Genomic DNA, 55441 nt, shown 5'->3' on the forward strand with positions numbered 1-55441 from the left:
GGCCGTACACGAGCGCGATCAACTGTGTCTTGCTCGGCAAGCTGCGCACCCGGAAATCGGCGCCATGCTGCTCGACCAGCCCCTCGAAGCCGGCCCAAGGAACGTGCTTCAGAAGATCGTGGAACACGCTATTCTTGTGCTGCATGGCGTTGCCCTTTGCTGTCCCGAAACGTTGCCAGACGTTCGAGATCCAGCAGAATCAACGCCATGCACCTTGTCCACAAAACTCAACCGGACACTCGTGGGTCAAGCCCGAGGATGACAATAGAGTGGCGGCGCAGCCCCGAATGGTCCTGGGACGAGAACTGCCCTTCGTTCTCGTTTCGTGCTATACAGGCGGAATGACCGCAGACAGGGCATGACGTGGACTGGCGCGACGACGGCATCGTCCTGACCGTCCGCCCGCATGGCGAGACGGCGCTGATCACCGGGCTGCTGACCCGCGAGCACGGCCGCCATCTCGGCATCATCCACGGCCAGCGCCGCCGGGCCGGGCTGCCGCCGGGCACGCTGGTGGCGGCGCAGTGGCGCGGCCGGCTGGCCGACCATCTCGGCACCTTCACGCTGGAGGTCGACCGCACCCCGGCCGCGGCGATCATGGACGAGCCGCTGCGGCTCTTGGCCCTGGTCTCGGCCTGCGCCGTGCTCGACACCGCCCTGGCCGAGCGCCAGCCGCTGCCTGATGTCTTCGACGGCACCCTGGCCTTCCTGGAGACCCTGCCGACGCCGCATTGGGATGCCGCCTATGTCCAGTGGGAGATCGGGCTGCTCGGCGCGCTGGGCTTCGGCCTCGACGTCTCGCGCTGCGCCGTGACCGGCGACAACGACCATCTCGCCTTCATCAGCCCGCGGACGGGCAGGGCGGTCTCGCTCTCCGCCGCCGCGCCCTACCGCGACCGCCTGCTGCCGCTGCCCGGATTCCTGACCGGGCGCGAGCCGGCGACGCCGAAATCGGTGGTCGAGGGGCTGGCCCTGGCCGGGCATTTCGTCGAGCGCCACCTGTTCGCCCAGGCCGGCAAGCCCCAGCCCGAGGCGCGGACGCGATTTGTCGAGGCGTACCGCCGAACTGCGCTTCGATCGGCCGCTGCGATCGGCTAGACTGACGGGGTCATGACCAGCACGCCCTCCAAAGACCCTTCGGCCGAAACCATCCAGCCGGTGCCGCTGCACGAAGCGCTCGGCACCCGCTATCTCAACTACGCGCTGTCGACGATCACGTCGCGGTCGCTGCCGGACCTGCGCGACGGGCTGAAGCCGGTACATCGCCGGCTGCTCTACGCCATGCGCCAGCTGCGCCTGGCCTCGACCACGCCGCCGAAGAAATCGGCCCGCGTGGTCGGCGACGTCATCGGCCAATACCACCCGCATGGCGACAGTTCGATCTACGATGCGCTGGTGCGCATGGCGCAGGATTTCGCCCAGCGCTATCCGCTGGTCGACGGCCAGGGCAATTTCGGCAATATCGACGGCGATAACGCCGCGGCGATGCGGTACACCGAGGCTAGGCTGACCGCCGTGGCCGAGGCGCTGCTGGAGGGCATCGACGAGGACGCGGTCGATTTCCGCGAGACCTATGACGGCGAGGGGCGGGAGCCGGTGGTGCTGCCCGCCGCCTTCCCCAACCTGCTGGCCAATGGCAGCCAGGGCATCGCGGTCGGCATGGCGACCTCGATCCCACCGCACAATGTCGGCGAGATCTGCGACGCACTGCAGCTGCTGATCAAGCGCCCCGCTGCCACGGTCGACGACCTGCTGACCATGGTGGCCGGGCCGGACTTCCCGACGGGCGGCGAGCTGGTCGAATCCGCCGCCGCGATCCGCGAGGCCTACGCCACCGGCCGCGGCGCCTTCCGCGTCCGGGCGCGCTGGGAGATCGAGAAGCTGCCGCTCGGCCTGTTCCAGATCGTGGTCACCGAGATCCCGTACCAGGTGCAGAAGTCGCGGCTGATCGAGAAGCTGGCCGACATCGTCACCGCGAAGAAGCTGTCGACGCTGGAGGATGTGCGCGACGAATCGGCCGAGGATGTCCGCATCATCCTGGTGCCGAAGAGCCGCAACGTCGAAGCTGACATGCTGATGGAGCAGCTGTTCCGGCTGACCGAGCTGGAAACCCGCTTCAGCCTGAACATGAACGTGCTGGACGCCACCAACGTCCCGCGGGTGATGGGGCTGAAGGATGTCTGCCAGGGCTTCCTCGACCACCGCTACGAGGTGCTGGAGCGGCGGACCCGCTACCGCCTCGGCAAGATCGAGCGGCGGCTGGAGATCCTCGGCGGCTACCTGATCGTCTTCCTCGATCTCGACGAGGTGATCCGCATCATCCGCGAGGAGGATGAGCCGCGATCGGCGCTGATGGCGCATTTCAAGCTGACCGAGGTCCAGGCCGATGCCATCCTCGACATGCGGCTGCGGTCCCTGCGCAAGCTCGAGGAGATGGAGATCCGGCGCGAGTTCGACGGGCTGTCGGCCGAGCGCGACGCCGCCGAGGCGCTGCTGGCGGACGAGGGCAAGCGCTGGAAGGCGATCGGCGCCGAGATCGCGCTGATCAAGAAGCGCTTCGGCCCGGACACCGAGCTCGGCCGCCGCCGCACCAAGATCGGCGACCCGCCCTCGGCCGTGGTGGTCTCGCTGGAGCCGCAGATCGAGCGCGAGCCGCTGACCGTGTTCCTGTCGGACAAGGGCTGGATCCGGGCGCTGCGCGGCCACGGCCTGGAACTGGCCGAGATCAAGTACAAGGACGGCGACGGCGAAGGCTTCGTGCTGCAGGCCGAGACCACCGACAAGATCCTGCTGTTCGGCAGCGACGGCCGCTTCCACACCCTGGCGGCCGACAAGCTGCCGCGCGGCCGCGGCTTCGGCGAGCCGGTGCGCATGATGGTCGATCTCGGCAACGACACCGACATCATCGCGCTGCTGGCCCATGTGCCGGGCCGCAAGCTGGTGGTGGCGTCGACCGACGGCCGCGGCTTCGTGGTGCCGGAAAGCGACGTGATCGCCCAGACCCGGGCCGGCAAGCAGGTGCTGAACCTGAACGACGGCGCCAAGGCCGCGGTCTGCCGGCCGGTCACCGGCGACACCGTCGCGGTGGTCGGCACCAACCGGCGCCTGCTGTGCTTCCCGCTGTCCGAGCTGCCGGAGATGGGGCGCGGCAAGGGCGTGACGCTGCAGAAGTACCATGGCGCCGCGCTGTCGGACCTGACCCTGTTCAAGCGCGAGGATGGGCTGAGCTGGCAGATGGGCGGCGGCCGCACCCGGACCGAGCCGGAGATCCCGATCACCGCCCGCGGCCGCAGCGGCAACCTGCCGCCGCGCGGCTTCCCGCAGACCAACAAGTTTTCGTGACCACTGACCGACCCCTCCCGCCTGTCATTGCCCGGCTTGACCGGGCAATCCAGGGGCCGTCGAGAGCCGCTCTGGCCGCCCCTGGATGCCACGGTCGAGCCGTGGCATGACAATCGTTGGAGCGAGGATGCGTAGAATTCAGACAGACAAGACAGCCGGAGCCCCGACATGACCACCCGCACCCTTCCCCTGATGCTGTCCGTCTGGCGCGCCGAGAGCAGTGATGCCGGCCGGGTCCGCGCCGTCGTGCTGGTGCTGCTGGGGTCGGCCCTGATGGCGCTGTCGGCCAAGATCCAGGTGCCGTTCGTGCCGGTGCCGATGACCATGCAGACCGGCGTCGTGCTGCTGCTCGGCGGCGCCTATGGCTGGCGCCTCGGCGGGCTCACCATGCTGGCCTATCTGGCCGAAGGCCTGGCTGGGCTGCCGGTCTTCGCCGGCGTCCTCGCCGGCCCGGCCTATGTGGCGGGGCCGACCGGCGGCTATCTCGTCGGCTTCGTGCTCTCGGCCGCCCTGATGGGCTTGGCGGTGGAGCGCGGCTGGACCCGCGGGCTGCTCGGCATGGCCGCGGCGCTGACCCTGGCCACGCTGGTGCCCTTCGTCACCGGCGTGGCCTGGCTGGCGATGCTGATCGGCCCGGCGGCGGCGATCGCCAACGGCTTCATGCCCTTCATCCCTGCGGCGATCCTGAAGGGCGCGCTGGCCGGGATGCTCCTGGCAACCCTGGGCGGGATCGCCCGCCGGCGCGGGGCCTGAGCGCAAAAGGCGCGGCGGCGCAGAAGCGCCGTTGCGTCACGCGCCTGAGTTTCATTAGATGAGATCGACGCCGCGGCGCGAACCAAACGTCGCGGCGAATCACCGATCCACGGTCAATCGTTGCGAAACAGGGGGAGAATCCGAGACATGAAGCGGCGGAATTTCATCGCGACCGCGGGCGTCGGCCTGGCGGCCGTGCCGTTGGCAGCGCCGGCGATCGCGCAGGAGCGGCCCGAGATCAAGTGGCGCCTGGCCTCCAGCTTCCCCAAATCGCTCGACACCATCTATGGCGGCGCCGAAGTCATGTCGAAGACGCTGTCGGACCTGACCGACGGCAAGTTCCAGATCCAGGTGTTCCCGTCGGGTGAGCTGGTGCCGGGCCTGCAGGCCCTGGACGCGGCGCAGAACGGCACGGTCGAGGCGGCCCACACCGTCGCCTACTACTATGTCGGCAAGGACCCGACCTTCGCCATCGGCTCGTCGATCCCGTTCGGCCTGAACGCCCGCCAGCAGAACGCCTGGCTGTACCATGGCGGCGGCAACGACCTGCTGAACACCTTCTTCGCCAATTACGGCGTGGTCGGCTTCCCCGGCGGCAACACCGGCACCCAGATGGGCGGCTGGTTCCGCAACGAGGTCAAGTCGCTGGCCGACCTCAAGGGCCTGAAGATGCGCATCGCCGGCCTGGCCGGCAAGGTGGTCGAGCGCATCGGCGTGGTGCCGCAGCAGATCGCCGGCGGCGACATCTACCCGGCGCTGGAGCGGGGCACGATCGACGCGACCGAATGGGTCGGGCCCTATGACGACGAGAAGCTGGGCTTCTACCAGGTCGCCAAGTTCTACTACTACCCCGCCTTCTGGGAAGGCGGCCCGACCGTGCATTTCCTGTTCAACAAGGAGAAGCACGAGGCGTTGCCCGACGCCTACAAGAAGGCGCTGGCCGTGGCCACCGAGATCGCCAACTTCAACATGCTGGCGCTGTACGACGTGAAGAACATCACGGCGATCCGCAGCCTGGTCGGCAAGGGCGTGCAGTTGAAGCCGCTGCCCCGCGACGTGCTCGACGCCGCCTATGTCGAATCGTTCAAGCTCTACGACGAGCTTTCGGCCTCGAACGCCAACTGGAAGGCGATCTACGAGCCGTGGAAGCAGTTCCGCACCGAGGCCTATCAGTGGTTCCGGGTCGCGGAATACACCTATGACAGCTACGTCTACGCCCAGCAGGCCGCCGGCAAGTAGCGGGCTGCCCTGAACCGACCGGGCCGGTCCTCTTTCGGGGGCCGGCCCTTTTCTTTGCTCACTTGAAGCTGGGCGCGGGCAGGGGATCGCCGGGCTGCGCCGCCGGGGCGGGCGGTTGGCTGCCAGGGGCGGGGGCGCCGAAATCCGGGGGCGGCGGCGTGCCGAAATCGGGCGTCGCCGGGGCGCCGAACGGGTTGCTGTCGCCGGCCCCGGGCATCGGCACGTTGATGTTGATGCTGTTCGGATCGACATCGATCCGGCCCGATTTGTAGTGGGTCACCAACCCGGGGAAGCCGATCACGATCGCGACCATCACGATCTGGATCAGGACGAAGGGGATCGCGCCGAGATAGATCTGCCCGGTGGTCACCGGCGCGATCGTCCTTCCGGTGATCTTGTCCCGGTAAGCCCGGGTCGGTGCCACCGAGCGCAGGTAGAACAGCGAGAAGCCGAAGGGCGGGTGCATGAAGGACGTCTGCATGTTGACCGCCAGCAGCACGCCGAACCAGACCAGGTCGATTCCAAGGCTGCTCGCCACCGGCGCCAGCAGCGGCACGATGATGAAGGCCAGCTCGAAATAGTCGAGGAAGAAGGCCAGCACGAAGACGATGATGTTGGCGATGACCAGGAAGCCGATGACGCCGCCTGGCACCGAGGTCAGCAGGTGCTCGACCCAGACATGGCCGTTGACGCCGTAGAAGGTCAGCGAGAAGACGCGGGCGCCGAGCAGGATGAAGATGACGAAGGCGGTGAGCTTGGTGGTAGTGTCCAGCGCCTGCTTGACCATGGTCAGGTTGAGCCGCCGGTTGATCGCGGCCAGGATCAGCGATCCGGCCGCACCCATGGCGCCGCCCTCGGTCGGCGTGGCGATGCCGAGGAAGATGGTGCCGAGCACCAGGAAAATCAGCACCAGCGGCGGCACCAGGGAGGTCACCACCTTGGCCGCAAGGGCCAAGCCCCGCAGCGATCGCGCCTCCAGCGGCAGGGCGGGGGCGGTCTTCGGCCGGATGAACGTCATCAGCAGGACATACAGGGTGTAGAGACCGGTCAGGATCAGCCCGGGCAGCACCGCACCTTCGTACATGTCGCCGACCGAGCGGCCGAGCTGGTCGGCCATGATGATCAGGACCAGGCTGGGCGGGATGATCTGCGCCAGCGTGCCGGAGGCGGCGATGACGCCGGCGGCCAGCGACCGGTCGTAGCCGTAGCGCATCATGATCGGCAGCGAGATCAGCCCCATCGAGATCACCGAGGCGGCGACCACGCCGGTGGTGGCGGCCAGCAGGGCGCCGACGAAGATCACGGCATAGGCCAGGCCGCCGCGCACCGGACCGAACAGCTGGCCGATGGTGTCGAGCAGGTCCTCCGCCATGCCGCTGCGTTCGAGGATCAGTCCCATGAAGGTGAAGAAGGGGACGGCCAGCAGCGTCTCGTTCGACATCTGGCCGAAGAACCGGTCCGGGATCGCCCCGAACAGGCTGACCGGCAGCAGGCCCAGTTCGATGCCGAGCAGGCCGTAGCCGAAGCCGACCGCGGCGAGGGAGAAGGCCACGGGGTAACCGAGCAGCAGCACGATCACCAGCGAGGCGAACATGATCGGCGCCATGTTCTCGATCAGGAACTGCGTCATGCGGACGGACCTTCAGATTCGGGTGGCCGGCTCAAAGGGGGTCGGCTTCGTGGCCGTGCGCTTCGACGATGTCGGGGATCCGGCCCGACAGGATGGCGATCCGCTTGACGAGTTCCGATAGGCCCTGCAGCCCCAGCAGCAGGAAGCCGGCCGGGATCAGGGCCCAGACCGGCCAGAGAATCAGGCCGTTGGCGTTGCCGGAGATTTCGCCGCTGACGTATTTGTCGACCATCACCGGCCAGGACAGCAGGATGGTGATGATGCAGAAGGGCAGCAGGAAGACGACGGTGCCGAACACCTCGATCCAGAGCTGGGCGCGACGCGGCCAGCGGGCGTAGAGGATGTCGACCTTGACGTGCTCGCCCTTCAGCAGCGTGTAGCCGGCGGCCAGCAGGAACACGGCGGAGAAGAGGTACCATTGCAGCTCCAGCCAGGCGTTGGAACTGATCGAGAAGGATTTGCGCAGGATGGCGTTGCCGGTGCTCACCAGCACGGCGACGAGGACGAGCCAGGACACCGATCGTCCGATCCAGCCGTTGACAGCGTCGATGACGCGGCTGGCACCCAGCAAAGCCCCCATGGTTCCCCCTGTTTCCTTGTTCTGCTTCGGCACTGCAGATTGGATCGGTTCAATCGTCTCCGAATTCGCTATCGCGAAATATCAGCTTTCGGGGACGAGACCAACCTTCGATCGACCGCAAAGCGCGGCCGCGCCCGGGAAAGGGGGGCTTCGCCGGGGGAGGCGGATATCGGTGAACGGCTCAGCCTTCGATCTCGAGCGGCATCCAGCCGTTGTCGGTCAGGGATTCCAGCGGCTGGAAGCGGGCCTTGTAGGCCATCTTCTGGCTCTGCTCGATCCAGTAGCCGAGATAGACATGGTCGAGGCCGCGCAGCCGGGCCTCCTCCACCAGCGCCAGGATGACGTAGGTGCCCAGGCTGCGCTGCGGCACGTCGGGGTCGTAGAAGCTGTAGACCGCCGACAGCCCGTCCTCCAGCACGTCGACCAGCGCCGCGGCCCGCAGCTCGCCCTTGGCGTCGCGGAACTCGATCAGGGCGGCGCTGCCGCTGCCCTCCTCGATCATGCTGCCGTAATCGGCCCGCGACATCCGCGCCATGTCGCTGTCGCCGTGGCGGTGCCGCTGGTAGCGCAGGAACAGCGCGAACTGCTCGTCGGTGCCGACCGGCAGGGCCGAGCGGCGGCCGAGGTCGAGATTGGCGGCCCAGGCCCGGCGCATGCTGCGGCCGGGCACGAAGCGCGCCACCGGGATGCGCACCGGGACGCAGGCGCGGCAGCCGGGACAGACCGGCCGGTAGACGATGTCGTGGCTGCGCCGGAACCCGGCCTGGGACAGGGTGGTGTTGAGCGCACGCGCGTCGCCGCCGTTGAGACGGGTGAACAGCTTGCGTTCGACACGGCCGGCGATATAGGGGCAGGGCAGCGGGCCTGACCGGTAGAAATGCTGCAGACGACCGAGCGTGCCGTCGATGACGGACATCAAAGGCTCCTGGGTCGAGGCACCAACCTCATAGACCCATACTGGATCACAGTGCGGGACCGGCAGCAAGCGACTCGGAGCCGCGCGATGAATCCGGCCGGCGCTAGCCGCGGCCGATGACAAATGCGGGCTAGGCCCCGACGTCGCCCAGCAGCTTGGCCGGATAGCCCTCCGCCGTCAGCTTGGCGATGATGACCTCGACATGGGCGCGGTCGCGGGTCTCGACCACCACGTCGATGTCGGCCCGCTTCACCGGGATCTGGAAGAACAGGCGCTGGTGGTAGGTCTCGATGATGTTGCCGCCGATCGCGCCGATGATGCCGGCGATGCGGCTGAGCACGCCGGGGGAATCCTCGATCTCGATGCGCAGCCGCGCGATCTGGCCGTTGCGCACCAGGCCGCGCATCAGGATCGAGGCCAGGATGCGCGGATCGATGTTGCCGCCGCAGACCACCACGCCGACCCGCCGCCCGGCAAAGCGCTCTGGGTTGGCCAGGATGCCGGCGATGCCGGCCGCCCCGGCGCCCTCGGCCACCAGCTTCTGCTGGGTCAGCAGCATGTGCACGCCGTGCTCCAGCACCGTCTCCTCGACCGTGACGATGTCGTCGACCAGCTCGGCGATGATCTGGCGGGTCAGCACGCCCGGGCTCTTGACCGCGATGCCCTCGGCGATGGTGGCGCCGCCGTAGATGCCGGTGCGGCCGGCGACGGCGTCGCTCATCGAGGCGTAGAGCGCGGCCTCGACCCCGGTGATGCGCACCGACGGCCGGATCGACCGGGCGGCGATGGCGATGCCGGAGATCAGCCCGCCGCCGCCGATCGGCACCACGATGTCGTCGAGATCGGGCACGTCGGCCAGCATCTCCAGCCCGGCGGTGCCCTGGCCGGCGACGATGTGGGGGTCGTCATAGGGGTGGATCAGGGTCAGCCCCTCCTCGTCCACCAGCTTGCGGGCATGCCCCATGCTGTCGTCCAGGGTCTGGCCGACCAGCACCACGCGCGCGCCATAGCCCTCGGTCTTCGCCACCTTGGTGAAGGGGGTGAAGGTCGGCATGACGATGGTGGAGGGGATGCCCAGGCGGGTGGCGTGGTAGGCCACGCCCTGGGCATGGTTGCCGGCCGACATGGCGACGACGCCGCGCTTGCGCTCCGCCTTGCCGAGCGACCGCAGCTTGTTGTAGGCGCCGCGGTCCTTGAACGACCCGGTGCGCTGCAGCGTCTCCAGCTTCAGGAAGATCTCGCAGCCCAGGATGCCGGACAGCTGCGGCGCCGCGATGGTCGGGGTGCGCGCGACCTGGCCCTCGAGCGCGGCGGCGGCGGCGTGGATGTCGTCGATGGTGACCGGCAGCATGGCGGACTCCGATGGTCCTGGTCTGAAGCCTCAGGGGGGCGGCTGCAGGGTGGTGAGTGATTCCCCCGCGGCAGCGAGATCAGCCTCGTTACCGGACAACGTCAAGCTGCGTCCGTCTCGCCAATCCGCGACCAGGTCCCCCCAATGTGGCGACAGCGGGTTGCCGGACTGGCCGGTGGCGATCATGAAACGCGACCGCGCGCGGTCGGCGAGGTCGTAGACGGCGCGGTAGCCGGCGCCGTGGGTGTGGGCGTAGGGGGTGACGGGATCGTCGATGGTGGTGGCGCCGCGGTTGAGGGTATAGGGGCCGCCATCCGTCGGCGTTGCCAGCGAGATCAGGCCGCCGACCACCGGCACGCGCGACAGCACCTGGTCGGCCAGGGGCGCGACATGCTCGTCACCCCAACGCCAGGCGGCGATGTCGGCGCCGTGGCGCTTGGTCAGGGCGTCCAGCGCCTCGCCCAGGGTGCGCTGCAGCAGCGCCTGGCAATCCGCCGGGGGAGGGGACGCCGCGGCGTCGCCGCACCAGGACGGGTCGCGGGTCAGGATGGTCTTCAGCACCGTCGGGTGCAGCCCGAAATAGTCCTGGGCGAGCGGGCCGAGCGGCAGGTCGAACACGGCGTGGGCGAAGCGGCGCAGCCATTCCATGTACAAGAGCGGCTCCGGCTTGCTCCGGTCCATGTGCATGTCCCAGCCGCGCAGCCGGGCCAGCGCCGCCGCCATGCGGCCGTTCACCGGCTCGATCCCGGTCATCAGCGGCAGCAGGTCCTGGGCCTCCAGGGTCAGCGTGTCGGCCTGCATCGCCCGGGAGCGGTCGACCGTGACCGGCCCGTCCGCGCCCAGCATCTCGACGATGCGGCGGGCGCGGTAGGGTTCGTCGTAGCCCGAGCCGATGTAGTGGGGGTAGTCCGGCCCGACCACGGTGTTGTTGGCGTTGGCGACGAAGCCGGCCGGCGGGTTCAGCGCCTGGGGCAGGTCTTCGAACGGGATGGTGCCGGTCCAGTCCTGGGCGCCGGAGGCGCCGTCGCCGGGCAACTCGCCCTTGCCGGAGCGGCGGACCGGGATCGCGCCGGGGGTCAGGAAGCCGATGTTGCCGCCGTCATCGGCATAGACCACATTCTGGATCGGGGCACGCCAGAACCGCATCGTGGCCAGGAAGTCCTGCCAGTTGCCGGCCCGGTTCAGGCCGTACAGCGCCTGCGCCGAGGTGTCGCCGGGCGCCAGCGCGGTGAAGGCCAGGGCGGCGACCTTGCCGCTGCCGGCCAGCTTGTCCATGTCGGGGTCGAGGTCCGACAGCACCGGCCCGTGCCGGGTGCTGCGGATGGTCATCGTCACCGGATCGCCGCCGGAGACGGCGATGGTCTCGGTCCGGATGTCGAAGGCGGCGCTGCCGTTGGGGGTGAGGTAGCGGGCCGGGTCCTTGGGATCGACGGTCTCGAGGAACAGGTCCTGGACGTCGGCGCCGGTGGTGGTGAAGCCCCAGGCGATGTGGCGGTTCTGGCCGAGGATGGTCAGCGGCACCCCGGCGACGGTGGCGCCGGCCACCGACAGGGTCGGGGTCTCGATCCGGGCGAGGTACCACAGGATCGGGGCGCTCAGCCCCAGATGGGGGTCGTTGGCCAGGATCGGGGCGCCGGTGCCGGTGCGGCCGGGGCCGACCACCCATTCGTTGGAGGCGGTGCGGGGGCCCAGCGGCGGCGGCAGCGCCGCGGCCAGCCCGGCCAGCATCGGCACGGCCTGGTCGAGGGCGGCGAGGGTGGTGGGCGTCAGGGCGCCGAGGTCGGGGAACAGGGTGGCGGTGCGCTCCGGCCCCAGCCGCTCGATCATGCGGGTGCGCTGGATCTCGTCGACATAGTTGCCGGAGAGCTGCAGCGCCATCAGCTTGCTCCAGACCAGCGTGTCGGCCGGGCGCCAGGGCGCGGGCCGGGTGCGCAGCAGGTAGAATTGCGGCGGCAGGGCGCCGTCATGGCCGTCGATCCAGGCGTTGACCCCGGCGGCGTAGCGGCCGAAGGCGGCCTGGGTCTCGGGCGACAGGCTGGCGACATCGGCCTCGGCGAGGCGGTAGAGGCCGAGGGTGCGCATCAGCCGGTCGAGCTTCAGCGTCGCCGGGCCGACCACCTCGGACAGGCGCCCGGCGCCGATCCGGCGCTGCAGTTCCATCTGCCACAGCCGGTCCTGGGCGTGCAGGTAGCCGAGGGCGAAATAGGCGTCGCCGTCGGTCTGGGCGAAGATGGTCGGGATGCCGTGGGCATCGCGGTAGACCCGGACCGGGGCGGACAGGCCGTCGAGCGCGATGGTGCCCGATTCCGCCGGCACCCCGGTGCGCAGCCACCAGAACCCGCCGCCGACGAGCCCCGCGAGCAACAGAAGAAGACAGGCCAGCGCCACCGCGCCGCGACGGACCCATTTCATCGACAGCCTCTCCACGCAGCGCGGTATCGGCTGCGCCCAGGGCCGTTATAGGGGGCTTTCCGGCGCCGGGCGAGGCAGGCGGTGTCGCATCGGCCGGACTTAATTTTGATGAAATTCTGGGCGAAGCTCCGTCCGGGCTGGGCAATCCGCCGGGGCTGCCTAGATCATGAGTCCGATGCGGTGCTCGGCCGTCGCCCGGTGGAAAGAGGTCCATGGAAGTCTTCGCCGACGCCCTCGCGATGGTCACCGCGCTTCGCCCCGAGGAGCCGGTCTACTGCCTGCGCCCCAAGGTCCTGAAGGACGCTGCGGCGCAGTTCGTGCAGGCCTTCCCGGGCACGGTGATGTACGCGGTCAAATGCAACGACCACCCCGAGGTCCTGGCCGGGCTGCAGGCCGGCGGCCTGACCGATTTCGACGTGGCATCACTGAGCGAGATCGAGGCCGCGGCTGCGCTGCCGGGCGCGCGGTCGCACTACATGCATCCGGTCAAGAACCGGCAGGCGGTGACCCTGGCCTATCACCGCTTCGGCATCCGCACCTTCGCCCTCGACCATGAGGAGGAGCTGGCCAAGATCCTGGCCGTGACCGGGGAGGCCCGCGACCTGACCCTGGTGCTGCGGGTGGACATGCCGCGCTTCGATTCGGTCTGCGACCTCACCGGCAAGTTCGGGGCGGAGGCGGCGGCCGCGCCGGGGCTGCTGCGCCGCATCGCCGCCAGCGGCAACCGGGCCGGCCTGACCTTCCATGTCGGCTCGCAATGCCTGGATCCGGGCGCCTATGAGAGCGCGCTGGCGATCTGCGGCGGCATCCTGGCCGAGGCCGCGGTGCCGGTCCCGGTGATCGATGTCGGCGGCGGCTTTCCCACCGCCTATGTCGGCACCGAGCCGCCGCCGCTGGCCGCCTATGTCGCCGCGATCCAGGCCGGGGCCGCCCGGCTGCCGGCTGACCCCGGGCGCGCGCTGTTCTGCGAGCCCGGCCGGGCGCTGGTGGCCGAAGCCTGCTCGCTGGTGGTGAAGGTCGAGTTCCGCCGCGGCCATCGCCTCTATCTCAACGACGGCGCCTATGGCAGCTTGGCCGACATGAAGCTGTTCGGCACGGTCTACCCCGTCCGCCTGCTGCGTCCCGGCGGAGCCGGACGCAGGATGGCGACCTTTTCCCTGTTCGGTCCCACCTGCGACAGCTACGACAGCCTGCCCGGCGGGTCGTCGCTGCCGGAGGATGTGCGCGAGGGCGACTGGATCGAGTTCGGCCAGATCGGCGCCTATTCCAACGTGCTGCAGACCCGCTTCAACGGCTTCGAGGCGCGCCGCTTCGTCGCCGTGGCCGACGACGCCCTGCGCCCCGTCAGCGCCCGGGCCGCCTGATGGAGTCTCCTGAGATGAACCCGGTCGAGCAGCGTTACCTCGGGCTCGGCATCGGCGGCTTCCATCGCCTGGCCTATGTCGAATGGGGCACGGACCGGACGCGGCCGCCGGTGCTGTGCGTCCATGGCCTGACCCGCAACGGCCGGGACTTCGACGCGCTCGCCGCCGAACTGGCGGGGGTTGGGCGGCGGGTGGTGTGCCCCGACGTCGCCGGCCGCGGCCGCAGCGACCGGCTGGCCAACCCGGCGCTCTACGGCTACCCGCAATATCTCGGCGACGCCGCGGCGCTGATCGCCCGGCTCGACGCGCCCGTGGTCGACTGGGTCGGCACCTCGATGGGCGGGCTGATCGGCATGATGCTGGCGGCCCAGCCCAACACGCCGATCCGGCGGCTGGTGCTGAACGATGTCGGGCCCTTCATTCCCAAGGCGGCGCTGGAGCGGATCGGCAGCTATGTCGGGCTCGACCCGGTGTTCGCCGACCTGGCGGCGCTGGAGGCGCATCTGCGCCGGGTCCACGCCCCCTTCGGCCCGCTGAGCGACGGCCAATGGGCCCATCTGGCGCGGCACAGCGCCTGGCCCCGGCCGGATGGGACGCTGGGCCTGGCCTATGATCCCGGCATCGCCGCGGCCTTCACCGGCGCGCTGTCGGATGTCGATCTCTGGGCGCTGTGGGGCCAGATCCGCTGTCCCATCCTGGTGGTCCGCGGCGCCGAGTCCGACCTGCTAACGGCGGAGACCGCCGCGCGCATGGCGGCGCGGCCGGACACCACGCTGCTGACCGTCGAAGGCTGCGGCCACGCCCCGGCGCTGATGGCGCCGGAGCAGATCGCGCCGATCCGGGACTGGCTGGCCGCCTAGCGGCTCAGCCGATCAGCTGGGCGGCGTCGACCGCGCCATAGGTCAAGACGCCGGCGGCGCCGGCGCGCTTGAAGGCGGTCAGCACCTCGAGCAGCGCCTTGGGATAGTCCAGCCAGCCGTTCTGCGCCGCGGCCCGCAGCATCGCGTATTCGCCGCTGACCTGGTAGGCGAAGGTCGGCACGCCGAAGCCGTCGCGCACCCGGCGGATGATGTCGAGATAGGGCAGCCCCGGCTTGACCATCACCATGTCGGCGCCCTCGCGCAGGTCGAGCTCGACCTCGCGCAGCGCCTCGTCGCTGTTGGCCGAATCCATCTGGTAGGTCTTCTTGTCGCCGACCAGAACGCCGGTGGACCCGACCGCGTCGCGGAACGGGCCGTAGAAGGCCGAGGCGTACTTCGCCGAATAGGCCATGATCTTGACGTCCTGGCGCCCGGTGCCGTCCAGCGCCGCGCGGACGGCGCCGATGCGGCCGTCCATCATGTCCGACGGCGCGACGATGTCGGCCCCGGCCGCGGCCTGGACCAGCGCCTGGCGGACCAGGATCTCGACGGTCTCGTCGTTCAGCACGCGGCCGTCGCGCAGCACGCCGTCATGGCCGTGGCTGGTGAAAGGATCGAGTGCGACGTCGACCATGATGCCGAGATCCGGCACCGCGGCCTTGATCGCGGCGGTGGCGCGGCAGACCAGGTTGCCCTCGCGGCAGGCCTCGGCCCCGTCCTCGCTGCGCAGGGCGCGGTCGATCATCGGGAAGATCGCCACGGCGGGGATGCCCAGGTCGCGGGCGCGGCGGCAGGCCTCGACGGCGCTGGCGAGATCCAGGCGGTCGACCCCCGGCAGCGATTCGACCGGCTGCCGCTGGTCGCCTTCGACCACGAAGATCGGCCAGATCAGGTCGCCGGGCCCCAGCCGGGTCTCCGCCACCAGTTCGCGGATCCAGCCGTCGCTGCGCAGGCGGCGGGGCCGCGTCGTCGGGAAGGCACCGGGGAAGGGCAGGCGGGACATCGCGGCACTCAAAGGCTACCATGCAGTGGCGCGCACTCTAGGCCGAGGCCCCGGCCGGAAACAACCTGGTGCGACGGCTTGGCGTGCGCGATCGTTCCGGCACAGGAAACGATCCTTGCAAGGGAAGGGTTGATAACTTGATCTCGGCGGGTCAAAAATGTTCTTTGACACAACCGGATGCACCGATCTGCCGCGAATTCGGCCCGAATGCGTTGCAAATTGCAGTGAAACAGGGTCGAACTCTCTAGGCTTTCGTTCTGGATGATTTTGTCTAAAGTGGCTTTAAGAGTGGTGGAACGGCGATCTAGATAGTACAAGACGCCAGTAGGTCGGAGGTCTGAATGCATCATCCCTATTACCGCATGACTGCGCTGATAGAGCGGCTCCATCGCTGCTTTCTGGATGTGGTAAAGGTGGAGCTGGACCGCTTTGGCGTCCAAGACATCAACAACGTCCAAAGTCTGATTCTGTATAATATCGGCATGGATGAGCTGACCATCGGCGAACTGACGGCCCGCGGCTACTATCTCGGGTCGAATGTCTCGTACAACGTCAAGAAGATGGTCGAGAACGGTTATTTGGCGCAGGAGCGGTCGCAACACGACCGGCGCTCCACCCGGGTGCGGCTGACCAGCAAGGGCCAGGCGCTGCGGACCAAGCTGGAGGCCATGTTCGGCCGCCAGGCGGATGCGCTTGATAATACGGGGCTGCGCGGCGGCGACGTCGAGACTCTGAACGCCACGCTGCGGCGGCTCGAAGGCTTCTGGTCGGGCAACCTCGCCTATGCCTCGGACCAGCCGGTCACCAGCGCCGCCTGAACCACATCCGTCAAGACAAGAAAAAGGCGCGCCGGTCAGGCGCGCCTTTTTCGTTTCCAGCGGGTCTCAAGCCTCAGAAGGCCGCGATTCCGGTCTGGGCCCGGCCCAGGATCAGGGCGTGCACGTCATGCGTGCCCTCATAGGTGTTGACCGCCTCCAGGTTCATCACATGGCGGATGACGTTGAACTCATCGGCGATGCCGTTGCCGCCGAGCATGTCGCGCGCCGTCCGGGCGATGTCGAGCGACTTGCCGCAGTTGTTGCGCTTCATCAGGCTGATCGCCTCCGGCGCCGCCTTGCCCTGGTCCTTCAGCTCGCCCAGCCGGTGCACCGCGATCAGGCCGAGGGTGATCTCGGTCTGCATGTCGGCGAGCTTCTTCTGGATCAGCTGGGTGCCGGCCAGCGGCTTGCCGAACATCTTGCGGTCCAGCGTGTACTGCCGGGCGGTGTGCCAGCAGAACTCGGCCGCGCCGATGGCGCCCCAGGCGATGCCGTAGCGGGCGTTGTTGAGGCAGCCGAACGGGCCCTTCAGCCCCTTGACGTTGGGCAGCAGGTTCTCGGTCGGGACGAAGACCTCGTCCATCACGATCTCGCCGGTGGTCGAGGCGCGCAGCGAGAACTTGCCCTCGATCTTGGGCGAGGACAGGCCCTTCATGCCGCGCTCGAGCACGAAGCCACGGATCTCGCCCGAATCATCCTTGGCCCAGACCACGAAGACGTCGGCGATCGGCGAATTGGTGATCCACATCTTGGCGCCGGACAGGCTGTAGCCGCCGGCCACGGTGCGCGCCCGGGTCTTCATCGACCCCGGATCGGACCCGGCGTCGGGCTCGGTCAGCCCGAAGCAGCCGACGATCTCGCCGGTGGCCAGGCGCGGCAGGTACTTCTGGCGCTGCTCCTCGGTGCCGTAGGCCCAGATCGGGTGCATCACCAGGCTGGACTGCACCGACATGGCCGACCGGTAGCCGCTGTCGACGCGCTCGACCTCGCGCGCGATCAGTCCGTAGCAGATCGAGTTCACGCCGGCGCAGCCATAGCCGTCGATGGTCGAGCCGAGGAAGCCGAGCTCGCCCATCTCGGTCATGATCTCGCGGTGGAAGATCTCGTGCCGGTTGGCCTCGAGCACGCGCGGCTGCAGCTTGTCCTGGCAATAGGCGCGCGCCGCGTCGCGCACCATGCGCTCCTCTTCGGTCAGAAGCTCTTCGAGAAGGAGCGGATCCTCCCATTGGAAGGCGGCGCGGCCGGCGCCATACGCCGGCTTTTCGGGCGCGGCCGCAGCGGAGGAGGCAGTCATGACGTACTCCGAACTATCAGAAAATCGGAGCCGCATATGAGCACAGGGGCCGGGGGGCCGCCAGCTTTGTGCCGCTTCCCCCCGGATCCCGGCCGGAGTCGATCAGCCGCGCTTGGTCTTGGCCGACCCGGTGCGCGCCCGCCCCAGGCCGATCTTCTTGGCGAAGGCGGAGCGCTGTTCCGCATAGTTCGGCGCCACCATCGGGTAGTCCGGCGGCAGGCCCCATTTGGTGCGGTAATCCTCGGGCGACAGGCCGTAAGTCGTCCGCAGGTGCCGCTTCAGCATCTTCAGTTTCTTGCCGTCCTCCAGGCAGACGATGTAGTCCGGCTGGATCGACCGCTTCACCGGCACCGCCGGCTTCGCCAGGGCCGGCACCGCCGCCGCCATCGGCGCAGTGCCCACGCTCCGCAGCGCATCGTGGATCGCATGGATCACGGCGCCGAGCTGGTCGCTGGGAACCGCGTTGCGCGAAATATAGGACGTCACGATTTGGGCAGTCATCTGCACCAGTTCGTGGTTGTTGTGCCCGTCCGTGTTTGCCGCGTCCTCCATTGTTCAATTCCTTTTCTTTGTGTCGTCAACAGCGACAACGAGGTCGCATCTGATATCGCGTATGTCAACGTGAATGCGAAAATAAGATCTATTCTACAACCCTAGGCTGCAATGCGAATTTGCCGCGGGTTGCAAGGTCTAAGATTGAGCCATGTTCCGGCTCACCCTCCAACGCAAAATATGCGAAGGTCGCCTGCATCCCGATCCGACCAGAAAATCCAATGACCGACGCCACGAACACTGTCGCCATCGCCGCCGATCACGCCGGCTATACCCTCAAGGACCAGCTCAAGCCGGTGATCGAGGCCCACGGCCTGACCGTGCTGGACCTCGGCACCAACGGGCCCGATCGGGTCGACTATCCCGATTTCGGCCATGCCGTCGCCGTGGCCATCCGCACCGGCCGGGCCACGCGGGGCCTGGTGGTCTGCGGCACCGGCATCGGCATTTCGATCGCGACCAACCGCCATCGCGGCGTTCGCGCGGCGCTTTGCCACGACGTCACCACCGCCCGGCTGTCCCGCCAGCACAACGATGCGAACGTGCTGGCCCTCGGCGCCCGAATCATCGGCTTCGAGACCGCCCAGGACTGCCTTGCCGTGTTCCTGTCCACCGCTTACGACGGCGGACGGCACGGTGACCGCATCGCCAAGATCGACGTGCCCACAGCCTGACCAGGATGATCCGCCCATGAGCTCCCTCGACACCGCCGCCAAGTCGTCCACGGGCGACTCCCTGTTCACTGCCCGCCTGGCGGACACCGACCCGGCGGTGATGCAGAGCATCCGCGACGAGCTGAAGCGCCAGCAGTCGCAGATCGAGCTGATCGCCAGCGAGAACATCGTGTCCCGCGCGGTGCTCGACGCCCAGGGCTCGGTCCTGACCAACAAGTATGCCGAGGGCTATCCCAACCGCCGCTACTACGGCGGCTGCGAGTTCGTCGACGTCGCCGAGACGCTGGCGATCGAGCGCGCCTGCAAGCTGTTCGACTGCGCCTTCGCCAACGTCCAGCCGCATTCCGGCGCCCAGGCCAACCAGGCGGTGTTCTTCGCCCTGCTGCAGCCGGGCGACACCATCCTGGGCATGTCGCTGGCCGCCGGCGGCCACCTGACCCATGGCGCCGCCCCGAACCAGTCGGGCAAGTGGTTCAACGCGGTGCAGTACGGCGTCCGGCGCGAGGACGCCCGGATCGACTATGACGAGCTGCAGCGCCTGGCCACCGAGCACAAGCCGAAGCTGATCGTCGCCGGCGGCTCGGCCTATCCGCGGGTGCTCGACTTCCCGCGCTTCCGCCAGATCGCGGATTCGGTCGGCGCCTACCTCATGGTCGACATGGCGCATTTCGCCGGCCTGGTCGCCGGCGGCGTGCATCCCAGCCCGCTGCCGCACGCCCACATCGTCACCACCACCACCCACAAGACCCTGCGCGGGCCGCGCGGCGGCATGGTGCTGACCAACGACCTCGACATCGGCAAGAAGATCAACTCGGCCGTGTTCCCCGGCCTGCAGGGCGGCCCGCTGATGCATGTCATCGCCGCCAAGGCGGTGGCCTTCGGCGAGGCGCTGCGGCCGGAGTTCAAGCTCTACGCCAAGGCGGTGGTCGAGAACGCCAAGCTGCTGGCCGAGACCGTGCGCGCCGGCGGCCTCGACATCGTCTCGGGCGGCACCGACACGCATCTGATGCTGGTCGACCTGCGGCCGAAGAAGCTGACCGGCAAGGCCGCCGAGGCCAGCCTCGAGCATGCCGGCATGACCTGCAACAAGAACGGCGTGCCGTTCGACCCGGAGAAGCCGACCATCACCTCCGGCGTGCGCCTGGGCAGCCCGGCGGCGACCTCGCGCGGCTTCGGCCTGGCCGAGTTCCGCCAGATCGGCGAGATGGCGGTCGAGGTGCTGGACGGGCTGGCGGCGAACCCGGACGACAATTCGAAGGTCGAAAAGGCGGTCCGCGCCCGGGTCGAGGCGCTGTGCGCCCGGTTCCCGATCTACCAGGGTCTCTGAGGCCCCGCACTCTTACTGTCATCCCGAGGATCCAGGGGCACCAAGAGCCGCTCTGGCCGCCCCTGGATGCCACGGTCGAGCCGTGGCATGACGAATGAAGGAGGAGCGGGGCGATCTTGCCCGCCTTCCTCAACCGATAGATTGTGGTTCGCCCACAACGGATGGTATCCATTCGCTGTGGGCGAAACCATTTCCGGGGGGAGCGATGCGCTGTCCATTCTGTGGCCACGACGACACCCAGGTGAAGGATTCGCGCCCCACCGAGGACAATTCCGCGATCCGCCGCCGCCGCTTCTGCCCGGCCTGCGGCGCCCGCTTCACCACCTTCGAACGGATCCAGCTGCGCGAGCTGACGGTGATCAAGTCGGGCGGCCAGCGCGAGCCCTTCGACCGCGAGAAGCTGCTGCGCTCGATGCGCATCGCCCTGCGCAAGCGCGACATCGACATCGAGCGGCTGGAGCGCATCGTCAACTCCCTGGTCCGCCAGCTCGAAAGCTCGGGCGAGAGCGAGATTCCGTCCAAGTCGATCGGCGAGATGGTGATGAAGGCGCTCAGCGGCGTCGATAAGGTCGCCTATATCCGCTACGCCTCGGTCTACCGCGACTTCCAGGAACCTGGCGCCTTCAGCGATTTTGTCGATCAACTGCGCGGCGAGCGACCCTGACCGGCGCCGGACTTGGTGTGGTTTCGCTGGAAACCACAGCGTTGTCGTCATAGGGTGCCGGCCATGTTCAGCGGCATCATCACCGATGTGGGGCGCGTCGCGGCGATCGAGCGGCGAGGCGACACCCGCTACATCATCGAAACCGGCTTCGACACCGCCACGATCGAGATCGGCGCGTCGGTCGCGCACAACGGCGTCTGCCTGACCGTGATCGAGACCGGGCCTGGCCGCTTCGCGGTCGAGGCTTCGGGCGAGACCCTGTCGCGCACCACCCTGGGCGACTGGTCGGTCGGCACCGAGATCAACCTCGAACGCTCGCTCAAGCTCGGCGACGAGATCGGCGGCCATCTGGTGTACGGTCATGTCGACGGCGTCGGCACCATCGTCGACCGCCGGCCGGAGGGCGACAGCGTGCGCTTCACCATCGAGGCCCCGGCCGCGCTGGCGGACTACATCGCCTCGAAGGGCTCGGTCGCGATCGAAGGCGTCTCGCTGACGGTCAACGAGGTCGAGGACACGCCTTCGGGCACCTGCCGTTTCGGCGTCAACATCATACCTCACACGCAGTCATGCACGACATTTCGAAGCTTAAGCACGGCTCACCGCGTGAACTTGGAGATCGACATGCTGGCGCGGTACACGGCGCGCCTGCTGCGCGGTCGCAAGACAGCCGGCTGACCACAGAGGACCAGGCGCTTCTCTCGCCGATCGACGAGATCATCGAGGAGGCGCGCCAGGGCCGCATGTTCATCCTCGTCGACGACGAGGACCGCGAGAACGAGGGCGACCTCGTGATCCCGGCGCAGATGGCGGATGCCGAGGCGGTCAACTTCATGGCGCGCTACGGCCGCGGCCTGATCTGCCTGGCCATGGAGCACCAGCGCATCGCCGAGCTCGGCCTGCCGCTGATGACCCGCAGCAACGCCTCGCGGCACCAGACCGCCTTCACCGTCTCGATCGAGGCGCGCGAGGGCGTGACCACCGGCATCTCGGCCGCCGACCGGGCCCGCACCATCGCGGTCGCGATCGACCCCGCCTGCGGCCCGGCCGACGTCGCCACGCCGGGCCACGTCTTCCCGCTGGTGGCGCGCGACGGCGGCGTGCTGGAGCGCACCGGCCACACCGAGGCGGCGGTCGACATCTCGCGCCTGGCCGGGCTGTATCCGGCCGGGGTGATCTGCGAGATCATGAACGACGACGGCAGCATGGCCCGGCTGCCGGACCTGGTGAAGTTCGCCCAGTTCCACAACCTCAAGATCGGGACCATCGCCGACCTGATCGCCTATCGCCGCTGCCAGGAATCGCTGGTCCAGCGCAAGCTGGAGACCACGATCCAGAGCCGCTTCGGCGGCGACTGGAAGATGCTGGTCTACGTCAACACCGCGCGCTACGCCGAGCATGTCGCGCTGGTGAAGGGCGATGTCGCCGGCGACGACCCGGTGCTGGTCCGCATGCATGCGCTGAACGTGCTGGACGATGTGCTCGGCGACGTCCATGGCGACAGCGCCGGCATGCTGCACGGCGCGATGGAGGCGATCGGCCAGGCAGGCAGGGGCATCGTGGTGCTGATCCGCGAGCCGCAGCCCGACAGCCTGAGCGAGCGCCTCAAGCGCCGGCTCGAAGGCACGCCGTCGAAGGAGAGCGGGCACGAGCTGCGCGACTACGGCGTCGGCGCCCAGATCCTGATCGACCTCGGTGTCAGCAACCTGATCCTGCTGTCCAACCACCCGCGCACCATCATCGGCATCGACGGCTATGGCCTGACTGTGGTTGAACAGCGCGCTATTGCCGGCACCGCGGGGGCCGGCCCCCAGGAGAACTGACATGGTCGCCAAGACCGAGACGCGACCGGTGTCCTTCAGCGGCCCGGCGCCGCATATCATGATCGTCGAGGCCCGCTTCTACGAGGACATCACCGACGAGCTGGCGCGCGGCGTCGTCGCGGTGCTGGAGCAGGTCGGCGCGACCTGGGAGCGCGTCGCCGTGCCCGGCGCGCTGGAGATCCCGGCCGCGGTGCAGATCGCCGCGGCCTCGGGCCACCGCTTCGACGGCTATGTCGCGCTCGGCTGCGTCATCCGCGGCGAGACCTCGCATTACGACACGGTGTGCAACGAGAGCGCCCGCGGCCTGCAGGATCTGGCGCTGCGCCACGGCCTGGCCATCGGCAACGGCATCCTGACCGTGGAGACCGAGGCCCAGGCCTGGGCCCGCGCCAAGGTCGACGAGATGGACAAGGGCGGCGGGGCCGCCCGGGCCGCCCTGGCGATGATCGAGCTCAAGCGCCGCTTCCAGCAGGGACAGCGCTGACGCCATGTCCACGCAGAAACCTTCCGCCAAGGCCCGCCGCAGCGCCGCCCGCCTGGCCGCCGTCCAGGCCCTCTACCAGATCGAGCAGTCCGGCACGCCGCTGGACAAGGTGATCGCCGAGTTCGCCCGCCACCGCTTCGGCGAGCCGATCGAGGGCGAGGCGATGGTCGAGCCCGATGCGCCTCTGTTCGGCGAGATCGTGCGCGGCACGCGCATCCGCAGCGCGGAGGTCGACGCCCTGGTCTCCGGCGCCCTCGACGCCCAGTTCTCGCTGGCCCGGCTCGACGTGCTGCTGCGCTGCGTGATGCAGGCCGGGGCGTGGGAGCTGCTGGCCAGCGTGCACGTTCCGGCGCCGATCGTGATCTCGGAATACGTCAACGTCACCCGGGCCTTCTTCGGCGGCAAGGAACCGGCGATGGTGAATGCGGTGCTCGACCGCATCGCCCGCGAGCGCCGTCCGGGCGAAACCAGCGCCGGCTGAGGCCACGGCCATGGGCCTCGGCGAATTCGACCGCATCGCCCGCTTCTTCAGACCGCTGGCCCAGGGCCTGGCCGGGGCGCTCGATCTTGCCGACGACGCCGCGCTGCTCGATCCCGGGCCCGGCCGTGACTTGGTCGTCACCACCGACGCGATGGTCGAATCGGTCCATTACCTCCCAGGCGAGGACCCGGCCCGGCTGGCGCGCAAGCTGCTGCGGGTCAACCTGTCCGATCTGGCCGCCAAGGGCGCCACGCCCCTGGCCTACACCCTGACCACGGCGCTGCCGTCGCAGCCGGACGACAGCTGGATCGCGCGTTTCGTCGAAGGCCTGGCCGCGGACCAGGCGGAATACGGCATCGGCCTGCTCGGCGGCGATTCGGTGAAGACGCCGGGGCCGGCGATGCTGTCGGTCACCGCCTTCGGCACGGTGCCGAAGGGGGCGATGTTGCGCCGCGCCGCAGCCAAGGCCGGCGACGACCTCTATGCCAGCGGCACGCTCGGCGACGGCGCCCTCGGCCTGCGCGCCGCCCGGGGCGACCTCCAGGCGCTGGCCGCCGACGCGGTCGAGGCGCTGGCGCTGCGCTATCACCTGCCGCAGCCGCGGCTGGCCCTGGGCGCGGCCCTGGTCGGCATCGCCCATGCCGCGATGGACCTGTCGGACGGGCTGCCGGGCGACCTGCCGCACATCTGCGCCGCCTCCGGGGTCGCCGCCGAGGTCGAACTGGCGCGGCTGCCGTTGTCCGACGCCGCCCGCGCGGCGGTGGCCGCCGATCCCGCGCTGCAGGCGGTGGCTTGGGCCGGTGGCGACGACTACGAGTTGCTGTTCACCGCCCCGGTTGAAGCCCGTTCGGCGGTCGAAGCGGCGGCTTCGGCCACGGGCACGCCGGTCGGGCGGATCGGCCGGATCGCGGCGGGGCAGGGGGTCCGCCTGCTGGATCCCCAGGGCCGGCCGGTCGAGTCGCTTGCGGGCTGGCAACACTTCTGATCGGTGCCCCGCTGACGACCGGAATCGGCCTGATTCCTGCCACAAAGCAAAAAAATTTCGCGCTCATTGCCCTGCTCTTCCTGCTCTGGCATCGTTTGCGCGCAAAAGAAGCGGAGCCGGCCTGAACCGGGCTGGCGCGTCATCAACAGGGGCGAGGGACTCAGGAATGGTGTCAGCGGTCCTTGTCTTCGTGCTGCTCTGCGGCCTAGGCGCATTGGCCTATGGTGTGTGGGCGGCCCGAAGCGTGTTGTCGGCCAGCCCGGGCGATGCCCGGATGCAGGCCATTGCCGCCGCGATTCAGGAAGGCGCCGGCGCCTATCTGAACCGGCAGTATCTCACCATCGGTGTGGTCGGCGTGGTGATCGCCGTCATCGTTTCGCTTCTCCTCTCCGTTTCGGTCGGCATCGGCTTCGTCATCGGCGCGGTGCTGTCGGGCGCGGCCGGCTATGTCGGCATGAACATCTCCGTCCGGGCCAATGTCCGGACCGCCGAGGCCTCCCGTCAGGGCCTGGCTGCCGGCCTCGCCATCGCCTTCCGCTCCGGCGCCGTCACCGGCATGCTGGTGGCCGGCCTGGCGCTGATCGCGGTCGCCGGCTACTACAGCATCCTGCTGCTCTCCGGCGCCACCGGCCGCGGCCTGATCGATCCGCTGGTCGCGCTCGGCTTCGGCGCGTCGCTGATCTCGATCTTCGCCCGTCTCGGCGGCGGTATCTTCACCAAGGGCGCCGATGTCGGCGCCGACCTGGTCGGCAAGGTCGAAGCCGGCATTCCCGAGGATGACCCGCGCAACCCGGCCGTCATCGCCGACAATGTCGGCGACAATGTCGGCGACTGCGCCGGCATGGCCGCGGACCTGTTCGAGACCTATGCCGTCACCACCGTCGCCACCATGGTGCTGGCCTCGATCTTCTTCGCGGGCTCCGCGGCGATGTCGTGGATGATGCTGTATCCGCTGGCGATCGGCGGCATCTGCATCCCGGCCTCGATCGCAGGCACCTTCTTCGTCAAGCTCGGCGCCTCGAACAACATCATGAGCGCGCTGTACCGCGGCTTCGTGGTCTCGGCCGGGCTGTCGCTGGTCGGCATCCTGCTGGTGACCTGGATCGTAATCGGGCTTGGCACCCAGTACACCGTCAGCATCGGTGGCGTCAGCACCACCTTCAGCGGGCTGTCGCTGTTCCTGTGCGGCGTCAGCGGCCTGGTCGTCACCGGCCTACTGATCTGGACCACGGAATACTACACCGGCACCAACTTCCGTCCGGTCCAGTCGGTGGCCCAGGCCTCGACCACCGGCCACGGCACCAACGTGATCCAGGGTCTGGCGATCTCGATGGAATCGACGGCGATCCCGGCGCTGATCATCTGCGCCGCCATCATCGTCACCTATCTGCTCGCCGGGCTGTTCGGCATCGCCATCGCCGTCACCAGCATGCTGGCCCTGGCCGGCATGGTCGTGGCGCTCGACGCCTACGGCCCGGTCACCGACAACGCCGGCGGCATCGCCGAGATGGCGGATTTGCCGGCCGATGTCCGGGTCACCACCGACGCGCTGGACGCGGTCGGCAACACCACCAAGGCGGTGACCAAGGGCTACGCCATCGGCTCGGCCGGCCTCGGTGCCCTGGTGCTGTTCTCGGCCTACACCTCGGACCTCAACTTCTTCATCTCCAGCCCGGCCGAGCATCCCTATTTCAAGGGGCTGGTGCTCGACTTCTCCCTGGCCAACCCCTACGTGGTCGTCGGCCTGCTGATCGGCGGCCTGCTGCCCTACCTGTTCGGGGCGATGGGCATGACCGCGGTCGGCCGCGCCGCCGGATCGGTGGTGGAGGAGGTCCGCCGCCAGTTCCGCGAGAATCCGGGGATCATGGAAGGCACCAGCCGGCCGGACTACAAACGCGCGGTCGACATGCTGACCAAGGCTGCGATTCGCGAGATGATCGTGCCGTCGCTGCTGCCGGTGCTGGCGCCGATCGTGCTGTACTTCGTGATCGAGGCGATCGCCGGCCGCTCGGCCGCCTTCTCCGCGCTCGGCGCGATGCTGCTCGGCGTCATCGTCACCGGCCTGTTCGTCGCCATCTCGATGACCTCGGGCGGCGGCGCCTGGGACAACGCCAAGAAGTACATCGAGGAGGGCAACCACGGCGGCAAGGGGTCGGACGCGCACAAGGCGGCCGTCACCGGCGACACCGTCGGCGATCCCTACAAGGACACCGCCGGCCCGGCGGTGAACCCGATGATCAAGATCACCAACATCGTCGCCCTGCTGCTGCTGGCGATCCTCGCCCACGGCTGATCGCACGGACGACGAAAGCCCCGGCACCGCGAGGTGCCGGGGCTTTTCCGTTGGCGACAGGCCCGGTGGGGGCTAGTAGCCGCCGCCGGCGCCTGGGCCGGCGACCCCGCCGGTGCCGGCGCGACGGTTCGGGGCGGTGCTGCCGGCAGCGTCGTTGAAGCGCCCGATATTGCCCAGGAACTGCTCCAGGATGCCGATGCGGCGGCCCAGCGTCGGCGTCTCACGCGACACCATCGCCACCTGCTGCGCGTCAGCCAGGTCCACTTCCTTGACGTCGGTCAGCGTGCTGCTGGTCGGGTCGAACTGCATCCGCAGCACCCGCCGCTGCGTCACCTCCGGGGCGAAGAACGCGACCGTCTCGACACGCTGGCCGATGTAGTACCAGATGTTGTCGTCGAAGGTCGAAATCGTCGTGGGGGTTCCCAGAATCGTCGACACATCGGCCTTCGTGCTGGTGCCGGTGTGGACCTGCTCGAGCCGGTAGTCCTCGACGAGGTTGCCGCGCGTGGCCACCCGTGGCGTGCAGGCTGACACCGCAGCCGCCACGAGCAGGCCGGCCGCCATGGTCCGGACGACCCTTGCTCTTTCCGTCATCGCCTCATATCTCCGCGATTGAAGGCTTCCCTCTAGCACACCACTTCAAGCTCGACCAATATCGCCGCGTCCTTTCCGCAAAACCGATCGGTCTTCGTGCTGTCCAAGCTGTTCCCCCGCCGCCGCCAGGAGCGGATCGCCGCCGAACTCTACGTCAAGCTGGTCGAGCAGGCGCGAAGCCCCGCCTTCTTCACCGCCTGCGGCGTGCCCGACACGCTGGACGGCCGGTTCGAGGCGCTGGCGCTGCATGCCTTCCTGGTCTTCCACCGGCTGAAGCGCGAGGCGCCGCCGGCGCCGGACTTCGCCCAGGCGCTGTTCGATCACATGTTCGCCGACATGGATCTCAGCCTGCGCGAGATCGGCGTCACCGATTTCAGCATCGCCAAGAAGGTGAAGGCGATGGGGCGCGGCTTCTACGGCCGCATCGTCGCCTATGACCGCGGCCTCGGCGCAGACGATCCGCAGGAGCTGGAGGCCGCCCTGCGCCGCAACCTCTACGGCACGGCGGAGCCCGCGGCGGGGCAGGTCAGGGCGGTGGCGGCCTATCTCCGCCGCGAGGTGGCGGGGCTGGCCGCGCAGCCGGCGGCGGTGTTCCTGGCAGGCGACGTCCGGTTCGGCCCGGCGCCGGAGATGGTGGAGGCAGCGTGATGGCGGAGACTCCTGAATTCAGCCGGATCGTCGGCGTCGGCAGCCTGCCGCGCGGCGGCCGGACGATCGCGATCGAGGCCGACGCCGCGGAGCGCGAGGCCCTGGCCAAGCGCTTCGACCTGGTCGCGATCGACGCGCTCCAGGCGCGATTCGCGCTGCGGGCCGGTCGCGGCGACACGGTCCTGGTCGACGGCACGCTGAGCGCCGCGGTGGTGCAGCGCTGCGTCGTCACCCTCGACCCGCTGCCGGCCACGATCGAAGAGGAGGTCGAGGCCGTCTTCGCCGATGCGGCCGCCGATCACGACTCCGCCGAGATCGAGGTCGATCCGCTGGCGGCGGAGGTCGAGCCGCTGGTCGACGGCCGGGTCGATCTCGGCGAACTGGCGGCCCAGCACCTGCTGCTGGCCCTCGACCCCTATCCGCGCTCGCCCGACGCGCCGCCGCCGGTCGTGGAGGCGCCGCCGGTCGAGATCGAGACGCGCCGGCCCTTCGCCGGGCTCAAGCCGGGCGGGGACGGCGACGCCGAGGGCTGATTGCTTTTCCTTGCTCCGCCGGGCCTTTTCGATTAAGTAACGCCGGTCTGAGGCGGCCCCCCTGGTGCCGCCTTTTCGTATCGAGAGTTCAAGCAAATGGCTGTTCCGAAGAAGAAGACGTCGAAGTCGCGGCGTGACATGCGTCGCTCGCACCACGCTCTGGCCGGTTCGACCTATGTCGAATGCGCCAATTGCGGCGAGCTGGCCCGTCCGCACCATGTCTGCGATTCCTGCGGTCACTACCACGGCCGTGAGATCGTCAGCGAGACGACGGCGACCGCCTGATCGATCTGCACCTGCGTAGGGAATGACCGACCCGGCGGCCTCTGGCCCAGTGACGATCGCGCTCGACGCCATGGGTGGCGACCGGGCGCCCGAGATGGTGCTCGACGGGGCCGAGATTGCCCGCACGCACCATCCTGACGTGCATTTTCTGATCGTCGGCGACGAGGCGGTGATCGCACCGCTTCTGAAGAAGCGGCCCGCCCTCGCGGCGGTGTCGTCGATTCGGCATGCCGCCGACCGCATCACCAATGAGGACAAGCCGTCCACCGCGATCCGCGGCGGACGCAACTCAAGCATGCGGATCGCGATCGACGCGGTCGCGGCCGGTGAAGCGCAGTGCATCGTCTCCGCCGGCAACACCGGCGCGCTGATGGCGATGGCCAAGATCGTGTTCAAGACGCTGCCGGGTATCGACCGGCCGGCGATCGCGTCGTTCTTCCCGACGCTGCGCGGCGAGAGCGTCATGCTCGACCTCGGCGCCAACATCGAATGCGACGCCGAGAACCTGGTCCAGTTCGCCATCATGGGCGCCGTCTTCGCCAAGGCGGTGCTGGGCTTGGTCGACCCGACCGTCGGCCTGCTCAATGTCGGCTCCGAGGCGCTGAAGGGCCCCGATGCGGTCCGCGACGCCGCGGCCCGGCTGCGCGAGCTCGAATTCCCTGGCCGGTTCGAAGGCTTCGTCGAAGGCGACGACATCCCGGCCGGCAAGGTCGATGTCGTGGTGACCGACGGCTTCTCCGGCAATGTCGCGCTCAAGACCGCCGAAGGCACCGCCAAGCTGTACGCCACCTGGCTGCGCCACAGCTTCCAGTCCTCCTGGCTGGCCTCGCTCGGCTACCTCCTGGCGCGCGGCGCCTTCCGCCGGCTGCGGCACCGGACCGACCCGCGCCAGTACAACGGCGCCCTGTTCCTCGGCCTGAACGGCATCTGCGTCAAAAGCCATGGCGGCACCGATGGCGAGGGCTTCGCCCATGCCATCGATGTCGGCGTCGATCTGGTCATCCATGGCTTCAATGATAAGGTGAAGCAGGAGTTCAGCCGTTTCGAAGGCAGTCGGAATGGCGGCGACTCCGCTGCGGCCCTGCCACCGACTGCCCCGATCGGGATCGAACAACCCCAATGACCGGCACCCTATGACCGTCCGTCGCGCGCGCATCATCGGATGCGGTTCCGCCCTGCCTGTGCGTGAAGTCACCAATGCCGAGCTCGCCCGCACGGTCGACACCTCGGATGAGTGGATCGTCCAGCGCACCGGCATCAGCGTCCGCCACATCGCCGCGCCGGACGAGAAGACCTCGGACCTCGCGCTGGCCGCCGCCCGCAAGGCCCTGGCCATGGCCAAGGTCGAGGGCAGCGATCTCGACCTGATCGTGCTGGCGACGACGACTCCGGACCAGACCTTCCCGGCGACCGCGGTGCGGGTGCAGGCTGCGCTCGGCATGACCCGCGGCGCCGCTTTCGACGTCCAGGCGGTCTGCTCGGGCTTCGTCTACGCCCTGGCGATGGCCGACAACATGATCCGGCTGGGCCAGGCGCGGACCGCGCTGGTGATCGGTGCCGAGACCTTCTCCCGCCTGCTCGACTGGACCGACCGCGGCACCTGCGTGCTGTTCGGCGACGGCGCCGGGGCGGTGGTGCTGCGCGCGGTCGAAGGCGGCGGGACCACCGACGACCCGGGCATCCTGTCGACCCATCTGCATTCCGACGGCCGCCACGAGGACAAGCTCTATGTCGATGGCGGGCCGTCCTCGACCGGCACTGTCGGCCATGTCCGCATGGAAGGGCGTGAGGTGTTCAAGCACGCCGTCACCAACCTGGCCGAAGTGGTCGAGGAAGCCCTGTCGGCCAACGGCCTGACGCCCGAGGACATCGACTGGCTGGTGCCGCACCAGGCCAACAAGCGCATCATCGACGCCACCGCCCGCAAGCTCGACCTGCCGATGGAGAAGGTGGTGCTGACCGTGCACAAGCACGCCAACACCTCCGCCGCCTCGATCCCGCTGGCCCTGGCCGAGGCCGTGTCCGACGGCCGCATCAAGCCGGGTGATCTGGTGCTGCTCGAAGCCATGGGCGGCGGGCTGACCTGGGGCGCCGCGCTGGTGCGCTGGTAGGCGCCAACAGCCGCAGTTAGCCGCTCTGCCTCCGACGGGCGTTAGGAAATTCTCCCAACGCTTTGGAATTGACGGATTATTTCGAGGAGGCTACCGTGACAAACGGACTTCTTCGCAATTGCCCGTCAGGGGGAGGCGGCATGGCGGAAACAGTAACACGAGCCCAGCTCAGCGAATCCATCTACCAGGAAATTGGCTTGTCTCGTAATGAGTCAGCCGATCTTGTTGAGACGGTGCTTGAGGAAATCTCGGACGCGCTGGAGCGCGGCGAGACGGTGAAGATCTCATCTTTCGGCACCTTCGGCGTGCGCCAGAAGGGCCAGCGAGTCGGGCGCAACCCGAAGACCGGCCAGGAAGTGCCGATCCTGCCGCGCCGGGTGCTGGTGTTCCGGGCGTCCCATGTGCTCAAGGGGCGTATCAACGGGACCGACATCACCTCGGAAGACGACGAGTAAGTCATGGCGGGAATGGGTGGATCGGAAGCGAAGGCGGCGCCGGTGCGCAAATCGGCGACGGCCTATCGCACGATCAGCGAGGTCTCCGACGACCTCGCCGTGCCGCAGCATGTGCTGCGCTTCTGGGAGACGAAATTCTCCCAGGTCCGGCCGCTGAAGCGAGGTGGCGGGCGCCGCTACTATCGTCCTGAGGACGTCCAGCTGCTGCGGCGGATCCAGCGCCTCCTCTATGAGGAGGGTTACACCATCAAGGGCGTGCAGCGCCTGCTGAAGGAAGGCAAGTCGGCCGATACGGACGACGCCTCCGCCGCGGAGGCAGCGCCGTCGGGCCCGCCGCGTCCTGTCGCGGTGTCGAAGGGCAAGGCGGCGGCCAAGCCGTCGGCGGCGGCGCGCGACGCGCTGCAGCTGTCGCTGCTGGCCGGCGACGGCCGCGCCGCCGGTCTGACGACCGAACTGCGCGACGAGCTCACGGTGCTTCTGGCCGAACTCAAGCGCCTGCAATCGGCGTTGCGCGGGGCCGGCGAGGGCTGAAAGGCTGACCGGTCGTTCGGACAATCCTGAAAGCGCCCCGGACCGGCCGTCGACCGGGCCTCAGTAGTCGGTGATGCCGCTGCGCGGAATGCGCACCTCGCGGTGGATCCAGACGCTCAGCAGCAGGCCGCAGCCCATCAGCAGCGTCAGCATGGCGGTGCCGCCGTAGGACACGAGCGGCAGCGGGATGCCCACCACCGGGATCAGCCCGGTCACCATCGCGACATTGACGAAGACGTAGAGGAAAAAGGTCGTGGTCAGGCCGATGCCGACCAGCCGGCCGAAATGGCTGCGGGCGCTGAGCGCGATCATCAGCCCGTACACGAACAGCATGGTGTAGAGGAACAGCAGGATCAGCGCGCCGACCATGCCGAACTCCTCGGCCAGCACCACGAAGATGAAGTCGGTGTGCTTCTCCGGCAGGAACATCAGCTGGCTCTGGGTGCCGGCGGTGAAGCCCTTGCCGAACAGGGCGCCGGAGCCGAGCGCGATCTTCGACTGCATGATGTTGTAGCCGGCGCCCAGCGGGTCGCGCTCCGGCTGCAGGAAGGTGTAGACGCGGTTCTTCTGGTAGTCGTGCAGGAACTCCCAGCCGATCGGGATCGCCGACAGGCCGAGCGTGATCGCCACCGCGAATTTCCACAGCCGTACGCCGGTCGCGAACAGCACCGCGCCGCCGGTGAAGATCAGCAGCATGGCGGTGCCGAGATTGGGCTGCATCAGCACCATCCCGACCGGCGCCAGGATCAGCAGCAGCGGCACGATCAGCACCAGCGGGCTGCGCACCTCGATCAGCGAGAAGCCGTGGAAGTAGCGGGCGAGGGCCAGGACCAGGGCGATCTTCATCAGCTCGGACGGCTGGATCACCAGGGGCCCGAGGTTGATCCAGCGTTCGGCGCCCATGCCGACATGGCCCATCATCTGGACCACGATCAGCAGGGCGAAGACGATGGCGTAGACCGGGTAGGCGATCTTCATCCAGATCCGGATGTCGATCATCGCGAAGATCAGCATGACGACGAAGCCGCTGCCGAAGCGGCTCAGCTGCCGGCTGGCCCAGGGCTCCCAGGACCCGCCGCCCGCCGAATACAGCAGCATGACGCCGACCGCGGCGATGGCGCAGACCAGGATCACCAGCCCCCAGCTCATCAGCTGGAGCTTGGTCAGGATGGTGTAGCTCGGGGCGTCGTCGCGTATCCGGAAGCTGCTCATGAACCAGGCAAATCCATCGCCGAAAAGGCGGCCGGACTATGCCCCCGTCAGCGTGGCCGGGCAAGGCCGGGGGATGCGGCGGTGTGACCGGATGGGAGGTCGCGGGAGATCCCGCGACGCCCGGCCGACCTGGCCATGGGTCTTTGTCCGTGAGGCCTAGCTCGCGGGACCGGCGCTGTTGAGGTGCAGCGCAAAGCCGGCCGCATCCGGATCGCCCAGCCCAGGGCGGAGCTGCATGCTCGGGATCCGATAGTCCCCGCCATTCTGCTGCCGGTAGGGGATGGGCGGAGTGGTCGCGAGCGTCCGCATCCGCTCGCGCAGGCGTTCGGCCATGGCCTCGAAACCGGCCTCGTCGAGACGGTCGACGCTGTAGGCCACGAAGGGCGGCAGCACGTCGTAGCCGGGGTAGTAGAGGATCCCGTGATTGATCGGGAACAGCAGGTCGTCGATCGGCCCGTTGACCCCGCGAGGACTGTAATGCTCCTCCCAGCCGCCGGCGGTGACGATCAGCATGGCGCGCTTCCCCGCGAGGGTCCCTTCGCCGTAGCGGTCGCCCCATCGCCGATCGCTGTGCTCGCCGACGCCATAGGCGAAGCCGTAGGCGAACACCCGGTCGACCCAGCCCTTGAGGATCGCCGGCATGGCGAACCACCAGAGGGGGAACTGGAGGATCAGGGCGTCGGCCCACAGCAGCTTCTCGATCTCGGCTTTGACGTCGTCGGTCAGCGTGTCGGTGTCGAAGGCCGTCTTGGAGGCTGCGACCGGCAGGAGTCGAGCATCCGGCGTCAGCGTCGGGAAGTCGGCGCGGTCGACCTCGGACTTCCAGCGGTCAGCGTAGAGATCCGAAACCCGCACCGTGTGGCCCTGGGCCTCGAGCTCCCGCACGGCGACGTCGCGCAGCGCGCCGTTGAGCGAGCGCGGTTCGGGATGGGCGTAGACGAGCAGGATGTTCATGGCGTCAGCACTCCGTGAGGGGGAACCGACCCTTCAGGTGGGCGACGCCGGAGCAATCCGGTATATATGGCCAATGCATAAGATTGTGCCGTTCCATGGATAGATCGGACGTCACGCTGGAGCGCATGCGCAGCTTCATCCGCGTGGCCGAGCGCGGCAGCCTGTCGGCGGTGGCACGCGAATTCGGCGTCGGCCAGTCCACGGTCACGCGGCATCTTCGGGAGCTGGAGGAGGCTGTCGGCGTGCCCCTGCTCAGCCGGACCACCCGGCGGGTGACGCTGACCGATGAGGGCAGCCGCTACTATGCCGACTGCGTCCAGATCCTGCGCCTGGTCGACCAGGCCGGCGACGAGGCGCGGGCGACGCGCGGTGCTGCGGCCGGCACGATCCGGATCTCCTGCACCGCGGCCTTCGGGGTGCTGCATGTCGGTCGGCTGATCTTCGCCTTCCAGGACCGGCATCCGGAGATCCGCATCGATCTCAGCCTGACCGACGAGTATGTCGACCTGGTGCGGGAGGGCGTCGACATCGCGCTCCGCCTGGGCCCGCTGACCGACAGCTCGATGAAGCTGCGGGCGCTGGGCCGGTCCCGGCGGCTGATGGTGGCGGCACCGGCCTATCTGGCGGTGCGGGGCCGCCCGGCCGTACCGCAGGACCTGGCCGGCCATGAGGGCATCCGGATGACCAACATCGCCGGCAGCGACACGCTGGCCCTCGAGGGGCCCGATGGTGAGCGCCACGCGGTGCCCTTTGGCGGTCGGTTCCGGGTCGACCACGGCCTCGCCGCGCGCGAGGCGCTGGTCGCCGGCCGCGGCATCGGCCCGGCCCATCGCTGGCTGGTCGACGACCTGCTGGCGGATGGGCGGCTGGAGGCGATCCTGCCCGGCTATGAGCCGCCGCCCGTCCCCTTGAGCATGCTGATCGTCCCGGAGCGCGCGGGCATCGCCCGCGTCCGCCTGCTTGTCGATTTTCTCATCGACCGGATCGGCGGCATTCCGGGAATCGAGAAGCCTTAATACGGGCTGTCGACGTCCCCGGTCTCGACATAGACGCTCTTCAGCTGGGTGTAGTGCTCCAGAGCGGCCAGGCCGTTCTCGCGGCCGAGGCCGGATTGCTTGGTGCCGCCGAACGGGATCTCGACGGGGGTGATGTTGTAGTTGTTGATCCAGCAGGTGCCGGCCTGCAGCTTGGCCACGACGCGGTGGCCGCGGGCGAGGTCGCGGGTGAACACCCCGGCGGCGAGGCCGAATTCGGTGGCGTTGGCGCGGCGGATGACCTCGTCCTCATCGGTGAAGGTCAGGACGGTCATGACCGGGCCGAAGATCTCCTCGCGCACGATCGACATCTCGTCGTGGCAGGCGTCGAAGATCGCGGGCTCGACGAAATAGCCGTCGGCCAGGGCCGGGTCGGCCGGGACACGGCCGCCGCACACCAGGCGGGCGCCGGCTTGCAGCCCGGCCTCGACATAGCCCAGCACCTTGGCGCGGTGGTCGGCCGAGATCAGGGCGCCAACCTGGGTCTCGGGGTCCATCGGGTCGCCGATCCGCATCCGCTCGGTGCGAGCCAGCAGCAGGTCCATGAAGCGGTTGTGCAGCGGCGCCTCGATGAACACCCGGGTGCCGTTCGAGCAGATTTCGCCCTGGGTGTAGAAGTTGGCCATCATCGCCGCCTTCACCGCGTTCTCGACATCGGCGTCGGCGAAGACGATCAGCGGCGACTTGCCGCCCAGCTCCATGGTCACATGCTTCATCGCCCCGGCGGCCGCGGCCGCGACCTTGCGGCCGGTCGGCACCGACCCGGTCAGCGACACCTTGGCGACATCGGGGTGGGTGACCAGGGCGTGGCCGACCTCGCCCTTGCCCTGGACCACGTTGAACACGCCCAGCGGCAGGCCGGCCTCGATGAAGATTTCGGCCAGCGCCACCGCCGTCATCGGCGTCAGCTCGGACGGCTTGAACACCATGGTGTTGCCGCAGGCCAGCGCCGGGCCGGACTTCCAGCAGGCGATCTGCAGCGGATAGTTCCAGGCGCCGATGCCGGCGACCACGCCCAGCGGCTCGCGGCGGGTGTAGGCGAAGGCGCCGCCGAAATCATGGTGGGTGCCGTGCAGCGACGGGGCCAGGCCGGCGAAGTACTCGATCGCGTCGGCCCCGGAATCGATGTCGACCGCCAGCGCCTCGGCGATCGGCTTGCCGGTGTCCATCACCTCCATCCGCGCCAGCCGGTCGCGGTTGGCGCGCAGCAGGCGCACCGCCTCGCGCAGGATCCGGCCGCGCCGGGTGCCGGTCATCCCGGCCCAGCCGTCGAAGGCGGCCTTGGCGGCGTCGACCGCGCGGCCGACATCGGCCGGGGAGGCGGCCAGCACCCGGCCGACCGGCTTGCCGGTGGCGGGGTTGATGGTGTCGAACGGCGTGCCGCTGCCGTCGACCGCCTGGCCGCCGATGTGCAGCCGGATGGTTTCGACCATGGGGTTCTCCTGCTTCAGCGCTGGGCCGTCTGCCAGTCCGGCGCCTGGTAGACCGGGGCGTTCGAGGGCGGCAGGGGCGTGCGGCCGAGGATGATGTCCGCCGCCTTCTCGCCGATCATGATGGTCGGCGCGTTGAGGTTGCCGCTGACGATCGACGGCATGATCGAGGCGTCGACCACGCGCAGCGACTCCAGCCCGCGCACCCGCGTCTCCGGGTCGACCACCGCCATCTCGTCCGTGCCCATCTTGCAGGTGCAGGACGGGTGGTAGGCGCTGTCGGCCTTGGCCCGGATGAAGGCGTCGATCTCGTCGTCGCTGCGCACCGACGCGCCGGGCGCCATCTCGCTGCCGCGATAGGGGTCGAAGCCGCTCTGGGCGAAGATCTCGCGGGTCAGCCGGACGCAGGCGCGCATGTCGGCGCGGTCATCCTCGGTGGTCAGGTAGTTCGGCTGCAGGATCGGCTTGGCTCGCGGGTCGGACGAGCGCAGCTCGACCCAGCCGCGCGAGGTGGCGCGCATGGTGCCGGCATGGGCCTGGAAGGCGTGGCGGTCGCCCGGCTTGCGGCCGTGGTCGTTCACCACCGACGGCAGGAAATGATACTGGATGTCCGGGTGGCGGATGCCGGGGCGGGACCGGATGAAGCCGCCGGCCTCGAGATGGGCCGAGGTGGTCAGGCCGCTGCGGAACAGGAACCACTCGATCCCGACCTTCGCCTTCACCAGCGGGTTCTCGACGCTGTAGAGGGTGATCGGCTTGGTGCACTCGTACTGGACGTACAGCTCCAGATGATCCTGCAGGTTGCGGCCGACGCCGGGCAGGTCGTGGGTCACGGCGATGCCGTGCCGGCGCAGCTGGTCGGCCGGGCCGACGCCCGACAGCATTAAGAGCTGCGGCGAGTTGATGGCGCCGCCGGCCAGGATCACCTCGCGCCCGGCGCGGGCGGTGCGGATCTGGCCGCCCTGGGCGTATTCGACCCCGACGGCGCGGGTGCCCTCGAACAGGATGCGGGTGGTCAGCGCGCCGGTCTCGATCGTCAGGTTCGGCCGCGACTGCGCCGGCCGCAGATAGGCCTTGGCGGCCGACCAGCGCTCGCCCTTATGGATCGTCATGTCCATCCTGCCGAAGCCTTCCTGCTGGTAGCCGTTCATGTCGTCGGTGAACGGGTACCCGGCCTGCTGCCCGGCCTGGATGAAGGCGTCGAACAGCGGATTCGGCTGGCTGCCGGTGGAGACGTTCAGCGGGCCGTCCGAGCCGCGATAGTCGTCGCCGCCCTTGGCCCGGGTCTCGGCCCGGCGGAAATAGGGCAGCACCTCGGCATAGGACCAGCCGGCGGCGCCCTCATCGGCCCAGCGGTCGTAGTCATAGGCATGGCCGCGGACATAGACCATGGCGTTGAGCGAAGACGAGCCGCCCAGCACGCGGCCGCGTGGCCAGTACATGCGGCGGTTGTCCATCGCCGCCTGCGGCTCGGTCTCGTAGTACCAGTTGTACTTGTCGTCGCCGAGATTGTAGGTCAGCGCCGCCGGCATGTGGATCTTCCAGGTCCGGTCCTCGGGGCCGGCCTCCAGCACCAGCACGCGGTTGCCCGGCTCGGCCGACAGCCGGTTGGCGAGGACGCAGCCGGCCGAGCCGGCGCCGACGATCACATAGTCGAATTCTGTCGTCATGCCTTCCGCTCCTTCGCCTGCGGCCGCATGCTAACGGCGCTGGGCGAGGCGGTGCGTCCGGTTTGCGTCATGCGATGCCGGAAATCGGCCAGCGGTCGCGGGCCGTGCACCGTTAGACTCACCATGAGGCGCCCCGCCGTATGCTTCGATGCCGGACGGGGCGTTCAACGAATGAAAATGTCGAACAGGCGGGCAACAGGAGAGTCGCATGATGTCGGGACGTATGATCGGTCTGGCGCTGGGCATGTCCCTGGCCCTGGCTGCCGGGGCGGCGCAGGCCGCGGATCCGGCGAGCTGCCAGAAGGTGCGGTTTTCCGATGTCGGCTGGACCGACATCACCTCGACCACGGCGCTGACCTCGGCGGTGCTCAAGGGGCTGGGCTATGAGCCCTCGGCCGACCTGCTGTCGATCCCGGTCACCTACATCTCGATGAAGAACAAGAACATCGACGTCTTCCTCGGCAACTGGATGCCGTCGATGACCGCCGATGCGAAGCCGTATTTCGACGACAAGTCGGTGGAGAGCATCAAGGCCAATCTCGACGGCGCCAAATACACCCTCGCCGTGCCGGACTATGTGTACCAGGCCGGGGTCAAGGACTTCGCCGACCTGACCAAGAACGCCGACAAGTTTGCCGACAAGATCTACGGCATCGAGCCGGGCAACGACGGCAACCGGCTGGTCCAGAGCATGATCGACAAGGATGCCTTCGGCCTGAAGGGCTGGCAGCTGGTCGAATCGAGCGAGCAGGGCATGCTGTCCCAGGTCGACCGCGCCATCCGGCGCAAGGAATGGATCGTGTTCCTGGGCTGGGCGCCGCATCCGATGAACAAGAACTTCGCCCTGCAGTACCTGACCGGCGGCGACGACTATTTCGGCCCGAACTTCGGCGGCGCCACCGTCTACACCAACGTCCGCGCCGGCTATCGCACCGAGTGTCCGAATGTCGGCAAGCTGCTCGACAACCTGGCCTTCACCCTCGACATGGAAGCCACGGTGATGGAGGCGATCACCGGCGGCGGCGAGGAAGGCGGCAAGGCGGCCACCGAATACCTCAAGGCCAACCCGGATGTACTGAAGACCTGGCTGGCCGGCGTGACCACCTTCGACGGCAAGGACGGCCTCGCTGCCGTGCAGGCGTCGCTCGGCATCAAGTGACCCGCCCCGGCAGGGCGCCTCGCCGGGCTGAACCGGTGGGCACCCTGCCGAGGGCCACAAAAAGGGACGCCGCATGGACGATCTGAGCGCGCTCTTGTCCCAGAAGATCCCGCTGGGGCTGTGGATCAAGCACCTCACGGATTTTCTGACCAACAATTTCGCCAGCGTCTTCGATGCCATCTCGATCGGCCTCGCCACCGCCATCCAATGGCTGATCGACATCCTGCTGTGGCCGCCGCCGCTGGTGTTCATCGCGATCGTCGCCGTCCTGGCCTATCTCCTGCACCGCCGCTGGCAGTTGGTCGTCCTGGTCGTGATCGGCTTCCTGCTGATCCTCAATCTCGGCTACTGGACCGAGACGATGCAGACCCTGGCGCTGGTGGTCAGCGCCACCTTCCTGTCGCTGGTGATCGGCATCCCGATCGGCATCCTGTCGGCGCACCGGCCGATGGTCTACGCCGTGATCCGGCCGATCCTCGACCTGATGCAGACGCTGCCGACCTTCGTCTACCTGATCCCGACCCTGATCCTGTTCGGGCTGGGCGTGGCGCCGGGCCTGATTTCGACCATCGTCTTCGCCGTGGCCGCGCCGATCCGTCTGACCTATCTCGGCATCCACGGCGTGCCGTCGCCCCTGCTCGAAGCGGGGGAGGCGTTCGGCGCCACCAGGCGGCAGCTGCTGTTCAAGGTCGAGCTGCCGCACGCCCTGCCCACCATCATGGCCGGCCTGACCCAGTGCATCATGCTGTCGCTGTCGATGGTCGTCATCGCCGCGCTGGTGGGGGCCGACGGCCTCGGCAAGCCGGTCGTCCGCGCCCTCAACTCGGTGAATGTCCCCATGGGCTTCGAAGCCGGCCTCTGCATCGTCATCCTCGCCGTCATCCTCGACCGCATGGTGAAAACCGAACGCTCGGCCGGGGGGCCGCACTGATGGCCGACATCCTTCCCGCCGTCCATTTCAACGCCGTCGACGTCATCTTCGGGCCGACGCCGAAGCGGGCGATCAGCCTGCTAGACCAGGGCCGCACCCGGGCCGAGATCCAGGCTGAGACCGGCGACACCCTGGCGGTGGCGGGCGCCGAGCTGTCGATCCCGCCGGGCGAGCTGTGCGTGCTGATGGGGCTGTCGGGGTCCGGAAAATCCTCGCTGCTGCGCTGTGTCAACGGCCTGAACAAGGTGACGCGCGGCCGCATGGTCGTGCGCTGCGACGACGAGGAGGTCGATGTCGCGACCTGCGACGAGCAGACCCTGCGCAAGCTGCGGGCCGACTGGGTGTCGATGGTGTTCCAGCAATTCGCGCTGATGCCCTGGCGCACCATCCGCGAGAATGTCGGGCTCGGGCTCGAGCTCCGCGGCATGCCGAAGGGCGAGCGCGACCGCATCGTCGACGAGAAGCTGGCGATGGTGCATCTCGACAAATGGGCGGGGAAGTATCCGCGCGAGCTGTCGGGCGGCATGCAGCAGCGCGTCGGCCTGGCCCGCGCCTTCGCCACCGATGCCGACATCCTGCTGATGGACGAGCCGTTCTCGGCCCTCGACCCGCTGATCCGCACCCACCTGCAGGACGAGCTGCTCGAGCTGCAGCGCCGGCTGAAGAAGACCATCGTCTTCGTCAGCCATGATCTCGACGAGGCGCTGAAGATCGGCAACCGCATCGTCATCATGGAATCCGGCCGCATCGTCCAGATCGGCACGCCGGAGGAGATCGTCACCAAGCCGGCCGACGATTACGTCGCGAATTTCGTCGCCCATGTGAACCCGCTCAACGTGCTGCGGGCCGAAGCCCTGATGACCCCGCTCGACCTGCTGCCGCGGGAAGGGGATTCGATCCTGGTCGACAAGGCCAAGACCTGCCGCTGCCGGATCGACGATTTCGGCCGGCCGATCGCGGTGACCCAGGCCGACCGGCCGCTCGAGATCGCCGACGGCATCATCAACGGCGTGGTGCCGGGGCAGATCGCGACCATGCCGATCCATGCCTCGATGCGTCGCTTCATCGCCGCCCATGAGGCGACGCGCCAGCCCATTCTGGTCCTTGACGATGATGGCCGGCTGGTGGGTAAAGTGGGGGAGAGCGAGCTCGTGGCCCGCCTGCTTCGCGGCAAAGACCTTTAACGAGAAGGCACTATCTCCGTCTATTGACATATCATTGTAACTTATTCTGCTCTGTCCTTGATCTGGCCGGTATCGCGGATGCGATAAATGGATTGTTTCCTTGTCCGGGTTTCGATATACATAGAAGGCGCATTCATTGATCCCGAGATCAGGCCTCAGATGCCGGTGTCGGACAATAGCGATGTGCCAATACCCTAATCATTAGGGGCGGGGAGTCAGGCAAAACTCGAATAAGAGGGCATTCTGCTGTTTGCGGCGGCGGAAAGGTCTTGCTCCTTTGTCATCGGATTCTGGGGGTATCAATTATGCAGTCCGACACTCTCGTCGATACTGCCGCTGTCGAATTGTCCGCGCAGACTCCAGTCCGGACGGCTCGGCTAGGGCTGGCGGCGAAGCGTTTGATGGATCTGGTTTTATCGATTGTTTTTCTAATCCTGTTTTCGCCGCTTTTCGTGGTGTGCGCCGTCATGATCCGGCGGTCCGGCCGGGGCGTCTTCTACAGTGACCGGCGCGTCGGGCGGGACGGAAAGATTTTCTACTGCCACAAGTTTCGAACGATGGTTCCCAATGCGAACAAGCTGTTGGCGGACCTTCTTCAGAAAGACCCTGAGCTGCGGCGCGAGTGGGAGATCGGCTTCAAGCTGAAGAAGGACCCGCGCGTCACCGCCATCGGCCGCTTCCTGCGCAAGACCAGCCTCGACGAGCTGCCGCAGCTGTTCAACGTGCTGAAGGGCGAGATGAGCCTGGTCGGCCCGCGCCCGATGTTCGAGGAAGAGCAGGAACGCTGGGGCGCCGCGATCCACTACTACTACAGCACCCGGCCCGGCATGACCGGCGTCTGGCAGATCTACGGCCGCAGCGACACCAGCTACGAGACGCGGATCCGGCTGAACGTCGAGTATGTCCGGAACTGGAGCTTCGGGCGCGATGTCGTGATCCTGTTCATGACGCCCCGGGTGTTCTTCCCCGGCTCCGGCGCCTACTGACAGAGCCCGGCGACAGCCGCATCCCCGACATGACCAAGACGGCCCCCGCCCGGCGGGGGCCGTCTTCGTTTCGGCGCACCTTCCGCCCCGTCCCGGCCGGGGCTATAGGAAGGCGCGACCCGATGCGGAGGATATTCGGCCCGTGCCCATGACCAGACGACCCTTCCTGTTCCTGTTGCCGGTGCTCGCCGCCGGCCTGTGGGGGCATGCCGCCCTGGCCGATGCCACCGCCGTGGCCGCCCATTATGACCTGCCGGTCAACGATGTCGCCTACATCCTGTTCGACGCCCAGAGCGGCCAGCTGATCGACACGGCGCAGGCGACACGGCCAATGATCCCGGCCTCGACGATGAAGGTCGCGTCGATGTCGGCGGCGATCGAGATCCTCGGCGCCGATCACCGATTCTCGACCGTCGTCACCGCCAGCGGAGCGATCGCCGGCGGGGTGCTGCATGGCGACCTCATGCTGATCGGCGGCGGCGACCCGTCGCTCGACATCAACGACCTCGCCGATCTCGCCGCCCAGGTCCGCAAGGCCGGGATCACCAAGGTGGACGGCCGCTTCATCGTCGACGACACGGCGCTGCAGACCCTGCCGTTCCTCGACCCGCTGCAGCCCTACGCCGCCTCCTACAATCCCGGTTTGTCGGGGCTGGCGGTGAACTTCAACGCGGTGCGGGTGAGCTGGCAGAAGAAGCAGGGCCGCTTCGACGCGCGGACCGAGGCGGTCGCCGACGGCCGCAACATGGTGCTGCCCTGGGTCGGCGTCAGCCAGGGGCCGGCGACGCCCTACCGGCCGGTCGACGGGCGCGAGGGCTGGGTGCTCTCCGCGGCGCTGCCCGACAAGGGCTCCGACATGCTGCCGGTCCGCCACCCCACGGCGACGGCGGCGGAGATCTTTCGCACAGTGGCCCATGAGGCGGGCGTGGCGCTGCCGGCTGCGGTGATCGGCCAGCGCCCGTCGGAAGGCACGATCGTGGCGCGGCACGACAGCGAGCCGCTGGCCATGATCGTCACCCGGGTCCTGAAGTACAGCAACAACCTGTCGGCCGAGATGATCGGCATGATGGCGGCGCGCCAGCTGCTGGGCCGCACCAGCGTGACCCAGGCCGAGGCGGGGAAGGCCATCGCCGCCTGGTGGGCGCAGAAGGTGCCGAAGCTGGACTGGAGCGGCCTGTCCATTCCGGGCGCCTCGGGGCTCAGCACCCGGGCCCGGATCTCGCCGATCCAGATGGCGGCGGTGCTGATCGAGGGCAACCAGATCGGCATGGCCGCGCTGATGCCGGAGCGGGGGGATGGCGGCGCCGAGGCCGAGGCCGGCGAGCCGGCGCCGCTGGCGGCGGGGCGGCTGCGGGCTAAGACCGGCACCATGGGCTATGTCCGCGGCCTGGCCGGATATCTCTCGGCCAACAGCGGCCGCCAGCTCGGCTTCGTCATCTATGTGGTCGACGAGAACCAGCGCGCCGCCGCCGATGCGGCGACCGACCCGAACGTGCTGGCGGTGTCGCAGCCGGCGCGGCGCTGGCTCGGCCGGGCGCGGGCGGTCGAGCGCGAGCTGCTGCGGCAATGGGCTGCGGCTTACTGAGACCGTCCGGAAAGGCATCGGCCTTTCCGTCCCGGCGTCACATCAGGTCGCGCAGGCGGTACCAGGTCATGGCCATCACCAGGGCCGGCATGCGCAGCAGCCGGCCGCCGGGGAAGGGCTGGTGCGGGATCCGGGCGAAGACGTCGAATCGGTCGGCCTGGCCGCGAATGGCCTCGGCGATCACCCGCCCGGCCATGCCGGTCAGCAGCACGCCATGGCCGGAAAAGCCCTGGGCGAAGTAGACGTTCGGCGCCAACCGGCCGAAATGCGGCGTGCGGTTGATGGTGATGCCGACATAGCCGCCCCAGCAGTACTCGACCTTGGCGTTGGCCAGGCGGGGCAGGGCGCGCACCATGGTGCGGCGCATCTGGTCGGCCAGCCGCCGCGGCTCGTAGCCGGAATAGCTGACTCCGCCTCCGAACAGCATCCGGGTGTCGTGGCCGAGCCGGTAGTAGTTCAGCACGAAGTTGATGTCGGCCACGGCGAAGCCGGACGGGATGGTCTGCTGCGCCAGCTCCTCGCCCAGCGGCTCGGTGGCGATGATGTAGGTGCCGACCGGCATGACCCGTGAGCGGATGGTGCGGTCGACCTCGGCCGACAGCGACGGCAGGTAGGCGTTGCCGCACAGCGCCACGAAGCCGGCGGTGATCCGGCCCTTCGGCGTCGTCGCCACCGCCGGGTCGCCCTGGTCCAGCCGGGTGACCGGCGTGTCCTCGAAGATCCGCACGCCCAGCGCCCGGGCCGCATCGGCCAAGCCCAGCGCATAGTTCAGCGGGTGCAGCTGGCCGCTGCCGCTGTCGAGCAGCCCGCCGACATAGTCCGGGGCGTCGACCAGCGACCGGATCTCGGCCCGCGACAGCATCCGGCCCTGGTGGTAGCCGAGGCCCTCCCATTCCGCGGCATGATCCTGCAGCTCGGCCATGTGGCGGCGCTTGAGCGCCCCCAGCACATAGCCCCAGCGCAGGTCGCAGTCGATGCCGTGGCGCTCGACCCGGTCGCGCAGGATGGTCTTCGCCTCCTCCGACATGTCCCACAGCTTGCGGGCGTCGTCGCGGCCGACCCAGGCGGCGATGGTGCTGATGTCCTTGTTGAAGCCGGTCACTGCCTGGCCGCCATTGCGGCCCGAGGCGCCCCAGCCCACCCGCTTGGCCTCGACCAGCACGACGTCGAGGCCGCGTTCCCTCAACTCGATCGCGGCGCTGAGCCCGGTGTAGCCGCCGCCGACCACGAGCACGTCGCAGCGCAAATCCTCGTCCAGGGACGGGAAGCGCAGGGTGCGGTTGGCGGTGGCGGCGTACCAGGAGCGCACGTGCTCGGCAGCTTGCATGACACGACGATCGTGGCCTCGGATGCCGCCTTCAATAGCTTGGGCCGGGGAGGGGCGGCCAGCACGGCGAACGCCCGGTCCGCCATGCCGGTGCCGCATGGCGGACCGGGCGCCTCCGCTCAGGCGTCGCGGCCCCAGGCAGGGAAGGGATCGGGCAGGTCGGCCCAGGCGTCCGGGTCGAAGGTCTCGGCGTCGACCAGGCAGGCATCGAGGCTCTGCCGGATCGCCGCCTGGTCCATGTCGATGCCGATGAACACCAGCTCCTGCCGGCGGTCGCCGAAGACCGGGTCCCAGCGGCTGTCGATCAGCTGGCGCATTTCCGGATGGTCGGGCCAGCGGTCGCGCGGGATCGCCGCCCACCAGAAGCCGATCGCCTCATGGCGCAGGAAGGCGCCGGCCTGGCTCATCTCCCCGACCCAGCGCGGGCGGGTGGCCAGCCAGAAATGGCCCTTGGAGCGGATCACGCCCGGCCAGGTCCGGTTGAAGACGGCGTTCAGGCGGGCGGGGTGGAAGGGGCGGCGGGCGCGGTAGACGAAGCTCTCGACGCCGTATTCCAGCGTCTCCGGCTTGTGGTCGGCGAAGTGGTACAGTTCCTTGTACCAGAGCGGATGTTCGCGGGCCCGGTCGAAGTCGAAGCGCCCGGTGTCGAGGATGGCGTCCAGCGCGACGGCGCCGAAATTCGCCTCGACGATGGCGGCCTCCGGGTTCAGCCCGGCGACGATGCGGCGGACAATCTGGCGCTGCTCCGGCGTGGCGGCGTCGATCTTGTTGATCACCACGACATCGGCGAATTCGATCTGGTCGACCAGCAGGTCGACCAGGGTGCGGCCGTCCTCGTCGCCGGCGGTCTCGCCGCGGTCGCGCAGGAAGTCGGTCGAGCTGAAGTCGCGCAGCAGGTTGGCGGCATCGACCACCGTGACCATGGTGTCGATCCGCGCCACGTCGCCCAGCGACATCTCGGCCTCGTCACGGAAGTCGAAGGTCGCGGCCACCGGCAGCGGCTCCGAGATTCCGGTCGATTCGATCACCAGGTGGTCGAAGCGGCCCTGCTCGGCCAGGCGGCGGACCTCGTGCAGCAGGTCGTCGCGCAGGGTGCAGCAGATGCAGCCATTGATCATCTCGACCAGAGTCTCGTCGGTGCGGCTGAGGTTGCCACCGCCGTCGCGGACCAAATCCGCGTCGATGTTCACCTCGCTCATGTCGTTGACGATGACCGCGATCCGGCGGCCTTCGCGGTTGTTCAGGATGTGGTTCAGCAGCGTGGTCTTGCCGGCGCCGAGGAAGCCGGACAGCACGGTGACGGGTAGGCGGGTGTCGGGCTGCGGCATGGTCATGACACCAGCTGCGGGCGGGCGGGTTCGGCCGCCGCGGTGTCGAGGCGCAGCTCGATCGACAGCGAGCCCAGCAGGTCGGCGCAGCGGTCCATGCCATGGACGGCGACCAGCCGCGGCATGGCTTCGGTCAGCAGCGCTGTTGCAAGGGCCGCAGGGGACAGACCGATGGCCTCCAGGCCGGTGAGGAGCGTCCGGATCTCTCCGGTGGCGCGGGTGAAGCCGGCCGGCGTCCGGATCCCGGGCGCGATCTGTTCGGTGGTGGTGCTGTGGTCTGGCATCCTGGCTCGTCCTTTGATCTTAATGTTATATCATAACAATAAAGATCAAAGCGCAACCCCCGATGCGCCGGGCGGTCGGATCGCGAGTCGATCACGATGGATTCGGAGGAAGGACCGGGAGCCGAATCTCCGGGTCTCAGCCGGTCGCCTGGCCCCGGCACGGCCCCGGTTTGAACACCCGCACTGTCGCGGCAGGGTGTCGCAGCAGCGCCGCCGGCGGCCGGATCGGCCGGGGCATGAAGCCGCCGCCGCAGTTCGGGCACCGGCCGCCCAGCACCGTCTCGGCACAGGTCGAACAGAAGGTGCATTCGAAGCTGCAGATCATCGCCTCCGGTGACTCCGGCGGCAGGTCGCGATCGCAGCATTCGCAGCCAGGGCGCAGTTCCAGCATGGAGGCCTCCTCGACACCGACCGCTTCAGGATGGCGACGGCCGGCCGCGGCGGCGAGGCCATTCTGCCGTCGCTTTCGGCCATTTCCAGCGCGCCGGATCGCCCATTTCACCCGGGCCCGTCGCCGGAAACCTGATTTCTCGTTTTTGGATTCATACAGTTCAGTAAGTTGCAGACTATTCCGACAAAAAGGGTACGCTTGGGAGTCAGTATCCGTTGCTGATCAACCCGGAGATATCGATGCGCGTCGGCCGAATTGACGATCCCGCCAAACGGATGCTCGGGTGGCTCGTGCGATATTCGGTGGCCGGTCGACATACCCGGAAATTCTTCTCCGACCTGGTGTTCGGGACGTCGGCCGAGGCCAAGGCGGCAGCCGTGGCGTTCGCCCTGGCACATCTCGGGGAGCACACCGAGATCCGCTCGCTGCGCACCCGGCTGATGCCGCGCAAGAACACGCCGCACGGCGTGCCCGGGGTGGCGCGCTATATCCGCCCCGGCGGGACCTCGGCGTTCTGGACCGCCTATTGGACGCGGGACGGGGTGCGGCAGCAGAAGAAATTCTCGGTGGCGCTGCATGGCGAGCACGATGCCCGGGAGCTGGCCTTCTCGATGCGCGCCGAGATGACGGCCGACAGTGCTGAGCGGCTGGCGGAACTGCTGGAGATCTACGCGCCCGATCGCGCTGGCCCCGCCAAGAAGGCCGCGCACCGGCCGAAGCAGAAGGTGGCCGAACCGGCGCGTGCCGCAGCCCCCAGCCGGCGACCCAAGCCGTCGGTCGGCTCGGATCGCCGGGAGAACCGGCGGCAGGCCTGATCCTCAGACTTTATTCAGATACCAGTCGTATTCCAGCTGGGTGATCTGGGAGAAGAACTTGTCGCGCTCGGCCCATTTCAGGGCGAGGTAGACGTCCAGGAAGCGGCGGCCGAAGACCTCGTTGTAGAAGGCCGAACTGTCGAGCTGCTCCAGCGCGACGATCCAGGACGAGGTCAGCGTCGGCTCGATCTTGTCATAGGCATTGCCCTGGATCGGCGGGCCCGGATCGATCTGCCGCTGGATGCCGTGATGCGCCCCGGCCAGCACCGCCGCGACCACCAGATAGGGGTTGCAGTCGGCCCCGGCCACCCGATGCTCGACGCGGCGGTCCTTCGGCTTGCCCGGCGGGATGCGCAGCGAGACGCTGCGGTTGTTCGCCGCCCAGGTCGGGGCGTGCGGCACGTAGGAATTCGGCTGGAACCGGCGGAAGGAATTCTGGTTCTGGGCGAACACCGCCATGCCGTCGGCCATGGTGGCGCCCAGGCCGCCGATCGCATGGCGCAGCATCGGGGTGCCGTGCGGGTCGTCGGCCGCGAACAGGCTGACGCCATTGTCGTCCAGCATGCTCATATGGATGTGGAAGCCGCTGCCCGCCTGGTCGGGGTAGGGTTTGGCCATGAAGGTGGCCTCGACCCCGTGCTTGGCCGCCACCGACCGGACCACGCGCTTGAACAGCACCGCGTCGTCGCAGGCCTCGAGCGGGTCGCTGACATGGCGCAGGTTGATCTCGTACTGGCCCGGGGCGTATTCCGAGACGAGGCTGTCGACCGGGATGCCCTGGGCCACGCAGGTGTCGTAGATCTCGTGCAGCAGCTCGTTGAAATCGTGCAGCTCGTCGATGCCATAGACCTGGGTGGTGTCCTGCCGCTTGCCGCTGACCGGTGAGACCGGCGGGCGGGGCCGGCCGTCCTCGCCGCGCTTGCGGTCGACCAGGTAGAATTCCAGCTCGACCGCCACCACCGGGTTCAGGCCGTCGGCCTTCAGCCGGTTGACGATGTTGGCCAGCACGGTGCGCGGATCGGCGAAGAAGGGGGACCCGTCGAGATCCTGCATCGCCAGCAGCACCTGGCCGGTCGGTCGCGACAGCCAGGGCACCGGGTCGAGCGTGTGGGGGACGGGGAAGCAGTCGCGATCCGCATCGCCGTCGGCGAAGCCGAGGCCGGTTTCCTCGACGGTCTCGCCGGTGATGTCGGTGGCGAACAGCGAGCCGGGGAAGGTCAGTCCATCGCGGAAGATCTTGTCGAGCGCGGTGACCGGGACCTTCTTGCCGCGCAACACGCCGCACATGTCGCAAACCAGGGCGTCGATGTGGGTAATGTCAGGATATTGCGCGCGGAAATTGTTTACGATGTCGTTCGATGTATTGCCATGCATTTGGTCACGCATTTGTTGCCGAGAGGTCGCCATCCTCGCAGGCGGCACGAAACTGTCAAGCCGGGCCGGATTTCTTGCGGTTTTCACATCAGCCCCCTTCCCACCCCCCGGGGGGGCTCAGCTATGGTGGTCGCTCTCCGAAACGAGAAGCGGGGTCCGCCTAAAGGGGCGGCACCATGATTTTATGCAGAAGCTGGAAGACTTCATTCACGAACACGGCGTGACCGAAGTCGAGTGCCTGGTGCCCGATATGAACGGGATTGCCCGGGGTAAGATTCTTCCCGACGAGAAATTCATCAAGGGCCTGAAGACCCGCGGGATGCGCATCCCGGAATCGATCTTCATGCAGACGGTGACGGGCGACTATCCCGACGACGACGTCACCAGCCCCGCCGACATCGACATCTACATGGTGCCGGACCCGGAGACGGCCCGCATCGTGCCCTGGTACCAGGAGCCGACGGCGCAGGTGATCTGCGACGCCGAATATGTCGACGGCAGCCCGTGCGAGATCTCCTGCCGCCACGTGCTGCGCCGGGTGCTGAAGCTGTACGAGGCCAAGGGCTGGAAGCCGCTGGTGGCGCCCGAGCTTGAATTCTACCTGGTGAAGAAGAACATCGACCCGGACTATCCGTTGGAGCCGCCGATCGGCCGGTCCGGCCGGCCGGAGACCGGGCGCCAGTCCTACGGCATCGATGCGGTCAACGAATTCGACCCGATCTTCGAAGAGATCTACGACCATTGCGAGGCGATGGGCCTCGATGTCGACACCCTGGCGCATGAGGCCGGGGCGGCGCAGATCGAGATCAACTTCAACCATGGCGACGCGCTCGACCTCGCCGACCAGGTGCTGATCTTCAAGCGCACGGTGCGCGAGACGGCGATGCGCCACGACGTCTACGCCACCTTCATGGCCAAGCCGCTGCAGAACGAGCCGGGCAGCGCCATGCATCTGCACCAGAGCGTGAACGACGCCAAGACCGGGCGGAACCTGTTCGCCACCGACACCGGCGGCAACAGCGAGCTGTTCCTGTCCTACATCGCCGGCCTGCAGAAGTTCGTGCCGGCGGCGATGCCGCTGTTCGCCCCGAACGTGAACTCGTACCGCCGCCTCGATCCCGAGAGCGACGCACCGATCAACGTGCATTGGGGCATGGACAACCGCACCGTCGGTTTCCGGGTGCCGATCGACGAACCCCAGGCCAAGCGGGTCGAGAACCGCGTCGCCGGCGCCGACTGCAACCCGTATCTGATGTTCGCGGCGTCGCTGGCCTGCGGCTATCTCGGCATCGTCAACGAGATGACGCCGTCGAACCCGGTCGAGGGTTCGGCCAAGCGGCTGGCCTTCACCCTGCCGCGCCACCTCTATGACAGCCTGAACAAGTTCTCGGCCTCGCGCCCGCTGCGCGAGGTGCTGGGCGACAAGCTGGTCGATGCGGTGTGGTGGGTGAAGAACAAGGAGTACGACGCCTACCACCGCGTCATCAGCTCGTGGGAACGCGAGAACCTGCTGCTGAACGTCTGACCCTGGCGCCGGGCCGGTTTCGGCCGGCCCGGCGCCCGGCCGCGCCCCGGGCTTCGGTGCGAGTCCCGCGCCTGTCCACTGGTGGAATCCGCCGGCCGCGGATGACGGCCATGCCCTGCGCGGGCATGTCGGGTGGCACGGCGCCCTTGAACCGGCGCCGCGGCTGCCAAAGTTCAAGCCATGACATTGCCCCTCTCGGTCCTCGACCTCGCGCCGATCGCCTCCGGCTCCCCGCCCGGCCAGGCCGTCCGCAATTCGCTCGACCTCGCCCGGCTGACCGATCGCCTCGGCTACGTCCGATACTGGGTGGCCGAGCATCACTCGATCCCCGGCGTGGCCTCGACCGCGCCGGAGATCCTGATCGGCCACGTGGCCCAGGTGACCGAGCGCATCCGCGTCGGCTCCGGCGGCGTGATGCTGCCGAACCACGCGCCGCTGCGGGTGGTCGAGGCCTTCAAGATGCTGGAATCCCTGCATCCCGGCCGGATCGACCTCGGCCTCGGCCGCGCCCCGGGCTCGGACGGGCTGACCGCGCTGGCGCTGCGCCGGTCGCGCGACGCGGTCCATGCCGACGATTTTCCCGAGCAGTATGCCGAGCTGCGGGCCTTCGCCGACGGCACCTTCCCGGCTGACCACGGCTTCCGGTCGGTCCGTGCCGTGCCTGAGGACGTGCCGCTGCCGCCGGTGTGGATGCTGGGCTCCAGCGATTTCGGCGCCCGCTTCGCCGCCCATATCGGCGTCGGCTTCGCCTTCGCCCATCATTTCAGCCCGCAATACACGATGCCGGCGATGCATCTGTACCGCACCAATTTCCAGCCCTCGGCGACGATGCAGGCGGCGCATTCGATCCTGACCGTCTCGGTCTACTGCGCCGAGGATGCGGAGGAGGCCGAGCGGCTGGCGCTGCCGCACCAGATGTCGATGGCGCGGCTGCGCACCAACCGCCCGATCCAGCTGCCGAGCCCGGAGGAGGTGCTGGCCTATCGGTATTCGCCGGAGGAGCAGCGCCTGGCCGAAAGCTCGCGCCGCAACCAGATCGTCGGCACGCCCGAGACGGTGAAGGCCGAGATCGAACGCCTGGCCGGCGAGACCGCGGCCAGCGAGGTGATGATCACCAGCATGATCCACGACCACGCCGCCCGCCTGCGGTCCTACGAGTTGGTGGCGCAGGTGTTCGGGATGACGCCCGTGGCTTGAAGACAAGGCCGCGCCGCCTCGGCTTCAGCCGGGGCGGGCGCTCTTTCCCATGGGCCAGCTGGCCATGACTGCCTTTGCGCTTCTGTTGCATTCATAGCGCTAATCCGCTTGTCCTGTAACACCTGCCAAACACAACAAGAGGATCTTTCGGGCAGCTGAGCTCGAAAGAGGATCCTGAGATGTCTGGCGATCAGGCCAAATCGGACGCGCATGAAATATTCTCGCCGCAGCAGAATGCGCGGCCGGGAAACCGCTACCTGACCGAGCTGACCGACGGCGATGGGGATTACTGCGTGATGCAGTGCACGTTGCCGCCTGGCGTGATCGTGCCGCTGCACAGCCATGCCGATCGCGAGACCTTCTATGTCATCGACGGACATCCGGATGCCTTCCTGGGTGATCGCTGGCAGACGCTCGGCCCGGGGGATGTGTTCGACGCCCAGGACGGCATCCGGCACGCCTGGAGAAATTCGTGCGGGGCCACCGTCTCCATGCTGTGCGTGACCACCATGCGGATGGGCCGGTTCCTGCGCGATGCCGCGGTCGGCCGGGCCTCGGCTGATCCGGCGAAGGACGCCCAGCGCTTCCTGAAGCTCGTCCAGGAGCACGGATACTGGCTCGCCAGCCCGGAAGAGAATGCCGCCATCGGGCTCACCATCCATTGGGATGGCGATGGCAGGCGGAAGCAGGGCCTCGATCCGGCCTGATCTCTGAGACTGTGGAAGGGCCAGGCGGCGGCGCCCGCACGCCTCCGCCCCTCGGACGATGATCCGCCTGCCTCATCGCCGCACCCGGCGGGAGACCCCTTGCGCCCCCCGGCGGGCCGCGCTACATCCCCCGCCCTTTCCCAACAGCCCCGTCCGATCGGACCTGGGGCTTTTCTGCTTTGCGGAGCGGAGGCGGACATGACGGTCTGCGGCCTGGATTTCGGCACCTCGAACTCGACCCTCGGCATCGTCGACGGGCAGGGCGCGCGGCTGCTGCCCCTGGAAGGCGCGGCGACGACGCTGCCCAGCGCGATCTGGTTCGACCTGGTCGGCGGCGCGCCGCAGTTCGGCCGCTCGGCCATCGACTCCTATGTCGAAAGCCTGGAAGGTCGGCTGATGCGGTCGATCAAATCCGTCCTCGGCACGCCGCTGATCGAGGAAGACACCTGGGTCGGGCGTGAGCGGATCGGCTTCAAGCGGGTGATCTCCCTGTTCCTGGCCGAGATGAAGGCGCGGGCGGAAGCGGCCTGTGGCCACGCGCTGGAGCGGGTGGTGCATGGCCGGCCGGTCCACTTCGTCGATGACGATGCGGCCGGCGACAGCAAAGCCCAGGACGCGCTGGAGGCGATCGCCCGCGAGGCCGGCTTCAGCGAGGTGTCGTTCGAATACGAGCCGATCGCCGCGGCCCGGACCTACGAGGCCGGGCTGTCGCGGGAGGAGGTGGCGCTGATCGTCGACATCGGCGGCGGCACCTCCGACATCTCGATTGTGCGGCTGGGGCCGCAGCGCCGGGCACTGCCGGAACGGGCGGCCGACATCCTGGCCAATGACGGCATCCGGCTGGGCGGCACCGATGTCGACCGGCTGTTCAGCCTGGCCACGGTGATGCCGGCGCTCGGCCTCGGCACCAAGATGAAGCGCCCCGGCGCGGTGGCGCCCAGCCGCTACTTCCACATGCTGGCGACCTGGAGCCGGATCAACGCCCTCTACGCCCCCAAGGTGGTGGCGGAGATCCAGGACGTGCAGCGGGAATCGCGCGATCCGAAGAAGTTCGACCGGCTGCTGCGGGTGCTGGAGAACAATCTCGGCCACAGCCTGGCGCTGCGGGTCGAGGCCGCGAAGATCGCGCTGGGCGACCGCGACCCGACCGTGATCGACCTTCGCCTGGTTGAGCCCAAGCTGGGGTTGCGTGCCGGCCGGGCGGCGCTGGACATGGCGATCCAAGACGCGGTTGGCCGGCTGTCGGCCCTGATCCGCCGCTGCATCCAGACGGCGGGCCTGGCGCCGCACCAGCTCGACGCCGTGTTCCTCACCGGCGGCTCGGCCCTGTTGCCGGCCTTCCGCGCGGCGTCGCTGGCCGAGGCGCCGGGTGCCCGGGTGGTCGAGGGCGACAGCTTCGGCGCGGTCGGCGTCGGCCTGGCCATCGAGGCGCAACGCCGGTATGGGCCGTAAGGTCCGGATTTAAGTCCCGGTCTGCTCCGGCAGCATCCGGTCCAGCGTGCCGTCCCGCCGGATGGCGACATGCCAGACCGCCGCCGCGATATGCAGCGCGACCAGGCCGTAGATCGCCCATTGCCCGATCGCATGGGCGGTGCTGCCGATCTGCCAGATCGCTTCGGTTGCCGGGGTCAGCAGCGGCACCTCGAACAGGCCGAAATACGGGATGGTGCGCCCGCGGCCGGCGGACATCAGATAGCCGCTCAGCGGCATCGCCAGCAGCGCGACGTAGAGCAGCCAGTGACTTGCCATAGCCGTGGCGGATTCCCAGGCCGCCCACCGCGTCGCGGGCGGCGGCGGGTGGATCGCCCGCCACACCAGTCGCGCGGCGGTCAGGACCAGGATCGTCAGCCCGACTGATTTGTGCAGCATGAGGGCGGTGGCGCGCGAGACGTCGCCGTTCGGCAGGCTCTCCATCACCCAGGCCAGGACCAGGACGGCGGCCATCAGCGCCGCCGAGATCCAGTGCAGCCATTGGGCGGCGGCGGTGTAGCGGCCGGTGGTCCCGGGCGCGGCGGTCGTCACATCCGTGCTCATTCGTGGCCCTCCTGCAATGACGGGGATGGCGCGGCGGTGCTGCGGGAAAGGCGTCGGGCGGCTTGCTCCATCCCGCGGCAGGCGACGTAGAAGGCGGGGGTGAAGATCAGGCCGAAGACGGTCACGCCGGCCATCCCGAAGAACACCACCACGCCCAGCGACTGGCGCATCTCCGCCCCGGCGCCGGTGGCCAGCACCAGCGGCAGCACGCCGAGGATGAAGGCCAGCGAGGTCATCACGATCGGGCGCAGCCGCACCCGTGCCGCCTCGATTGCGGCCGCGAAGCGGTCGGTGCCCGTGGCCTCGGCCTGG

55 protein-coding genes (1 of these 55 cut by a window edge) are annotated in these 55441 nt (G+C 68.5%); 34 read left to right on the forward strand and 21 right to left on the reverse strand.

Annotated elements, in window-relative coordinates:
• Positions 1-145, reverse strand: a 145-nt coding sequence (locus AB4112_RS13000) for a DUF4372 domain-containing protein (RefSeq protein WP_441720506.1), incomplete at its 3' end; no start/stop codon positions are given.
• Positions 146-363: 218 nt separating this feature from the next.
• Between AB4112_RS13000 and recO the strand changes: the two genes are divergently transcribed.
• The 4 genes from recO to AB4112_RS13020 all read left to right on the forward strand — a co-directional run bounded on the left by recO (position 364) and on the right by AB4112_RS13020 (position 5334).
• On the forward strand, positions 364-1098 hold the full coding sequence (gene recO, locus AB4112_RS13005; RefSeq protein WP_441720163.1) for a DNA repair protein RecO: 735 nt from the start codon (positions 364-366) through the stop codon (positions 1096-1098).
• A gap of 12 nt (positions 1099-1110) precedes the next feature.
• On the forward strand, positions 1111-3342 hold the full coding sequence (parC, locus tag AB4112_RS13010) for a DNA topoisomerase IV subunit A (protein WP_441720166.1): 2232 nt from the start codon (positions 1111-1113) through the stop codon (positions 3340-3342).
• Between the two features lie 168 nt (positions 3343-3510).
• Positions 3511-4095: a biotin transporter BioY gene (locus AB4112_RS13015; RefSeq protein WP_309796217.1), complete on the forward strand. Its 585-nt coding sequence runs from the start codon at positions 3511-3513 to the stop codon at positions 4093-4095.
• Between the two features lie 147 nt (positions 4096-4242).
• Complete coding sequence (locus AB4112_RS13020; protein WP_309796219.1) at positions 4243-5334, forward strand: TRAP transporter substrate-binding protein; 1092 nt, start codon at positions 4243-4245, stop codon at positions 5332-5334.
• A gap of 58 nt (positions 5335-5392) precedes the next feature.
• Here AB4112_RS13020 and AB4112_RS13025 read toward each other — a convergent pair whose 3' ends face one another.
• From AB4112_RS13025 to AB4112_RS13045, 5 genes are all read right to left on the reverse strand, one after another.
• The gene (locus AB4112_RS13025) at positions 5393-6964 is read right to left on the reverse strand and encodes a TRAP transporter large permease (protein ID WP_309796221.1); all 1572 of its coding nucleotides are present in this window, start codon (positions 6962-6964) and stop codon (positions 5393-5395) included.
• Positions 6965-6995: 31 nt separating this feature from the next.
• Positions 6996-7544: a TRAP transporter small permease subunit gene (locus AB4112_RS13030; protein ID WP_309796222.1), complete on the reverse strand. Its 549-nt coding sequence runs from the start codon at positions 7542-7544 to the stop codon at positions 6996-6998.
• Between the two features lie 181 nt (positions 7545-7725).
• A complete protein-coding gene (locus AB4112_RS13035; RefSeq protein WP_309796224.1) occupies positions 7726-8460 on the reverse strand; it encodes an arginyltransferase in 735 nt (244 codons plus the stop codon).
• A 130-nt stretch (positions 8461-8590) separates the two neighbouring features.
• On the reverse strand, positions 8591-9811 hold the full coding sequence (locus AB4112_RS13040) for a threonine ammonia-lyase (protein WP_309796226.1): 1221 nt from the start codon (positions 9809-9811) through the stop codon (positions 8591-8593).
• Between the two features lie 30 nt (positions 9812-9841).
• Entirely contained in the window at positions 9842-12223 is a 2382-nt protein-coding gene (locus AB4112_RS13045; RefSeq protein WP_309796228.1) for a penicillin acylase family protein, read from the reverse strand.
• 212 nt (positions 12224-12435) lie between these two features.
• On the opposite strand from AB4112_RS13045, the gene AB4112_RS13050 reads away from it, so the two are divergent.
• A complete protein-coding gene (locus AB4112_RS13050; protein ID WP_309796230.1) occupies positions 12436-13587 on the forward strand; it encodes a type III PLP-dependent enzyme in 1152 nt (383 codons plus the stop codon).
• 14 nt (positions 13588-13601) lie between these two features.
• Complete coding sequence (locus AB4112_RS13055) at positions 13602-14447, forward strand: alpha/beta fold hydrolase (protein WP_309796232.1); 846 nt, start codon at positions 13602-13604, stop codon at positions 14445-14447.
• Positions 14448-14451: 4 nt separating this feature from the next.
• On the opposite strand, the gene hemB is transcribed toward AB4112_RS13055, so the two are convergent.
• Entirely contained in the window at positions 14452-15450 is a 999-nt protein-coding gene (gene hemB / locus AB4112_RS13060; RefSeq protein WP_309796234.1) for a porphobilinogen synthase, read from the reverse strand.
• Between the two features lie 341 nt (positions 15451-15791).
• Here hemB and AB4112_RS13065 point away from each other — a divergent pair, with 341 nt between their 5' ends.
• Positions 15792-16268 (forward strand): MarR family winged helix-turn-helix transcriptional regulator, encoded by a 477-nt coding sequence (locus tag AB4112_RS13065; protein ID WP_309796236.1) that lies wholly within the window; start codon positions 15792-15794, stop codon positions 16266-16268.
• Between the two features lie 73 nt (positions 16269-16341).
• Here AB4112_RS13065 and AB4112_RS13070 read toward each other — a convergent pair whose 3' ends face one another.
• Together AB4112_RS13070 and AB4112_RS13075 are read right to left on the reverse strand one after the other, a co-directional pair.
• Positions 16342-17562: an acyl-CoA dehydrogenase gene (locus AB4112_RS13070; protein ID WP_309796238.1), complete on the reverse strand. Its 1221-nt coding sequence runs from the start codon at positions 17560-17562 to the stop codon at positions 16342-16344.
• Positions 17563-17664: 102 nt separating this feature from the next.
• Positions 17665-18063, reverse strand: coding sequence for a MucR family transcriptional regulator (locus AB4112_RS13075; protein WP_309796239.1), 399 nt, complete (start codon positions 18061-18063; stop codon positions 17665-17667).
• 272 nt (positions 18064-18335) lie between these two features.
• Between AB4112_RS13075 and rpiB the strand changes: the two genes are divergently transcribed.
• The 9 genes from rpiB (at position 18336) to AB4112_RS13120 (ending at position 26845) form a co-directional block, all read left to right on the forward strand.
• Entirely contained in the window at positions 18336-18788 is a 453-nt protein-coding gene (gene rpiB, locus AB4112_RS13080) for a ribose 5-phosphate isomerase B (protein WP_309796241.1), read from the forward strand.
• A gap of 16 nt (positions 18789-18804) precedes the next feature.
• On the forward strand, positions 18805-20115 hold the full coding sequence (gene glyA, locus AB4112_RS13085; protein ID WP_309796243.1) for a serine hydroxymethyltransferase: 1311 nt from the start codon (positions 18805-18807) through the stop codon (positions 20113-20115).
• 205 nt (positions 20116-20320) lie between these two features.
• Positions 20321-20779, forward strand: a complete 459-nt coding sequence (gene nrdR / locus AB4112_RS13090) for a transcriptional regulator NrdR (protein ID WP_309796245.1) — start codon at positions 20321-20323, stop codon at positions 20777-20779.
• Positions 20780-20842: 63 nt separating this feature from the next.
• Positions 20843-21457 (forward strand): riboflavin synthase, encoded by a 615-nt coding sequence (locus AB4112_RS13095; protein ID WP_309796247.1) that lies wholly within the window; start codon positions 20843-20845, stop codon positions 21455-21457.
• Positions 21454-22602: a 3,4-dihydroxy-2-butanone-4-phosphate synthase gene (ribB, locus tag AB4112_RS13100; RefSeq protein WP_309796600.1), complete on the forward strand. Its 1149-nt coding sequence runs from the start codon at positions 21454-21456 to the stop codon at positions 22600-22602. The genes AB4112_RS13095 and ribB overlap by 4 nt, the downstream gene beginning before the upstream one ends.
• A 1-nt stretch (position 22603) precedes the next feature.
• Positions 22604-23086, forward strand: coding sequence for a 6,7-dimethyl-8-ribityllumazine synthase (locus AB4112_RS13105; RefSeq protein ID WP_309796249.1), 483 nt, complete (start codon positions 22604-22606; stop codon positions 23084-23086).
• A gap of 4 nt (positions 23087-23090) precedes the next feature.
• Positions 23091-23567 (forward strand): transcription antitermination factor NusB, encoded by a 477-nt coding sequence (gene nusB, locus AB4112_RS13110; protein WP_441720178.1) that lies wholly within the window; start codon positions 23091-23093, stop codon positions 23565-23567.
• A 10-nt stretch (positions 23568-23577) separates the two neighbouring features.
• The gene (gene thiL, locus AB4112_RS13115; protein WP_309796252.1) at positions 23578-24552 is read left to right on the forward strand and encodes a thiamine-phosphate kinase; all 975 of its coding nucleotides are present in this window, start codon (positions 23578-23580) and stop codon (positions 24550-24552) included.
• Between the two features lie 166 nt (positions 24553-24718).
• Positions 24719-26845 (forward strand): sodium-translocating pyrophosphatase, encoded by a 2127-nt coding sequence (locus AB4112_RS13120; protein ID WP_374710634.1) that lies wholly within the window; start codon positions 24719-24721, stop codon positions 26843-26845.
• 72 nt (positions 26846-26917) lie between these two features.
• Here the strand turns inward: AB4112_RS13120 and AB4112_RS13125 are convergent, their stop codons facing one another.
• On the reverse strand, positions 26918-27439 hold the full coding sequence (locus AB4112_RS13125; RefSeq protein ID WP_441720182.1) for an outer membrane protein assembly factor BamE: 522 nt from the start codon (positions 27437-27439) through the stop codon (positions 26918-26920).
• A 96-nt stretch (positions 27440-27535) separates the two neighbouring features.
• Here AB4112_RS13125 and AB4112_RS13130 point away from each other — a divergent pair, with 96 nt between their 5' ends.
• From AB4112_RS13130 to AB4112_RS13160, 7 genes are all read left to right on the forward strand, one after another.
• Positions 27536-28087: a ubiquinol-cytochrome C chaperone family protein gene (locus tag AB4112_RS13130; protein ID WP_441720185.1), complete on the forward strand. Its 552-nt coding sequence runs from the start codon at positions 27536-27538 to the stop codon at positions 28085-28087.
• Positions 28087-28620 (forward strand): YceD family protein, encoded by a 534-nt coding sequence (locus tag AB4112_RS13135; protein ID WP_441720188.1) that lies wholly within the window; start codon positions 28087-28089, stop codon positions 28618-28620. The genes AB4112_RS13130 and AB4112_RS13135 overlap by 1 nt, the downstream gene beginning before the upstream one ends.
• 96 nt (positions 28621-28716) lie before the next feature.
• Positions 28717-28905, forward strand: coding sequence for a 50S ribosomal protein L32 (gene rpmF / locus AB4112_RS13140; RefSeq protein ID WP_309796258.1), 189 nt, complete (start codon positions 28717-28719; stop codon positions 28903-28905).
• Between the two features lie 22 nt (positions 28906-28927).
• Positions 28928-30028 carry a phosphate acyltransferase PlsX gene (plsX, locus tag AB4112_RS13145; protein ID WP_309796260.1) on the forward strand — a complete coding sequence of 367 codons (1101 nt, stop codon included), beginning with the start codon at positions 28928-28930 and terminating at the stop codon, positions 30026-30028.
• A gap of 10 nt (positions 30029-30038) precedes the next feature.
• Positions 30039-31016, forward strand: a complete 978-nt coding sequence (locus AB4112_RS13150) for a beta-ketoacyl-ACP synthase III (protein WP_309796262.1) — start codon at positions 30039-30041, stop codon at positions 31014-31016.
• Between the two features lie 140 nt (positions 31017-31156).
• Complete coding sequence (locus tag AB4112_RS13155) at positions 31157-31471, forward strand: integration host factor subunit alpha (RefSeq protein WP_309796264.1); 315 nt, start codon at positions 31157-31159, stop codon at positions 31469-31471.
• Between the two features lie 12 nt (positions 31472-31483).
• The gene (locus AB4112_RS13160; RefSeq protein WP_441720193.1) at positions 31484-32002 is read left to right on the forward strand and encodes a MerR family transcriptional regulator; all 519 of its coding nucleotides are present in this window, start codon (positions 31484-31486) and stop codon (positions 32000-32002) included.
• A gap of 60 nt (positions 32003-32062) precedes the next feature.
• On the opposite strand, the gene rodA is transcribed toward AB4112_RS13160, so the two are convergent.
• Together rodA and AB4112_RS13170 are read right to left on the reverse strand one after the other, a co-directional pair.
• Entirely contained in the window at positions 32063-33214 is a 1152-nt protein-coding gene (gene rodA / locus AB4112_RS13165) for a rod shape-determining protein RodA (RefSeq protein ID WP_309796267.1), read from the reverse strand.
• 156 nt (positions 33215-33370) lie between these two features.
• Positions 33371-34168 carry an NAD(P)H-dependent oxidoreductase gene (locus tag AB4112_RS13170; protein WP_441720196.1) on the reverse strand — a complete coding sequence of 266 codons (798 nt, stop codon included), beginning with the start codon at positions 34166-34168 and terminating at the stop codon, positions 33371-33373.
• Positions 34169-34263: 95 nt separating this feature from the next.
• Here AB4112_RS13170 and AB4112_RS13175 point away from each other — a divergent pair, with 95 nt between their 5' ends.
• Positions 34264-35184, forward strand: coding sequence for a LysR family transcriptional regulator (locus AB4112_RS13175; RefSeq protein ID WP_441720199.1), 921 nt, complete (start codon positions 34264-34266; stop codon positions 35182-35184).
• On the opposite strand, the gene betB is transcribed toward AB4112_RS13175, so the two are convergent.
• Together betB and betA are read right to left on the reverse strand one after the other, a co-directional pair.
• A complete protein-coding gene (gene betB / locus AB4112_RS13180) occupies positions 35181-36635 on the reverse strand; it encodes a betaine-aldehyde dehydrogenase (protein ID WP_441720202.1) in 1455 nt (484 codons plus the stop codon). The genes AB4112_RS13175 and betB overlap by 4 nt on opposite strands.
• A 14-nt stretch (positions 36636-36649) precedes the next feature.
• The gene (betA, locus tag AB4112_RS13185; protein ID WP_441720205.1) at positions 36650-38302 is read right to left on the reverse strand and encodes a choline dehydrogenase; all 1653 of its coding nucleotides are present in this window, start codon (positions 38300-38302) and stop codon (positions 36650-36652) included.
• A gap of 208 nt (positions 38303-38510) precedes the next feature.
• Between betA and AB4112_RS13190 the strand changes: the two genes are divergently transcribed.
• The 5 genes from AB4112_RS13190 to dacB all read left to right on the forward strand — a co-directional run bounded on the left by AB4112_RS13190 (position 38511) and on the right by dacB (position 44147).
• Positions 38511-39461 (forward strand): choline ABC transporter substrate-binding protein, encoded by a 951-nt coding sequence (locus tag AB4112_RS13190; protein ID WP_309796276.1) that lies wholly within the window; start codon positions 38511-38513, stop codon positions 39459-39461.
• A 73-nt stretch (positions 39462-39534) separates the two neighbouring features.
• A complete protein-coding gene (choW, locus tag AB4112_RS13195; RefSeq protein ID WP_309796278.1) occupies positions 39535-40392 on the forward strand; it encodes a choline ABC transporter permease subunit in 858 nt (285 codons plus the stop codon).
• Positions 40392-41576 carry a choline ABC transporter ATP-binding protein gene (gene choV / locus AB4112_RS13200; RefSeq protein ID WP_441720210.1) on the forward strand — a complete coding sequence of 395 codons (1185 nt, stop codon included), beginning with the start codon at positions 40392-40394 and terminating at the stop codon, positions 41574-41576. The genes choW and choV overlap by 1 nt, the downstream gene beginning before the upstream one ends.
• A gap of 401 nt (positions 41577-41977) precedes the next feature.
• Positions 41978-42562: a sugar transferase gene (locus tag AB4112_RS13205; protein ID WP_309796604.1), complete on the forward strand. Its 585-nt coding sequence runs from the start codon at positions 41978-41980 to the stop codon at positions 42560-42562.
• A gap of 148 nt (positions 42563-42710) precedes the next feature.
• On the forward strand, positions 42711-44147 hold the full coding sequence (dacB, locus tag AB4112_RS13210; protein WP_441720213.1) for a D-alanyl-D-alanine carboxypeptidase/D-alanyl-D-alanine endopeptidase: 1437 nt from the start codon (positions 42711-42713) through the stop codon (positions 44145-44147).
• A gap of 37 nt (positions 44148-44184) precedes the next feature.
• Here the strand turns inward: dacB and AB4112_RS13215 are convergent, their stop codons facing one another.
• From AB4112_RS13215 to AB4112_RS13230, 4 genes are all read right to left on the reverse strand, one after another.
• Positions 44185-45474: an NAD(P)/FAD-dependent oxidoreductase gene (locus AB4112_RS13215; protein ID WP_441720216.1), complete on the reverse strand. Its 1290-nt coding sequence runs from the start codon at positions 45472-45474 to the stop codon at positions 44185-44187.
• A gap of 119 nt (positions 45475-45593) precedes the next feature.
• Positions 45594-46808 (reverse strand): zinc metallochaperone GTPase ZigA, encoded by a 1215-nt coding sequence (zigA, locus tag AB4112_RS13220; RefSeq protein WP_441720219.1) that lies wholly within the window; start codon positions 46806-46808, stop codon positions 45594-45596.
• Positions 46805-47086 carry a hypothetical protein gene (locus tag AB4112_RS13225; protein ID WP_309796289.1) on the reverse strand — a complete coding sequence of 94 codons (282 nt, stop codon included), beginning with the start codon at positions 47084-47086 and terminating at the stop codon, positions 46805-46807. Before AB4112_RS13225 ends, zigA begins: the two co-directional genes overlap by 4 nt.
• 136 nt (positions 47087-47222) lie before the next feature.
• The gene (locus AB4112_RS13230; protein ID WP_309796291.1) at positions 47223-47477 is read right to left on the reverse strand and encodes a DUF1272 domain-containing protein; all 255 of its coding nucleotides are present in this window, start codon (positions 47475-47477) and stop codon (positions 47223-47225) included.
• A gap of 215 nt (positions 47478-47692) precedes the next feature.
• Between AB4112_RS13230 and AB4112_RS13235 the strand changes: the two genes are divergently transcribed.
• Positions 47693-48292: an AP2/ERF family transcription factor gene (locus tag AB4112_RS13235; protein WP_309796293.1), complete on the forward strand. Its 600-nt coding sequence runs from the start codon at positions 47693-47695 to the stop codon at positions 48290-48292.
• Between the two features lie 3 nt (positions 48293-48295).
• On the opposite strand, the gene AB4112_RS13240 is transcribed toward AB4112_RS13235, so the two are convergent.
• Entirely contained in the window at positions 48296-49579 is a 1284-nt protein-coding gene (locus tag AB4112_RS13240; RefSeq protein WP_309796295.1) for a glutamine synthetase family protein, read from the reverse strand.
• 271 nt (positions 49580-49850) lie between these two features.
• Here AB4112_RS13240 and AB4112_RS13245 point away from each other — a divergent pair, with 271 nt between their 5' ends.
• The 4 genes from AB4112_RS13245 to AB4112_RS13260 all read left to right on the forward strand — a co-directional run bounded on the left by AB4112_RS13245 (position 49851) and on the right by AB4112_RS13260 (position 54547).
• A complete protein-coding gene (locus AB4112_RS13245) occupies positions 49851-51191 on the forward strand; it encodes a glutamine synthetase family protein (RefSeq protein ID WP_309796296.1) in 1341 nt (446 codons plus the stop codon).
• A 180-nt stretch (positions 51192-51371) separates the two neighbouring features.
• Entirely contained in the window at positions 51372-52388 is a 1017-nt protein-coding gene (locus AB4112_RS13250; RefSeq protein WP_309796298.1) for an LLM class flavin-dependent oxidoreductase, read from the forward strand.
• 179 nt (positions 52389-52567) lie between these two features.
• Positions 52568-53095, forward strand: a complete 528-nt coding sequence (locus tag AB4112_RS13255; protein ID WP_441720225.1) for a cupin domain-containing protein — start codon at positions 52568-52570, stop codon at positions 53093-53095.
• A 198-nt stretch (positions 53096-53293) separates the two neighbouring features.
• Positions 53294-54547, forward strand: coding sequence for an Hsp70 family protein (locus tag AB4112_RS13260; protein WP_441720228.1), 1254 nt, complete (start codon positions 53294-53296; stop codon positions 54545-54547).
• Positions 54548-54556: 9 nt separating this feature from the next.
• On the opposite strand, the gene AB4112_RS13265 is transcribed toward AB4112_RS13260, so the two are convergent.
• Together AB4112_RS13265 and AB4112_RS13270 are read right to left on the reverse strand one after the other, a co-directional pair.
• Complete coding sequence (locus AB4112_RS13265; RefSeq protein ID WP_441720231.1) at positions 54557-55129, reverse strand: cytochrome b; 573 nt, start codon at positions 55127-55129, stop codon at positions 54557-54559.
• On the reverse strand, positions 55126-55441 hold the 3' end of the coding sequence (locus AB4112_RS13270) for an efflux RND transporter permease subunit (RefSeq protein ID WP_441720234.1). 2873 nt of this gene lie beyond the right edge of the window; 316 of the gene's 3189 nt are visible here — the last part of the coding sequence; the start codon falls outside the window, past its right edge; it ends in the stop codon at positions 55126-55128. The genes AB4112_RS13265 and AB4112_RS13270 overlap by 4 nt, the downstream gene beginning before the upstream one ends.

It is taken from the genome of Inquilinus sp. 2KB_23 (assembly GCF_052115705.1).
Classification (GTDB): domain Bacteria; phylum Pseudomonadota; class Alphaproteobacteria; order DSM-16000; family Inquilinaceae; genus Inquilinus; species Inquilinus ginsengisoli_A.

Excerpts from the sequence above, each read along its gene's own strand:
- parC (WP_441720166.1), top strand. The coding sequence starts at position 1,111 with ATGACCAGCACGCCCTCCAAAGACCCTTCGGCCGAAACCATCCAGCCG.
- AB4112_RS13015 (WP_309796217.1), top strand. The coding sequence starts at position 3,511 with ATGACCACCCGCACCCTTCCCCTGATGCTGTCCGTCTGGCGCGCCGAG.
- AB4112_RS13020 (WP_309796219.1), top strand. The coding sequence starts at position 4,243 with ATGAAGCGGCGGAATTTCATCGCGACCGCGGGCGTCGGCCTGGCGGCC.
- AB4112_RS13025 (WP_309796221.1), bottom strand. The coding sequence starts at position 6,964 with ATGACGCAGTTCCTGATCGAGAACATGGCGCCGATCATGTTCGCCTCG.
- AB4112_RS13030 (WP_309796222.1), bottom strand. The coding sequence starts at position 7,544 with ATGGGGGCTTTGCTGGGTGCCAGCCGCGTCATCGACGCTGTCAACGGC.
- AB4112_RS13035 (WP_309796224.1), bottom strand. The coding sequence starts at position 8,460 with ATGTCCGTCATCGACGGCACGCTCGGTCGTCTGCAGCATTTCTACCGG.
- AB4112_RS13040 (WP_309796226.1), bottom strand. The coding sequence starts at position 9,811 with ATGCTGCCGGTCACCATCGACGACATCCACGCCGCCGCCGCCGCGCTC.
- AB4112_RS13045 (WP_309796228.1), bottom strand. The coding sequence starts at position 12,223 with ATGAAATGGGTCCGTCGCGGCGCGGTGGCGCTGGCCTGTCTTCTTCTG.
- AB4112_RS13050 (WP_309796230.1), top strand. The coding sequence starts at position 12,436 with ATGGAAGTCTTCGCCGACGCCCTCGCGATGGTCACCGCGCTTCGCCCC.
- AB4112_RS13055 (WP_309796232.1), top strand. The coding sequence starts at position 13,602 with ATGAACCCGGTCGAGCAGCGTTACCTCGGGCTCGGCATCGGCGGCTTC.
- hemB (WP_309796234.1), bottom strand. The coding sequence starts at position 15,450 with ATGTCCCGCCTGCCCTTCCCCGGTGCCTTCCCGACGACGCGGCCCCGC.
- AB4112_RS13065 (WP_309796236.1), top strand. The coding sequence starts at position 15,792 with ATGCATCATCCCTATTACCGCATGACTGCGCTGATAGAGCGGCTCCAT.
- AB4112_RS13070 (WP_309796238.1), bottom strand. The coding sequence starts at position 17,562 with ATGACTGCCTCCTCCGCTGCGGCCGCGCCCGAAAAGCCGGCGTATGGC.
- AB4112_RS13075 (WP_309796239.1), bottom strand. The coding sequence starts at position 18,063 with ATGACTGCCCAAATCGTGACGTCCTATATTTCGCGCAACGCGGTTCCC.
- rpiB (WP_309796241.1), top strand. The coding sequence starts at position 18,336 with ATGACCGACGCCACGAACACTGTCGCCATCGCCGCCGATCACGCCGGC.
- glyA (WP_309796243.1), top strand. The coding sequence starts at position 18,805 with ATGAGCTCCCTCGACACCGCCGCCAAGTCGTCCACGGGCGACTCCCTG.
- nrdR (WP_309796245.1), top strand. The coding sequence starts at position 20,321 with ATGCGCTGTCCATTCTGTGGCCACGACGACACCCAGGTGAAGGATTCG.
- AB4112_RS13095 (WP_309796247.1), top strand. The coding sequence starts at position 20,843 with ATGTTCAGCGGCATCATCACCGATGTGGGGCGCGTCGCGGCGATCGAG.
- AB4112_RS13105 (WP_309796249.1), top strand. The coding sequence starts at position 22,604 with ATGGTCGCCAAGACCGAGACGCGACCGGTGTCCTTCAGCGGCCCGGCG.
- nusB (WP_441720178.1), top strand. The coding sequence starts at position 23,091 with ATGTCCACGCAGAAACCTTCCGCCAAGGCCCGCCGCAGCGCCGCCCGC.
- thiL (WP_309796252.1), top strand. The coding sequence starts at position 23,578 with ATGGGCCTCGGCGAATTCGACCGCATCGCCCGCTTCTTCAGACCGCTG.
- AB4112_RS13120 (WP_374710634.1), top strand. The coding sequence starts at position 24,719 with ATGGTGTCAGCGGTCCTTGTCTTCGTGCTGCTCTGCGGCCTAGGCGCA.
- AB4112_RS13125 (WP_441720182.1), bottom strand. The coding sequence starts at position 27,439 with ATGACGGAAAGAGCAAGGGTCGTCCGGACCATGGCGGCCGGCCTGCTC.
- AB4112_RS13135 (WP_441720188.1), top strand. The coding sequence starts at position 28,087 with ATGGCGGAGACTCCTGAATTCAGCCGGATCGTCGGCGTCGGCAGCCTG.
- rpmF (WP_309796258.1), top strand. The coding sequence starts at position 28,717 with ATGGCTGTTCCGAAGAAGAAGACGTCGAAGTCGCGGCGTGACATGCGT.
- plsX (WP_309796260.1), top strand. The coding sequence starts at position 28,928 with ATGACCGACCCGGCGGCCTCTGGCCCAGTGACGATCGCGCTCGACGCC.
- AB4112_RS13150 (WP_309796262.1), top strand. The coding sequence starts at position 30,039 with ATGACCGTCCGTCGCGCGCGCATCATCGGATGCGGTTCCGCCCTGCCT.
- AB4112_RS13155 (WP_309796264.1), top strand. The coding sequence starts at position 31,157 with ATGGCGGAAACAGTAACACGAGCCCAGCTCAGCGAATCCATCTACCAG.
- AB4112_RS13160 (WP_441720193.1), top strand. The coding sequence starts at position 31,484 with ATGGGTGGATCGGAAGCGAAGGCGGCGCCGGTGCGCAAATCGGCGACG.
- rodA (WP_309796267.1), bottom strand. The coding sequence starts at position 33,214 with ATGAGCAGCTTCCGGATACGCGACGACGCCCCGAGCTACACCATCCTG.
- AB4112_RS13170 (WP_441720196.1), bottom strand. The coding sequence starts at position 34,168 with ATGAACATCCTGCTCGTCTACGCCCATCCCGAACCGCGCTCGCTCAAC.
- AB4112_RS13175 (WP_441720199.1), top strand. The coding sequence starts at position 34,264 with ATGGATAGATCGGACGTCACGCTGGAGCGCATGCGCAGCTTCATCCGC.
- betB (WP_441720202.1), bottom strand. The coding sequence starts at position 36,635 with ATGGTCGAAACCATCCGGCTGCACATCGGCGGCCAGGCGGTCGACGGC.
- betA (WP_441720205.1), bottom strand. The coding sequence starts at position 38,302 with ATGACGACAGAATTCGACTATGTGATCGTCGGCGCCGGCTCGGCCGGC.
- AB4112_RS13190 (WP_309796276.1), top strand. The coding sequence starts at position 38,511 with ATGATGTCGGGACGTATGATCGGTCTGGCGCTGGGCATGTCCCTGGCC.
- choW (WP_309796278.1), top strand. The coding sequence starts at position 39,535 with ATGGACGATCTGAGCGCGCTCTTGTCCCAGAAGATCCCGCTGGGGCTG.
- choV (WP_441720210.1), top strand. The coding sequence starts at position 40,392 with ATGGCCGACATCCTTCCCGCCGTCCATTTCAACGCCGTCGACGTCATC.
- AB4112_RS13205 (WP_309796604.1), top strand. The coding sequence starts at position 41,978 with ATGGATCTGGTTTTATCGATTGTTTTTCTAATCCTGTTTTCGCCGCTT.
- dacB (WP_441720213.1), top strand. The coding sequence starts at position 42,711 with ATGACCAGACGACCCTTCCTGTTCCTGTTGCCGGTGCTCGCCGCCGGC.
- AB4112_RS13215 (WP_441720216.1), bottom strand. The coding sequence starts at position 45,474 with ATGCAAGCTGCCGAGCACGTGCGCTCCTGGTACGCCGCCACCGCCAAC.
- zigA (WP_441720219.1), bottom strand. The coding sequence starts at position 46,808 with ATGACCATGCCGCAGCCCGACACCCGCCTACCCGTCACCGTGCTGTCC.
- AB4112_RS13225 (WP_309796289.1), bottom strand. The coding sequence starts at position 47,086 with ATGCCAGACCACAGCACCACCACCGAACAGATCGCGCCCGGGATCCGG.
- AB4112_RS13230 (WP_309796291.1), bottom strand. The coding sequence starts at position 47,477 with ATGCTGGAACTGCGCCCTGGCTGCGAATGCTGCGATCGCGACCTGCCG.
- AB4112_RS13240 (WP_309796295.1), bottom strand. The coding sequence starts at position 49,579 with ATGTGCGGCGTGTTGCGCGGCAAGAAGGTCCCGGTCACCGCGCTCGAC.
- AB4112_RS13245 (WP_309796296.1), top strand. The coding sequence starts at position 49,851 with ATGCAGAAGCTGGAAGACTTCATTCACGAACACGGCGTGACCGAAGTC.
- AB4112_RS13250 (WP_309796298.1), top strand. The coding sequence starts at position 51,372 with ATGACATTGCCCCTCTCGGTCCTCGACCTCGCGCCGATCGCCTCCGGC.
- AB4112_RS13255 (WP_441720225.1), top strand. The coding sequence starts at position 52,568 with ATGTCTGGCGATCAGGCCAAATCGGACGCGCATGAAATATTCTCGCCG.
- AB4112_RS13260 (WP_441720228.1), top strand. The coding sequence starts at position 53,294 with ATGACGGTCTGCGGCCTGGATTTCGGCACCTCGAACTCGACCCTCGGC.
- AB4112_RS13265 (WP_441720231.1), bottom strand. The coding sequence starts at position 55,129 with ATGAGCACGGATGTGACGACCGCCGCGCCCGGGACCACCGGCCGCTAC.